Origin of the sequence: Negativibacillus massiliensis (assembly GCF_900148495.1) — a bacterium.
GTDB classification, from domain to species: domain Bacteria; phylum Bacillota; class Clostridia; order Oscillospirales; family Ruminococcaceae; genus Negativibacillus; species Negativibacillus massiliensis.
On record NZ_FTRU01000005.1, the window covers coordinates 169,289 to 226,959 of the forward strand.

Consider the following 57,671-nt stretch of genomic DNA (forward strand, 5'->3'; position numbering starts at 1 on the left):
TTTGAGTGCCGAAAAGTCCGGAAGTCCGCCGATGTGATGGATAAAGCGCTGGATATACAGCTTCATTTCCAGCGCAGAATGCCAAGTTTCAAAGGCAAACATGGTGCGCCAGTAGAGCCAGAAGTTGGACTCAAAGAATTCCGGGTCCAGTACATCGGTGATCTTTTTGTCGTAGAGCTGTTCGTCTGGTGTCATGAACAGTTTGATGATGCTCATAGCTGCTTTGTCCGAAAGAGCGAATTTTCCATCGGTGTGGGCATCTTCGCCGCGGTTTTGTGTAGCGCGCATCAGGGAATAGTTTGGGTCGCGCTTGTTCAGCCAGTAATATTCGTCCAGAACCGAAACATCCGGAGTTTCGATGGATGGAATGGAGCGGAACAGGTCCCACAGACATTCAAAGTGGTTTTCCATTTCACGGCCGCCGCGGATAACAAATCCAAGCTGCTGATCCTGAATGCCGTCGCAGGCACCGCCAGGAAGTTTGAGTTCTTCTAAAATGTGGATGTTTTCGCCTTTCATCTGACCGTCGCGGATCAAAAAGCAGGCTGCGGAAAGGGATGCAAGACCGGAACCGACCAGCCATGCAGTTTTGTTGTCAACGCCTTCTGGTTTTAAAGGGCGGGCGAATGCTTCATAATTGCCATTGCTGTAATACATAGTGAAACCTCCATTGGGAATCTGTGATATGTTTATTGTTGGTGGACGATGCAATTTTATTTTTGCATCGGGTATATTTGCTTTTGGTGATTGTATTGTAACGGAATCGGCTGGCATTTACCATAGACAAAAAAGAATTCCTGTTTGGATTTTATACAAAGGCTTAAAAGTGTAAAAGTTGCACCGCCATATAAAGTGTGATATGATGATAAATAATTTAACAGCAGGGAAAGGAGAATACAGCATGTCTCAAATGACAAAACAGGCGTTGGCAAATTCACTCAAGTCTTTGCTTCAAAAAAAGACCTTGAATAAAATTACCATCAAGGATATTGTCGATGATTGTGGGGTAAATCGACAGACTTTTTATTATCATTTTCAGGATGTCTATGATCTGGTAGACTGGATTTTTCATCATGATTTTGAGCGCCTTTTAAAGGATTATTCTGATTATACCAACTGGCATCAGGGATGCAGAAGGATTCTGGACTATATGCAGGAAAATCGCAGTTTGGTGCTTAATGTTTATCATTCGGTCAATCGTGTCCAGCTGGAAGATTACTTAAAGTCGTGGCTCAAACCGATTTTGTCTTCTATTGTCAATGAAGTAGCACAGTCAATGGAAATCAGCCAGGAGAATCGGGAGTTTGTTACGGATGTTTATGTGTTGATGATGGTCGGCTTTTTTATGGAATGGATGGAATACGATATGCCGAAGGATAAACTGGGTAAGCTGGACAAGCTGTTTTACTGTATGGACGGAAGTATCGCTTATACGCTGGGAAAATTCGAAGAAACAAAATAGACAAAAAGAATCGGGTGTCTAAACTTTAGACACCCGATTCTTTTTGTCTATTGTCCGGGCGGGGACAGGGGATTACAATCAGGATAAGCTATTTCAGAAAAATCAAAGGAGTGGAATGTATGAGTTTTTCTGCAAAAATGATGAATCTTGGAATGAGAAAAGTATATGATTATCTGGAAAAAGACCCGAAAACCAACCTTCCAAAACTGATGGAAATGATCGATAAGGTTTTGCCGGAATCGGTTTATGCTCCGCAAAGAAAGGTCTTTCGAGAAATTCTGGAGGATCAGGACAATAACTGGTTTGAACTGATCGAAAGTGTGTGGACAGACATTGATCCTCAGATCATCCGCAAATTCTTTGAAAACTTTATTATGAACGCAAACTTGGATTGGGCAGAAAAGAGAGAAAAGGTGATGGAGGAATATCACTGTAATGTTCCGTGGGCAATCCTGCTTGACCCGACATCAGCCTGCAATATGCACTGTACCGGATGCTGGGCGGCAGAATATGGCAATCGCCTGAATCTGAGTTTCGATGAGATCGACTCCATCATCACACAGGGCAAGGAACTGGGTGTTTATATGTACATCTACACCGGCGGTGAGCCGCTGATGCGCAAACAGGACCTGATCGCTCTGTGCAACAAACACAGCGACTGTGAATTCCTTGCATTTACCAATGCGACCTTAATTGATGAGGAATTTGCCGACGAAATGCTTCGGGTAAAAAACTTTATTCCGGCAATCAGTGTGGAGGGCTCAGAAGAGGATACCGACAGCCGCCGCGGAAAGGGAAGTTATCAGCGTGTTGTTCGGGCAATGGAAATCCTCAGAAGAAAGAAACTGCCATTCGGTGTGTCCTGCTGCTATACCAGCCAGAACCTTGATTCCATCAGCTCGGAGGAGTTTATCGATCAGCTGGTTTCCTGGGGAGCAAAATTTGCGTGGTTCTTCCACTATATGCCGGTTGGAAACGATGCAGTTACGCAGCTGCTGCCATCCCCGCAGCAGAGAGAACAGATGTATCATAGGATTCGTCAGTACCGCAGCACCAAACCGATCTTTACCATTGATTTTCAGAATGATGGTGAATATGTGGGAGGATGCATCGCAGGCGGAAGAAATTATCTGCACATCAATCCAAACGGCGATATTGAACCGTGCGTCTTTATCCATTATTCGGATTCCAATATCCGCGAGAAAACTTTGCTGGAAGCACTGACCTCACCGCTGTTCATGGCATATCATGACGGACAACCATTTAACCAAAATCATCTGCGTCCCTGCCCAATGCTGGAAAATCCGGAAAAGCTGCAGGAAATGGTCAGAAGGACGGGTGCTCATTCGACCGACCTTCAGTCCCCTGAAAGTGCAGAACATCTGTGCGGAAAATGTTTGGAATACGCACAAAACTGGACTGAAACCGCAGATCGCCTCTGGCAGTGCAGTCATTGTTGTGAAAATTGTAAAAAGTAAAGGTAAAAGAAAAACCTCTCTGATCATTCAGAGAGGTTTTTGTGTTTTTAATATGGAAAAATTATTCCCACTCGATGGTTGCCGGTGGTTTGGAGGTGATATCGTAGCAGATACGGTTGATGTGGTCAACTTCGTTTACGATACGAACCGAAACCTTGTCCAGAACTTCGTAAGGGATTCTTGCCCAGTCAGCAGTCATAAAGTCGGAGGTGGTTACACCGCGCAGAGCAAGGGTGTAATCATAGGTTCTGAAGTCACCCATAACGCCGACAGAACGCATGTTGGTCAGAACTGCGAAGTACTGATGAACCGATTTGTCCAGTCCAGCTTTTGCAATCTCATCGCGGAAGATGAAATCAGCGTCGCGCAGAACGTCCAGTTTTTCCTTGGTAACTTCACCGATAACACGGATTGCAAGACCAGGACCTGGGAATGGCTGACGGTTTACCAGATAATCCGGCAGACCGAGCTCTCTGCCCAGTGCACGAACTTCGTCTTTGAACAGCAGGCGCAGCGGCTCGATGATCTCTTTGAAATCAACATAGTCCGGCAGACCGCCTACGTTGTGGTGGGATTTGATGACAGCTGCATCACCGGAACCGGATTCTACAACGTCAGCATAGATGGTTCCCTGTGCAAGGAAGTCAACTTTACCGATTTTCTTTGCTTCTTCTTCGAAAACGCGGATAAATTCTTCGCCGATGATCTTACGTTTCTTTTCTGGTTCGCTGACACCAGCCAGTTTGCCAAGGAAACGATCCTCTGCATTGACGCGGACGAAATTGATGTCACCGTTGCCGAATACAGCTTCGATTTCATCACCTTCGTTTTTGCGCATCAGACCATGGTCAACAAAGATACAGGTCAGCTGGTTGCCGATTGCTTTGGAGAGCAGTTTTGCAACAACCGAGCTGTCTACACCGCCGGACAGAGCCAGCAGAACTTTGCCGTCTCCAACTTTCTCGCGAACCTGTGCGATTGCGGTGTTGCAGTAATCCTTCATGCTCCAGTCGCCAACTGCGCCGCAGACATTGTAAAGGAAGTTGCGCAGCATCTTGCTGCCGTTCTGGGTATGTTCTACTTCCGGATGATACTGGAAGCCGAAGATCTTTTTGTCCAGATTCTGCATAGCAGCAACCGGGCAATGATCGGTGTGAGCGATGCTCTCAAAGCCCTCTGGAAGTTTGCCGACATAGTCAACATGGCTCATCCAGGTAGTTGCTTCTTCTGGAAGGTCTGTAAACAGAGGGGAAGTGGTGTTAAAGTGAGTAGCGGTTTTGCCGAACTCTCTTGCTGGAGCGGTTTCTACTTTGCCGCCCAGAGTGTGTGCGATCAGCTGGCAGCCGTAGCACAGACCCAGAACAGGAACGCCCATCGAAAGAACAGCAGGATCGATCTGTGGTGCGTTTTCAGCATAAACGCTGTTTGGACCACCGGTAAAGATCAGACCGATTGGAGAATATTCGCGAATCTTCTCCACAGTAGCCTTGCGGAATGGGATGATTTCGCAGTATACGCCCAGATCGCGGACACGGCGGGCAATCAGCTGATTGTACTGACCACCGAAGTCCAGGATGAGTACGTTTTGATGTGACATGAAGACACCATCCTTTCATATTGATAAGCTGAAAATCTTAACGGAATAAAATAAATATTTTACTCTAAATTATAAGATACAAACGCATTTTTGTAAATAACCGCCGCATAAAATCCACCGCTCTGATAAAAACTCTGGAGAATTGTCAAAGATTTTGTGGATTTGTTTTGCCCGAAATGGGAATTTTGTTTAGAAAAGGAAAAAGATGACGCTGCTATTGTTGGATAAACCGGAAATACTATCTTTGAAAATTGTGAGCAGGGAGAAATTTTCTTCCAAAATAAGAGAAAAAGAATCCCTGCTGAAAGGATGAAACGGATGAAAAGACAAAAAGCAGCGGCAGTTTTGCTTGCCCTGAGTTTATTTTTTGCAGTACCAATCAGAGTAGCGGCACAGGAAAGCTCGATGGAAAGTAGGGTCTATCCCCTGATCCTGCCTGCTGGGGAGAGCGTGTCGCTTTCTGCAGAATATTTTGAGATGCGTCTTGGACTAAAGCCCGGTGAGATCGCGGCAATCACCATTACCTCACTCCCTGAAGAGGGCAGCGGAAAATTGATGCTGGACGGGGTGGAAGTGCAGATTTACGACACCATCTTCCGCAGTGAGTTGGATCGCCTGTGTTATGTACAGGATGAAAATGCCCTTGCAGCTTCTTCCGGATGGTTTAGCTTTATTCCACTCTGCACCTCACAGATTCATGGAAAAGAGGATGTACAGAAGGTGTGTGCAACCTTCCAGATCCGGGAGCAGGAGGATACTGAGGAACGTCCAATCGTGCAGGATGTATTTTGCCACACCAGTGCGCAGACACCGGTATCTGCAGCTCTTTCCTGTATGCAGGGGGAGGTCGTTTATACGATAAGCCGTAAGCCTGCAAAGGGAACGCTCTCCTTTAAGGATGGTCGATGTGTTTATACACCGCAGGAAGGACAGACAGGAAGTGACAGCTTTGTTCTGACGGCATTGGATGAGCAAGGCAGGGTGTCTGTTCCAATTCGGGTGAGTGTAGCAATTCAAAAATAAAAGCAGTATCAAGAGCCGCAGTCGATCGACTGCGGCTCTTTTTGGTAAACTTGCATGAGATGATATTGACTGCAAACAGCAGGCTCGATACAATGTTTTCAAAGAAAGAAGGGGTTATTATGAAAAGGTGGTCATTCATTTTAGCGGTGATTCTGGTAATCAGCTTTTGTTTTACGGGATGTCAGAACCAGCAAATGCTCAGTGTCGAAGAGTACAATGCAAAATATGCAAAAACAATTGATTTTGAAAAGGGAATAGACAATAAAACCTTTGGCAATGCCGATTATCGTGTCTTTCTTGCGGGGGAATATCACGCCCAAACCAAAGGATATCAGAGCAAAAAGATGCTGATTCAATATCTTCATGAAAATCAGGATGTCGATTATCTGATCTGTGAGCTTGGAATGGGACAGGGATTTTTATTAGATGATTATATTCAAACTGGCAATGAGGAAAATTTAATCTTCATGATGGAGGAGTTGGAGGGGACTCTTGCTTATACACAGGATGAGTACCAGCTTTGGAAATGGCTGTATGACTACAATCAGCAGCAGCCAGAGAACTGCAAGTTACATATTATTGGCTTGGACATAGAATTTCAAAAGAAAACCAGTGTCCGTGGATTATCCCTTTTGATGGATAATTCGGTGACTCCTGCAAAAGAAATCCAACCACTGATAGAAAGGATAAAAGAATCGGATGGAACTGCGGCCAAGGAATTTCCTCAGGCGTTGGAGAAGTACCCGGAGCAGATGAAGGAGATATTTGGCGAAAATTTTCCATGGGCAGAGCAGTATGCAAAAAATGTGACAGCAACAGAAAAGTTCTTTGAACTTAATCAATCAGGAGGTGCAAATGCTCATCAAATCAGGGATGACAAGATGACAGACAATTTGTTTTTTGCTATGGAACAGCTTCCAGAGGATGCGAAATTCTTCGGACAGTTTGGGGCAGAACATATCCTTCAATCGGAAATGATCACGACCTTTGTATTACAGGAAAACTATAACCGCTTTGCCATGCAGTTACAGGAGGACGACTCTCCGGTAAAGGGAAAAGTTTGTTCTATTTACCTGGCATTTTTAAAGAAAAGCCAAAGTCCCCGCTCGACAACCTATTACCCGATGAATGAATCCGAAATACCAATTGATTCGTTTCAGGATTATTATGCGCAGGACACCTTTATCCCACTGGACGAAAAGGGAAGCCCATTTGGTCGCTATGGTGAGGAGCAGGTGCAGGACAGAGAAGGTTCTGACAACAAAGCAGCAATGGGTCTGACCGATTATTTCCAGAAAATCTTGTTGCTGCCGGATTCAGAAGCATGTGAGCCTTATCAAAAATAAGTAGAAAAGAAAAACAGAGGAATCTTCTCATAAGAAGATTCCTCTGTTGCTTTGTGCGATTTATTTTGCTCCAACGAGCGCAGTCAGAAACAAGCGATCTGCGCGAGAGCGAGGTTTTTTAACTTGCACTTGACCGACAACGCGAACAGAGTGCAGGTTCAGCCTGCTAGAATTTGAGCTTCTTGATGATGTAGTGGGTCAGATCCTTCATTGGGATTCTTTCCTGTTCCATGGTGTCGCGGTCACGAACGGTTACGCAGCCATCTTCCTTGGACTCGAAGTCGTAGGTGATGCAGAATGGTGTACCGATCTCATCCTGACGGCGGTAACGTTTGCCGATGGAACCAGCTTCATCATAGTCAACCATGAAGTGTTCGGACAGCTCAGCGTACAGAGCGCTTGCTTCTTCCGAAAGTTTCTTGGACAGTGGCAGAACGCATGCTTTGAATGGAGCAAGTGCTGGATGCAGGTGGAGAACAACGCGGGTGTCATTCTTTTCTGCGTCAACGACTTCTTCATCGTAAGCGTCGCACAGGAATGCCAGAACCACACGGTCAGCGCCCAGAGAAGGCTCGATAACGTATGGAATATAGTGTTCGTTGGTTTCCTGATCGAAGTATTCGATTGGTTTGCCGGAATGTTCGCTGTGACGGGACAGGTCGTAGTTGGTACGGTCTGCAATGCCCCACAGCTCGCCCCAGCCGAATGGGAACAGGAATTCAAAGTCGGTGGTTGCTTTGGAGTAGAAGGAAAGTTCTTCCGGCTCATGGTCACGCAGACGCAGATTTTCGTCGGTCATGCCCAGATCAAGCAGCCATTTGTGGCAGAAGTCTTTCCAGTATTTAAACCATTCCAGGTCGGTGTCTGGTTTGCAGAAGAATTCCAGCTCCATCTGTTCAAATTCTCTGGTACGGAAGGTAAAGTTACCTGGAGTAATTTCGTTACGGAAGGATTTACCTACCTGGCAGATACCGAATGGCAGTTTTTTACGGGTAGTACGCTGAACGTTTGCAAAGTTTACAAAGATACCCTGTGCAGTTTCCGGACGCAGGTAGATCTGGCTCTTAGCGTCTTCGGTTACACCCTGGAAGGTTTTGAACATCAGGTTGAACTGACGGATATCAGTGAAGTTTGTGCTGCCGCAGTTTGGACACTTGATGCCGTTTTCTTTGATGAAGTTCATCATCTGTTCGTTGCTCCAACCGTCTGCGGATTTGCCGGTGAAGTCTTCGATCAGTTTGTCTGCACGATGACGGGTCTTGCAGTCTTTGCAGTCCATCAGTGGGTCAGAGAAGCCGCCAACATGGCCGGTAGCAACCCAAACTTCCGGATTCATCAGAATTGCGCTGTCCAGACCAACGTTGTATGGATTCTGCTGTACAAAGCGTTTCCACCAAGCGCGTTTTACGTTGTTTTTGAGCTCTACACCCAGAGGACCGTAATCCCATGTATTAGAAAGACCGCCGTAGATTTCCGAACCGGCAAAAACAAAACCTCTGCCTTTGCACAGAGAAACGATTTTTTCCATTGTTTTTTCAGTGTTGTTCATCTTGTGTTCCTCCTCGCGGATAAAGTAAAGACAAGCTCTCAAAAGAACCTTAAAAACTGCTTTTTCAAAGGATTTTTAGCAGGAAAACAGCACCTGCTTTATATTGTTTAATGATAAACAATTTTAGAAAGGAAGTCAAGTAAAGAGCTGATAAATAGGAAGGTTTTGCAGGGCAAAAGGATGTCGAAAACGGGGAAAATATCTTTTTTTGATTTTTTTTTAAAAAATATCAAAAAAGGTGTTGACAAATAAAAACAGATGATATATAATAACACCTGTGCTCGACGAGGCGTAGCTCAGTTTGGTAGAGTGCTTGGTTTGGGACCAAGATGCCGCAGGTTCAAGTCCTGTCGCCTCGACCACAAAAATTTAGTGAAGCTATTGACAAGGGACAAGATGTTTGATATAATAATCAAGCTGTTCTCAACAATACGCTGGTGTAGCTCAGTTGGTAGAGCAGCTGATTTGTAATCAGCAGGTCGGGGGTTCGAGTCCGTCCACCAGCTCCACTAAATTTCAAAACAAAATAAGGGCGAGTTCCCGAGTGGCCAAAGGGGGCAGACTGTAAATCTGTTGTCAGTGACTTCGGTGGTCCGAATCCACCCTCGCCCACCAAAAATCCTGGATGCAATCGTGTCCGGGATTTTTTCTTGTTTAAAATAAATTTGTAAAAATCTAACCCCAGAGAAATTGTATATTTCTCTGGGGTTGTTTTGGCTTTTCCTACAAATTACGTAAAACGATATTGCCTTTTCGAACGGGAAAGAGTATACTGACCGCAAATACCTGCACTGAGCAGGAAAAAAGTGTGGATACGGAAAAGAGGCGTTTGAGAATGTTAAACAGATGGGTTCCAAAAGGGTGCAAACTGGTTTCTCTGCTGCTTGTATTGGTGATGGTATTTTCTGGCTGCGGCGGGACGGAGGTGGAGCGATACCTCAAAAAGTATGCAAAACCGGTGGATTTTGAACAGGGGTTGGATAATAAAACCTTCGGGAATGCAGATAACTACCGCTTCTTCTTCGCAGGAGAAATACACCAACAAACAATGATCTATCCGGCGAAAAAGATGATGCTGCAATACCTGCACGAAAATCAGGAGGTCAACTATCTGCTGATGGAAGAAGGCATGGGTGCTGGGCTGCTGATTGACCACTACATCCAGACCGGGGACGAGGAAATTTTAAACTTTGCGTTGGAGTGCAAAAAAGGACTGCATACCGATGCAGAGCCGGAGCGTGATCTCTGGCAGTGGCTGTATGAGTATAACAGCCAGCAGCCGGAGAATAGGAAAATCCACGCAATCGGGATTGATGCTGAATTTAACATCAATGCGATGATAAAAGGTATCTCGTTGCTTGTTGAGCAGCCGGACAAAGTATCCAAAGAGTGGAAAATGCTGTTTGAGGAGCCGATAGGAGATGAGCAGCAATCCTTTGCAAAGGTGGTTCCGCTGCTTCTCCCGTTAGAAAAACATGAGAAGGAACTGCGCGATATTTTTGGGGAAAACTATGAGATTGTCGTCCGAATTGCCGGATACCTGACATCCTTTGTGAGCTATATCCAAAATGGAGGAAGTGGTGAATTGGGTGATGAACTTTACAGTTTTCGGGATGAACATTCTCTGGAAAACATCCGTTTTTTGTTAAATACTCTGCCAGAAGATGCAAAATTCTTTGCACAGTTTGGTGCAGGACATACCTATCAAACATTGGTGAATGATTTTTCAACTGGAACAGAAAATTTCCATCGACTGGGAGCAAGATTAAATGAGGGAAGATTCCCGCTGAAAGGTCAGGTTTGCTCGATTCTGTATATGGTTGAGCATAAGTTTGATGTCACAGGAAAGAATGAACCTCTGGGTTATTATGATTGGTTTGACAACAGAGTATTTCAGGATTATTTTGAACAGGCAACCTTCATCCCACTGGATATGGAGGGAAGCCCCTTTACGCAGGAGATAGAAGGGATGATACCAAAAGAAGAAGGTGCGGCACTGACTGACTACTTCCAGAAAATCCTGATCCTACCAAATTCCGAAGAGGCACCTAAAATTAAATAGAGCAAAAGAAAACAGCAGAGGATTTTCCTCTGCTGTTTTTGTTTCTATGCTTTTTTGTGGTGTGCCTGATAGTAAAGAATTCCAGCCAGTACCACCGCGCCGCAGAACAGGAAGAAGGCAATAAACATCGGGTTTTGCAGTCCTCCAGAAAGGATGATGAACGAACCGATGATTGCCAGGAACGGGCAAACCATGCCGCGGAAACGGCTGGTAACTCGTCCTTCTTTCCACAGGCGGAACACTCTCCAGTACAGTGGAATATATAAAAGGTAACTCATAACGATAGCACCTTCTGAAACGTCGCTGTTTGGCAGCCAACCTTTGATTGTAACCAATCCATGGATGCACAGCCAGAGGGTGCACAGCAGGAAGCCCATCAGAGCAGAAACAGCAGGCATACCGTGTTTGTCCAGCTTGCTGAGTGTTTTGCGCATTGGGAACATTCCTTCACGCACCGCAATCGAGTATGGCATGCGGATAAATCCGGTAACCAGACCGTTGACCGTTCCAACAACCGAAACAACGACAAACGCTACAATCGCTTTGCTGAACCATGCACCCAGCAGTCTTTCAGCAGCAACGCTGACGTGTTCATCGCCTAGACGGATGACTTCCATTGGGCCAACATAGCAGGAAACGCCGACGAAATATAAAACGTACATGGTCAGGACAATCAGAGGACCAAACAGAAGGGCACGCGGCATATTGCGGCGGGAGTCATGCACTTCATGAGAGATGGAGGTTGCAACAATCCAACCGTCAAACGAGTAGGCGATCGGGCCAAGTGCAGTCAGGATGGATGCACCGGCAACGGTACGGGGATCAACTGCGGCAAATCCAGCAGCTGGATCACCGAAGATCAATCCACAGATGGCTAAGATAAGCAGTGGAATCAGCTTGATTGCAGTGGTTGCGTTCTGGACACCAGCTCCAAATTTTGGAACAAGAACATTATAGGTAAAGCAGATGCATAAAAAGGCAAAGCCAATCAAAAGCTGAAGCCCCAGCGTTCCGGGCAGACCAAACAGAATACAGGTATAGATGCCAATAACCCAGCTGACCACCGCGGTGATGGATGGATAGTAAACCAAAATCTGAAACCATCCGTAGCCACAGCCTGCCTTGGAGCCCAGGAATTCCTCGGAGTAACTGAGCAGTCCGCCCACCTGATCGGTTTGGGAAGCAAGCTCTCCAAAGGTCAGACAACCAAAAACGATGGAAATCGCCGATACAACAAACAGAACAACACCCCATAGTATGCTGCCGCCGGTGGCAATCAGGATGTTATCGCTTTTAAAGAAGATACCGGAACCGATGCAGATTCCGACAATCATTGCGGTAGCCGTGATAAAACCGTACTTTTTCGAAATTTCCTTCATAGATATTCTCCTTGATGATATTGATTCCGACAGATGGCTGACCTGTTCGGAATGCTTTGATTATCGCACGTTAAAGTGCAAAAATCAAGTGGTTCAGTATAATTTATTGCTTTTAAGGAGAAAAGTGTGCGACTCTACGGAGCGTTTCTTGAATTGAAAGGATATTTTTGATAAAGTATCACCAGGGGGTGAGTGAATGGACTGCACAAAGACAGGAAATTTGATTCGGGAACTTCGTTTAAAACAGAACATGACTCAGCTTCAGCTGGCTCAGCACATGGGGATCAGTGACAAGACGGTTTCCAAGTGGGAGCGTGGACTGGGATGCCCGGATGTTTCCCTGCTCATCGAGCTGGCAGCTGCGTTAAAGGTCAGTGTTGAGCAGATTTTGAGCGGGTCACCCGATCTGCCTGGTCAGGAAAAATGGAAAGGAATTGCAAGTATGAGAAAAGCAAGTTATTATATCTGTCCGGTTTGTGGAAATTTGAATATCTGTACCGGTCCAGCACAGATCAGCTGCTGCGGCAGCAAGCTGGAAGCATGTACAGCACAAAAGGCATCACCACAACAGAAGCTGTGTGTAGAGGAAATCGATGGAGAATGGTATGTCACCAGCACGCATCCTATGAGTAAGGAGGACTATATCTCCTTTGTCATCTTTGTTTCGGGTGCAAACCTTCAGGTGTTTGAGCAGTATCCGGAGTGGCCCCTTCAGGCACGGATTCCCAAAAGAGGTCATGGAACCTTGCTGTGGTATTCCAAAAAAGAAGGACTTTATTATCAGCTGATTTAAGAGAGGTCGGAACTAAAAGTTCCGACCTCTCTTTTTGCTTTGTCTGGTGAGTGTGTGATTTTCAAGAGTTTTTTTAAACAAAGTTTTTGACGGTTTTATGGAAAAATCAACGATTGACATTTTTATCTAAAAAGGTATACCATATTGTTATGAAAGTTGCGAGTGCAACAGTTGTAAACGCAACGATATAACAGGGGGAAAGGAGAGAAAACATGAACGGAATCATGAAGTATATCAACCGGATTCATCGGACTGGCGGAGTGGTTTACAGCAGCAAATTAAAAGATTATGGAATCGCCCATTGCCAGCATCCCTATATCATTCTGATTTGCAGGGAACCAGGAATCGTACAGGAAAAAATTTCCCGGGAAATCTGTGTCAACAAAAGCAATGTGACCCGACAGCTTGCGACACTGGAAGAAAAAGGCTTGATTACCCGTCAGCAGGATATGGAAGACCGCAGAGTTTGGCGAGTATACCCCACCGAGAAGATGCAGGAACTGCTTCCCTGTGTGCGGAGCGTTATGCGGGAATGGAACGAGTACCTGCTGGAAGAACTGAGTGAAGAGGAGCGGGAAACTCTGGTGCAGCTTCTGGAAAAGGTGACCAAACGCGCCAATGAAGCGGCACAAAATACCTTGTCAGGGAGGGATAAACAACCGTGAGACCAATTGTTGGCTACATCAAACCCTATATCCCCAGAATGGGAGTCGGTATCTTATTTAAGTTTGTAGGAACCATCATGGAGCTGATGATTCCATGGATTTTGTCCTATATTCTGGACTATGTTGTTCCGCAGAAAAATACCCGGCTGGTTTTGTTCTGGGGTTTGCTGATGGTGCTCAGCGCCATTGCAGCACTGGTCGGCAATATCCTTGCAAACCGCATTTCCGCATCGGTTGCGAGAGATACTACCCGCACACTGCGCCATGACCTTTTTAAAAAGATTTCTTACCTTTCCAGCGCTCAGATCGACTACTTCTCGATTCCATCGCTGGAAGCAAGACTTACCACCGACAGCTACAACATCAACCAGGTAATTGGTATGATGCAGCGTCTGGGAATCCGCGCGCCGATTCTGTTGATCGGTGGAATTGCCATCACTATGACACTGGAACCGGTACTGACCTGGACCATGATCTCGGTACTGCCGTTTATTGCATTGGTTGTCTGGCTGGTATCGCGCAAAGGTATTCCAATGTATACCGATTTGCAGCGCGGAGTCGATATCATGGTGCGTACTGTACGTGAAAATATCAGCGGTATCCGCGTAATTAAGGCACTTTCCAAGACAGAGCAGGAAAAGGAACATTTTTCGCAGGTAAACCGTGATGTTGTTCGCCGCGAAACAAAAGCGTCGGTGACCATGGGTATCACAAACCCGATGATGAACCTGTTTTTGAACGTTGGTTTGACTCTGGTTATTGTTGTCGGTGCCTTCCGTATCAACGCAGGAAAGACACAGCCAGGTACCATCATTGCTTTTCTGTCTTACTTTACCATCATTCTGAACGCTATGCTTTCGGTTACCCGTATCTTTGTCATGTATTCCAGAGCGAGTGCTTCTGCAGGACGTATCTATGAGGTACTCAATGCACCAGAAGACCTGACTACCAAAGAGGAACCGGTAGTAGAGGAAGAAGAACACATTGTATTTGATGATGTCAGCTTTTCCTATAAAGGAAAGACCGACAATGTTTCACACATTTCCTTTAAACTCAAGAAGGGTGAAACGTTGGGTATTATTGGCGCGACCGGTGCTGGCAAGAGCACCATTATCAACCTGCTGATGCGGTTGTATGAGAGAAGTTCCGGCAGCATTCGGATTGGAGGACGTTCGGTTTCGTCCATTCCTGCAGAAGAGCTGCATACAAAATTTGGTGTAGTATTCCAGAATGATATTCTGTTTGCTGACACCATCCGGGGCAACATTGACTTTGGAAGAAATCTGCCGGATGAGCAGATCGAAAAAGCTGCACGATGCGCGCAGGCAATGGAGTTTATTGACGGCCTGCCGGAAAAATTTGAACACATGGTCACCTCGCGAGGAACCAACCTGAGCGGCGGTCAGAAGCAGAGGGTTCTGCTTGCCAGAGCGCTTGCAGGAAATTCCGAAATCCTGATTTTGGATGACTCATCGAGTGCCCTTGACTATAAGACCGACTCGATGCTGAGAAAAGCACTGCGCGAAGAATATTCCGGTGTAACCACCATCGTCATCGCCCAGCGTGTCAGCTCTATTCTGCATGCAGACCACATTCTGGTGCTGGAAGAAGGAAAAGAGATCGGTTACGGAACACATGAACAGCTGATGGAAAGCTGTGAGGTATATCGTCAGATCAGTGAGTCGCAGATGGGAGGGGATTTTGGATGATACAAAACAATACATCTTCACAAAAGCCCAAAAAAAATAGAAAACAGGTCATCCTGCGTCTGGGCAAATATCTGCTTCAGCACAAATGGATGCTGTTGCTGGCGGTAACCCTGACAGTGATCAGTAACCTGCTTGCCCTGATCGGACCAATGTTATCCGGTTATGCGATTGATGCGATCGGAAGTGAAGCGGGTCAGGCAGACTTTCAGAAAGTATTCTTCTACTGCGGATTGATGCTGATTTTCTATATTGTATCTTCCGCTTTGTCCTATCTGTTGTCGGTAACCATGGTTAAGATGGGTCAGAAGGTCGTTTATCAGATGAGAAAGGACCTGTTTGACAAGCTGGTTGAGCTGCCGGTACGATATTTTGACGGACATCAGACCGGTGATATTATCAGCCGTTTTTCCTATGACGTAGATACCGTCAACGCTTCGCTCACCAACGACCTGCTTCAGATTGCAGCCAGTGCAATTATGGTCATCGGTTCGTTTATTATGATGCTGATGATCTCTCCGATGCTGATTCTGGTCTTTGCAGTCACTGTCCCGATTTCGATTCTGTTTATCATCTACCGAACCAAGACCGTTCGTCCGCTGTTCCGCAAACGTTCGGCAAAGCTTGGTGAACTCAACGGATTTGTAGAGGAGATTATCTCCGGACAAAAGACAACAAAATCCTATCATCAGGAAGAAACGGTCATCGGACGATTTGACAAGAAAAACGAAGAAGCCGTTCAGGCATACTACATGGCAGATTACTACGGAACTACCGTAGGACCTTCGGTCAACTTTATTAACAACCTGTCACTGGCTCTCATCAGTGTATTTGGTGCGCTGCTTTTCTTGGGAGGCAGCATCTCTCTGGGAAATCTTTCCTCGTTTGTGCTCTATTCCCGTAAGTTCTCCGGACCAATCAATGAGATGGCAAACATTATCAGTGAGCTTCAGTCCGCATGCTCCGCAGCAGAACGTGTGTTCCGAGTTATTGACGAGGAGCCGGAAGCTGCAGACCTTCCGGGTGCAACCGAATTGGCGAATGTATCTGGCGAGGTTGAGATGGAGCACATTCACTTTGGCTATGATCCGGATAAGATTATCATTCACGACCTGAATCTTCAGGCTCATAAGGGAAATCTGGTGGCAATCGTCGGACCGACCGGTGCCGGAAAGACTACCATTATCAATCTGCTGATGCGCTTTTATGATCCTCAGTCGGGCAAAATCCGGATGGAAGGCAAAGACAGCATGGAAATCACGCGCAAGAGCCTGCGTGCGGCCTATACAATGGTTTTGCAGGACACCTGGCTATTCTATGGATCTATTTATGATAACATCGCATTCAGCCGTCAGGATGCCACACATGAAGAGGTCATCGAAGCAGCAAAGGCAGCGAAAATCCACAACTACATCATGAGCCTGCCGGATGGCTATGATACCATCATTAACGAAGATGGTATGAACATCTCGCAGGGACAGAAGCAGATGCTGACCATTGCCCGCGCGATGCTCTCGGATGCGAAGATGCTGATTCTGGATGAGGCGACCTCCAACGTCGATACCAGGACGGAGATCCAGATTCAAACCGCGATGCGCAATCTGATGAAGGATAAAACCTGCTTTGTCATTGCACACCGCCTGTCTACTATTCAGAACGCAGATACCATTCTGGTTGTTCAGCATGGTGATATTGTCGAACAGGGTAACCATGAACAGCTGATGCGTCAGGGTGGAATCTACGCAAACCTGTATCGCTCACAGTTCCATTAAATCTTCAAAATCAGAAAAGGAAGGAAGAATTACTCTTCTTTCCTTTTTTCTTTTTTCCCTTATTGTTTTATTTCTTTATTCCATTGTTGTTGATTGGGTGTTGCCCTTCTGTTAACAGTGAGTTAGATGGATGTTCTCTAAGCGTTGGTTAGATGTTAACCAAAAGTGGAAAAACAGTACCGATGGCTTTATTCTGCCATTTGTTTTTTCACAATTGCTGTTAACGGAAGAAACTAATTCCGACAAATTTAAATTTTATGTAAAAAATATCCTTTTCTTCCCATTTTTTCCATAGGATATGGTAGAATAAAAGCCAACCATATGCGGAAAAGTTAGTTTGGAGGAAATGATGGGAAAGATTTTAAAGGGTATGATGATTTTTCTTATAGCAGCTATTCTGATTGGAGCAGGGCTTTTTGTCTGGGCAAGATACTTGGAACCGTCTCTCCTGATTGTTCGGGAGGAAAGCATGACCGCTCCGGTCTCACAAAGTACCAGAATCGTATTTTTCAGCGATACTCATTTTGGGAAATGGTATTCCCCGGGAAATATCGACCGTGTCGTGGAGAAAATCAATGAACAAAATCCCGACGTTGTGATTTTCGGCGGAGATTTTTTTGATATCTACGCTAGGGACAAAGAGAAGATTGATCTGGAGGAGTTTTCTCAAAAGCTTGGTTTGATTGATGCTCCGCTTGGAAAATATGCTGTCTGGGGCAATCATGATTATGGAGCAGGAGCTTCCCGTATCTATCAGGAGATGATGGAAGATGGCGGATTTTGTGTGCTGAAAAATGAAGTCCAGACAATAGAGGAGTGTGGCATCACCCTGTATGGTCTGGATGATGCGGTGCTTAGTTCACCTGATACGGATGCTGTTTTTGCAGGAGACGGAACAGATATTCTGATTTGCCATGAACCGGATATCGCAGATCAGATGGATTTGCATAATGTAGAGCTTGTTTTGTCCGGACATTCCCATGGAGGTCAGGTGTCGTTACCTTATCTGACCGAGAGAGCTCTGCCGCCGTGGGGAAGGAAATATATCAAAGGGAGCTATCCGCTGGAAAACGGAATGCGCTATGTCAGCAGCGGAATTGGCATGACCAAACTTCCGTTCCGTTTTGGCAATATTCCGGAGATTATCGTGATTAATTTGCATCCATTCATTTAAATTTCATAATTGCTTTCCGTTTTTGATTGCGATATACTAAGGAACGGAAAGGATGAGGTAGATGCAAAGAGCAAAAGATTTTTTTAAGAAGGAACCGGTATTTGTAATCGCGTTTTTGTGTGCGGTGCTGTCCATGTTTCTGGTACCGCCTTCCGCGGATTATATTGGCTATATTGATTTTCGTGTGTTGGAACTGCTGTTTTGCCTGATGGCGGCAGTGGCTGGAATGCAGCAGGAAGGCGTTTTTCTGGTGCTGGCACAAAAAATTCTGGCAGGAAAAAAGAGTTTGAGGCTGCTGACCCTCACTCTGGTCATGCTGCCGTTTTTCTCGTCAATGCTTATCACCAATGATGTGGCGCTGATTACCTTTGTGCCGTTTGCAGTATTGGTGCTGGAACTGACCGGACAGACAAAACATCTGGCCTGGGTGGTTACCCTGCAAACGATTGCTGCCAACATCGGCAGTATGCTTACTCCGGTGGGAAATCCGCAGAACTTGTATCTGAGCAGCTTCTACCAGCTTGCAGCAGGGGACTTTTTTGCAGTGACCATTCCGATTGTTCTGTTGAGCTTTGTTCTGCTTGCATTGTGCTGTATTGCCGGAAAGAATCACACCATTGAGGTGCAGTTCCAAAAACGGGAGGAAATTCAGAGCAAACGGGCATTGCTGCTGTTTGTTCTGCTGTTTTTGCTGAGTCTGCTTTCTGTCTTCCATCTGCTCAGCAGTCACATTGCGCTTGTAGTTACCGTAATCGCATTGGCAGCCTTTTCCCCGAAGGTGTTGAAGAAGGTGGACTACTGGCTGCTTGCAACCTTTGTCTGCTTCTTTATCTTTGCAGGCAATATTGGTGCAGTGGAAGCGGTCAAGAATTTCCTGGGAAACGTTTTAAGTCAGAACACCATGCTCTATTCGGTGCTGTCCAGCCAGGTTATCAGTAATGTGCCGGCAGCGGTTTTGCTGTCCAACTTTACACAGGATGCCAAGGGAATGCTTCTGGGAACCAACATCGGCGGACTGGGTACCTTGGTGGCATCGCTTGCCAGCCTGATCTCGTTTAAGATTTATGCAAAGACTCCAAAAGCGGAGGTTTTGCGTTATCTGGGAATCTTTACAGCAGCCAATGTAGTGATGTTGATTGTTCTGTATGGATTTGCAGCAGTTTGTTTATTATAAAAAGAAAAGGAGAATGAAATCATGGAAAGAAGCAAAGTTTGGGAAGCCGCACAGAAACATAAAGACGGATATAACTGCTGTCAGGCGGTTGTCTGCACCTACTGTGAAAGATTGGGCATGGACGAAAAGACCGCGTTTCGTGCAGCAGAAGCTTATGGACTGGGCATTGCAGGAATGTTCCAGACCTGCGGCAGTGTCTGCGGTATGATGATGCTGGCAGGACTGAAAAACTCTGATGCAAATATGGAAAGCCCAGCTTCCAAATTTGCAACCTTTGATCTGGGAAAAGAAATGGCAAAACGCTTTGAACAGAGAAACACCAGCATGATCTGTAATGACCTGCGCGGCACAGACGGCAAGACCGACCGTTTGCGTTCCTGCCGCGGCTGCGTTATGGACTGTGCACAGATTGTAGAGGAAGTTTTGTTCCCAGGTGAGTTTGAGCCATACGACGGACCAAGCGAATTATAATAAAAAAAGAGGAGCCATTCGGCTCCTCTTTTTTTACGCAGAAAAGGAAAAAGCTCATTCCAACAGGAATGAGCTTTTGGCGGGAACGTGTGGGAATTGAACCCACCTATGCAGCTACTAACTACAATTACTGGTTTTGAAGACCAGAGGGCACACCAGCACCCATCCGCTCCCAAATGCCTAATTATTATATCACAATCGACCAAGCTTGACAAGCTATTTTTTTGATGTGAACAGAGGATTAGAGGGTTGCACAAAATGAAAACAAAAAGAAGATAAATTCTTGGGAAGATAGGAACCCCCGCACGGATTTTCCGTGCGGGGGTTTGTTCTTCTTTCTTGAGTGTCACAGGGGTTTCACCCCCAGCATTTATGCTGTCTACCCCCACAAACTTTTGCTTTTAGAAACTACCAATCTTTATGCCATAAGCGAATACCAACTAGGCTCAGACAGCACCAGATGTAAGCTGGTACCGTCAAAAATCATCCACTGGATAATTTTTGAGTTCACTTTCTGCTTACAATCGGCTTTCGAAACCTTTTTCTCTTGTAAAAAGGTTTCGAGCTTCCCAAAATACGCCTGACGATAAAGTTTTCGCTCACTGCGGTAAGCGACCAGAGTTTCACTCTGGACTGGACAATTTTTTGAAAAAAATTGAGTAAAACTTTTGTTCTTACCCTCTTGCTGCCCGTCTTTGCGGCGAAGCCGAATGGGTAATGTTTGGCTTTCTTCTAGGAACAGATTTTATGTTCATTGCCCCTGAGAATGTCATTTCACTCCATTCTCCGAAAGATTGCGCTGTAAGCGAGCTGCTTTGGTACTTTCTCAGAAAGTACCAGCGAAACGGGGTCCAGCTTCAAGCTAGTTATTTCAATACTCTGGCGTCGCCGACCTTCTTGGTGATATTGCGGCGATCCCAGTATTCGAGTACAGCAACGGCAAACTTACGGGAGGTTCCCATCAGGTCGCGCATCTCAGCCAGTGTGATCTGACCGTTCTTTTCGATGTATTCCTTTGCCATCTCAAGCGCTTTGTTGTAGTAGTCGATGTGCAGCAGGATCTTGTCCTCAACACGAATCAGCTTTCCAGAGCTGACCAGAGAATCCAACACTGCCTTAAAGTTTTTGATCTTCGGGAAGCGTGCTGCAATCTGATCTGGGGATTCCGGAGCAAATCCGCCTTCCTGGAAGGCTTTTTCAATCAGCTCCTGATTGTTGTCGGTCTGTGCTTCAAAGTCATACAGAGCAACACAGCCGTTTACAATCTTGAGAACCTTGCGGTTTACCAGAGAGTCGGTGATTTTGTCCACAACCGCCATGTCCTCGTATTTGAGGAACTTGCTGCGGAATTCGTCGCGTTTCATACCGTCACGCAGTGGATTTTCTTCATGGTAAGCAGTCAGCATCTTGACAGCAGTATCCTTTAGGTGGGACAGATAGTCGCTGTGGATGACAACATTGTCATTGATGCGGAACGCGGTCTTGTCCTTGATAAGCTTCTGAATCTGCTGGTCAAACTGCTCTTTTGGAATTGCAGTCTGTACCTGAAGGAAGCTGAGTGTTTCAAAACGGGAGGAATAGTCCTTTAAAGCGGCGCTGATCTTTTCCTTGTCCGAGCCATTTTCCTTGATATTTAAAGATTCCAGCACCTGCGGATCGTTGCGTTTATGTTTGAATGGATTGGAGTCGAGGATGACGCCGCCGCCGATGGTTTCCAGTGGGGAATAAAAGCGGAGGACAAAGCGGTCGCCTGTCTTGACGGCGATCTCTTCTTCCAGTCGAAGCTGAGCATAGCAGCTTTCTCCGGCGCTGATGCTGTCGCGGTCAAGAAGTACAACCTTACATAGAACGTCTCTTGCACCGTGATACAGATGCAGGCGGGTAGCGTTCAGGATCTCACGCTCACAGTCTTTCAAGATGGTAAGCTTTATATCAATCATCATGGTGGTGTGCATCGAATCTGGAACAGCGACAACATCACCTTTGTTTAAGTCGCTCTTTTTCAGACCTGCAAGGTTTACCGCAACACGCTGACCGGCATATGCTTCCTCTACATCGTGGGAGTGTACCTGAAGGTTACGGATTCGACTCTCGATGCGGGAAGGGTAGATGGTGACTGGATCCCCGACCTTCATCTTACCTTCGATCAGGGTGCCGGTAATGACGGTGCCGAAGCCTTCTACCGAGAAGATACGGTCGATCGGAATACGGAACGGAACATCCAGATTTTTGATCTGGGTCTTCTGGTCGATCAGCTGGAAGATAGCCTGTTTTAATTCCTCAATGCCTTCACCGGTGTAAGAGGAAACAGGAATCATCTGTGCGTTTTCCAGGAAGGTTCCTTTTACTTCGTTGCGGATGTCATCGCAGACAACCTCCAGCCAGTCCTCATCCACCATATCCTTTTTGGTGATGACAATGATACCTTCCGGAATGTTTAACAGAGACAGGATGCCCAGATGTTCTCTGGTCTGCGGCATGAAGCCTTCATCCGCTGCGATAACCAGCAGGGCAAGGTCGATGCCGCCGGCACCTGCCAGCATGTTTTTAACAAATTTTTCGTGTCCCGGCACGTCGATGATACCGGCTTTTTCGCCGTCAGGAAGATCCAGATAAGCAAAGCCCAGCTCGATGGTGATACCGCGCTTCTTTTCTTCCTTGATGCGGTCGGTTTCGATTCCGGTTAGAGCTTTGATGAGGGCGGTTTTGCCGTGGTCAACGTGACCGGCAGTTCCAATAATAATATTTTTCATTCCCAGTCCTTCTTTTTATATGGGGCAAAAGGAAAGACCTTTTGCCCGAGACGTTTGTTTATGTTTTATCAGCAATTTAAGAAAATTTACTTCTGGCAGCATTTGAGGATGCTTTCTGCCACATAATCAAAATGATGTTCCTCGATGGTGCGGACATCCAGCAGCAGGCGGTCTTTGGAGATGCGCGCAATGATAGGCAGAGAAAGTTCACGCAGACGTTTTTCCAGCACATCCAGAGAAACGTATGCAGGAGTGATTGCAACAACCGAGCTGCGAATCATCTGGGTTGGAACCGAACCGCCGCCGACCTGACCAAAATCTTCGGTCAGAGCGACAGAGAAGCTGTCATCCCGAACCTTTTCCATGCAGGCAAACAGTTTTTCACCCTTTGGAACCAGAGTTTCCATGGTTGCAGTGATCATGCGCAGGGTTGGGTTGTTCTGCAGTACTTCTGCTGGGTCAAGATATTCGCGCAGGGTAGCTTCCAGAGCAGCCAGAGTCAGTTTGTCGATACGGAATGCGCGGGTCAGAGGGTTTTTCTTCATTGCTTCGATATATTCGCGCTTACCGATAATGATGCCGGCCTGTGGACCGCCCATCAGTTTGTCACCGGAAAAGCTGATGACGTCTGCACCAGACTTCATAGCATCCAGTACGTTTGGTTCATCCAGAATTCCGTAATCCTCCAGACGAACCATTGCGCCAGAACCCAGGTCATAGATAACCGGAATATTTCTTTCGTGTCCAAGGGTAACCATCTCGTCGAGGGAAACTTCCTCAAAGAAGCCCATGATTTTAAAGTTGCTGGTGTGAACCTTCAGGAAAGCACCGGTGTTTTCGGAAACAGCCTTGACATAGTCGGAAGGATGGGTCTTGTTGGTGGTGCCGACCTCAACCAGAGTACCACCGGACTGAGCCATAATCTCCGGTACACGGAAAGCGCCGCCGATTTCGACCAGCTCACCGCGGGAAACTACAACTTCCTTGCCTTTTGCCATGGTGCTCAATACCAGCATAACGGCTGCTGCGTTGTTGTTAACAACCATCGCATCCTCAGCTCCGGTCAGTTTGGAGATCAGCTTTTCAACATGAGCATAACGGCTGCCGCGGCTGCCTTTTTCCAGATTATATTCGAGGGTGTTGTAGTCCTGAGCAACACTCTGAATTGCTTTAACTGCGGCATCGCTCAGTTTTGCACGGCCGAGGTTAGTGTGCAGGACGATGCCGGTTGCATTGATGACCGGACGCAGGCTCATGGTTGTTTTTTTGGTGACACAGCGGATGACTTCCTCACAGATGGATTCTTCCTCCAGACAAGGTTCTTCTCCGGCAAGAATCTGCTGACGCAAGGTGTCGATTACTTCACGCACCGATTCGGTCAGGACGGTGTGCTGGCAGGAGAGGGAGGAAAGAGAAGGATGACGCAGAAGCTCGTCTACTTTTGGGATTTTTCTGAGAAGCTGAGAATTAACGCTCATAGGGTTCATACCTTTCAAAAATGTTTTTGGTTAATACGGTTTTCGCACAAAAGAATATGCAGGGTGCTTTATTTCATAAAGCAAATTTAGACAAAATGTATTTTTCCTTTATTGTATCAAAAAAATGTCTGAGACGCAATGCGAAAGAGTGGGGTTTCTTTGGGGAAAATTCGGGTTTTGATTGAGTAATACAAAAGAAGATGGTATAATAAATGCAAAGCATGAGGGTGATTTTTACGGGAGAGGAATTTCCCAATCTATAAAAAAGGAATGATAGCTATGTTAAACCGCCTGATGACGTCGAGAAAGGTAAGAGGGCTGTTGCTGACCCTTGTTATTTTATCGGCAGTCGTGGCAGTGATTTCGGTGGCCATCCCGCTCAATCGCAGAAAAGAGGCGATCAACACACTGGGCAGCCAGTCTCTTTCCGAGGCAACCTCGCTTGCCATGTCGCTGGAATATTATAACTCCACCAGACTCCAGGCACTGGTCGATTACCCCAGCCAGACCGCCTATTACCAGAGCCTTTGCGGATTTTTGTCCCGCGCAAAGGATACCCTTTCCTATGACCGCGCCTACATTTTGTATCAGGGACTGGAAGGAAGGATTGCCTATCTTGCCGATGCGGATTTTGGAAACAATCTTGAGGCAGGGGTGGACTATCACGACATCGGGGAGGAGTATACCGATGAGCGTTATACCCGCCGGTGCCAGAATATCCTCAATGAGCAGTTTGCAGGAAGACGGGACGAAACGTTTGTGCCGGAAATTCTGGACAGCAACTATATCACGACCTATCTGCCGCTGAAAAACGCACAGGGCGAGGTGATCGCGGTGCTGGGTGTGGATGCAAAGCTCCAGTATTCGGATTTTACCAAGTACGGACCAATCAACTTTGAGCGGCTTACCACCATCAGCGGTATTCTGTTCCTGATCAGCTTGGTGCTGTTTGTTATCTGCATGGACAAAGGACTCAGTGAAGAAGAAAAAGAAAATCGATGGAGAAAGCGCAGAGGTCTGCCGCCGAAACCGATGAAAAAGGACAATATTGTGGTGGACCCTCTGGATGACATTGATCCAAACGACTATCTGTAACCGGAAGTATTTTAAAAACAGTGGAAAGGTGGAATCAGATTATGGATGAACGTTCAGACAAAGTGATTGAAGAAACGGTAGATCAGATTGTGAAGCTGTTTTCACCAAGCCGCGTCATTGAGTATAACACAAAATACGATATGGACGGAAAGCTGCGCTCGTTTAAGCTGTGCATCGTCGGCAAAATCCAGGATAAAAAGAAGATGCTGACCCAAATCTTTGATGAGGTGGACAGCGAAATCCCGTATGATATCCTCCTCTATACCGATGAACAGTTTGAAGAACTCAAGGACAGCAGCGACGCTTTTGCGTCCCGTGTAAATCAGAAGGGCAGGCTGCGCTATGGGAAATAGAAGCCGAATGCACAACGGAAAGGACAGCCGCCGGTATTACGATTGGCTGGAACATTCCAGTCAGGATTTGATTGCCGCAAAGATTCTGTCGGAGGATGACCGGTGCTATCGGCTGGCGGCATTTCATTGTCAGCAGGCAATCGAAAAAGCGCTCAAGGCATATATCCTGTTAAAGTCCGACGTGCTGGTAGATGGACACAACCTGACCTGGCTGTGCCGTCAGGCAAAAAAGTATGACCGCGGTTTTCATCAGTGGTTTGATGAGAGTGCGGACCTGAACCAGTGCTATATCGAGACCAGATATCCTGCCGATATTGAGCGGGAATATACATACAAGATGGTCAAAAACTTCTATCGCATGGCAAAAGAAATGTATCAGTACATCTTTACCGAGATTGATAAAGAGTTTGACCGCCGGGAGAAGGCGGAGGAAGATGCTCCGTTTTACGCAAGATAATACGATGATAAAAAGGTTCTCAGTTTGTTTTAGCTGGGAACCTTTTTTATAGAACAAATCTTGACTTTTGTGAAGGGAGACAGTACAATAAAGAAGCCGAAAACTGTTCTTTTTGGAACAGTTTTAAACGAAATCGGAGAGGACGAGCAGCATGAAGCAGGGACAAAAACGAAATAATGCCATTCAAAACTGCATGCTGTTTGAGGGGATTGAGCCTGAAAAATCAGAACAGCTTCTGAAAGAAAAAGCACAGTGCCGCACATTCCAAAAAGGAGAATGTATCTATACACCGGAGCATTTTGAAAAAAGTCTGGGTATTTTGATCAAAGGACGTGCCGTGGTGGAAAAAGAAGGCGGTGTGCTGCTCAATGAACTGAGCAGCGGATGCTGTTTTGGGGCAGCAGCCCTTTTCACCGAGCAGGAGCGTTATGTAACAACGGTCTGGGCAAAGACTGCCTGTGAAGTCTGCTTTTTATCGATGGAGGCAATGGAGCAGATCATGCAGGATGATGCGAAGATCGCGCTCAACTATATCCGGTTTTTGTCGGGCAGAATCCAGTTTTTAAACCGCAAAATCGACAGCTTTACCGCACCTGATGCCGAGCAGGCACTGCTTTCCTATCTTGGTCAGCAGCCGCAGGGAAGGGTGGAAGGAATCTCGATGGTCAAGCTGTGCGAGATTCTCAACATCGGGCGCACCTCCCTTTATCGGGTGATGCAGCAGTTGGAGGATAGCGGTAAAATAAAAAGGGAAGGGAAAACCATCTGGCTCCTTTCCGGAAAAGAGGAAACAAAATGAGAAAAAATAAGTTTAGCAAACTGTTGTCGATGTTTTTAGCATTGACCATGACCTTATCTCTGGCTTCCTGCGGCTCTGCGCAGAGCTCTACCGAGCAGAAAGAAAACAGCGGTGTGACCGATACAGTAATCGAGCAGGAAACAGAAGAAGAACAGCCAGCAGAAGAACCATCCGAAGAGGAAACAGAGGAGACTCAGGAGCCTGTATTGGAAAAGGTGGACATCAACCTTGCAGCACTCAAGGGTCCAACTGCTCTGGGAATGCTCGACCTCTTGGAAAAGAATGATAACGGCGAAGCTGCCAACAACTACAATGTTACCTTGGCAGGTGCACCGGACGAAATCGTAGGCAAGATTGTTTCGGGTGATCTGGACATCGCAGCAGTACCAACAAACGTTGCATCCACTCTGTACAATAAAACACAGGGCGGCGTAAAGCTGGCAGCACTCAACACCATGGGTGTTCTGTACATCCTGGAAAAAGGCGACAGCATCCAGTCGGTAGCGGACCTTGCAGGCAAGACCATCTACGCAACCGGACAAGGTTCTACACCGGAGTATGCACTCAATCTAGTGCTGGAAAAGAACGGACTGACTCCAGGCGAGGATGTCACCATCGTTTATAAGGATGAACATGCAGAGATCGCTCCACTGCTGGCTTCCGGTGAAGCAGAGATTGCCCTGCTGCCACAGCCGTTTGTAACCTCGGTTCTCACCCAGAATTCGGATGTCCGTGTTGCACTGGACCTGACCGAAGAGTGGGACAAAGCAGTGGAAGGACAGAGCGGTCTGACCATGGGATGCGTTGTTGTCCGCAGCGAATTTGCAGAAAACAATAAGGAAGCGCTGGACAGCTTCCTGGATGAATATAAAGCATCGGTTGAGACTGTGACCAGTGAAGAAGGTCTCTCTCATGCAGCAGAGCTTTCCGAAAAATACGATATCATGAAAGCAGCAGTTGCACAGCAGGCAATTCCAGAATGCAATATCGTCTTTGTGGAAGGAGACGAGATGCAGCAGATTGCAAGCGGATTTTTGCAGGTGCTGTATGATGCAAACCCACAGTCGGTAGGAGGAAACCTCCCGAATGAAGATTTCTACTACAAGAGATAGAATACAGGGAAAGATAACGTTACCTTCTGTCTGGAGAGGTACCGTCCTGCGCATTGCGGCGGTACTGTTCTGGATTTTGCTCTGGGCGGTGGCAGCTCACAAGGTCGGACTTCCGGTCTTGCTGCCTTCCCCGCTTTCAGTGGCACAAAGGCTGGTACAGCTTTGCGTGACCGCTGATTTCTGGATGACCGTTTTTGCCTCGCTGGTGCGCATTTTACTGGGATTTTTCTGCGGGGTTCTATTCGGAACGCTGCTTGCCGTAATGGCATGGCGTTCGGATATTGCCCAGGAAATGATTCGTCCGATGCTGGGGGTGCTCAAGGCGACACCGGTTGCTTCGTTCATCATTCTGGCTCTGGTCTGGATTGATACCCAGATTCTGGCAGCGGTGATTTCGTTTATTATGGTCTTGCCGCTGGTTTATCACAATGTCAGAGAAGGATTTGATGCAGCGGACACAAAACTTTTGGAGATGGCAAGGATGTTTGAGCTGTCCAGAGCAAAGACCTTTCGCTACTGCTATCTTCCGGCGATTCTGCCGTTTTTCCTTTCGGCGGTCAGCAGTGCGCTGGGATTTGCCTGGAAATCGGGAATTGCCGCCGAAGTTCTGGGCAGACCGGCAAGAGCAATCGGCAAGCAGATCTATGATTCCAAAATCTATCTGGAAACGGTAGATCTGTTTGCGTGGACCATCGTGGTGATTTTGATGTCGGTGATGCTGGAAAAGCTGATGCTGTGGCTGGTCAAAAGAATAGGGAAACGATCCATGAAGGTGGCGGAGAAGTAAATGAAGATCAAAAATCTGACCGTTTGTTATGAACAGCTTGCCATTCTGGAGGATTTTTCTCTCGAACTTCCCGATCAGGGAATTATCTGCTTTTTTGCACCTTCCGGAACCGGAAAAACCACCCTTCTGCGGGTGTTGTGTGGGCTGATGCCGGCACAAAGCGGAACGATTGAGGGCTTGGAAGAGAAAAAGTTTGCGTTTGTCTTTCAGGAGGACCGCTTGATTCCTTCTTTGAGTGTGCGGGATAATGTTGGTCTGGTGCTGGGTAAGGAATATCAGGCATTGGCACAGGAGTATCTGGGCGCGCTTGGACTTTCCGGCTGGGAGGAGAGCTTCCCCGATGAGCTTTCGGGAGGAATGCAGCGCAGGGCTGCGATTGCCCGCGCCTTTGCCTACGGCAAGCAACATGAAGGAAATGTCGTTTATCTGTTGGATGAACCTCTTAAAGGATTGGATGAAAAGACAGCCGAGCAGGTGATGGAGTTTATCCGTCAGAAAACGAAGGGTAGCCTTACATTCTTTATCACCCACGATAAGGAACAGGCGAGGATACTTTCAGACCAGATCCTCTGTTTTGAAGGGCAGCCGATGAAACTAAAAGAAATTTTATACCGTAAATAATAAAGCAGGAATCGTCCGAAGGACGATTCCTGCTTTGACTTTTTTAGAACAGGTTGCTATAATAGGCAAAACAAAGGAGGTGCTTTTGTGCTGCTGCATGAATTTGATCCAAACAAAGATGCTGTTATCAATCCAGAAATGCTTGTAAACAAAATCGAAGATTTTCCGGATGTAACGGTGTCCTGCTTTTCTAAAAAATTGTTTAACAATGTCTTGAGTTTTTTTGATCCAAAACAGATTACAGAGGTCCACTCGGCAGTTGGGCTGACTCCTGTTTATGAGGTCGTCTATCAGGGAGAACGCTTTGCTTTTTATCAGTCCTATGTCGGGGAGCCGAAGTGCATCGGTGACTATGAGGATATCATGGCGATGGGCAGCAAGTGTTTGATTCTGCTGGGAAACTGCGGCGTACTGGACCGTACCATCGAGGATTGCGGAATTATCATTCCAACCAAAGCAATCCGTGATGAAGGGGCAAGCTATCATTATGCGCCGCCAAGCGATACAATTGATGTCAACAAGAAATATAAACACCTTTTTAAAGAGGTTTTAAATCAGTTTGGTTATCCATATGTAGAGGGGACAACCTGGACGACCGATGCCTGCTATCGGGAAACAAGAGAAAAGGTCCAGCGCAGAAAGGCGCAGGGTGCAATCTGTGTTGAGATGGAATGTGCCGGAATGCAGGCGTTGTGCGATTTTCGCGGAAGCGATTTCTTCCAGTTCTTTTATGCGGGAGATAACCTGGATCACTCGAGCTGGCAGCCAAGAAGTCTTTCGGGGGAAAGCCGCCTGGATGATAAGAGCAAGATCGCGTTGCTTGCATTTGAGCTGGGACTCAAGATCAAAAAGGAAAATAAAGAAAGATAAAAAACGGACGGAAATGCCAAAAGGCATTTCCGTCCGTTTTGTTTTAATGAAATCCAAGTTCGCTGAGTTTCCGTTCCAGATTTTTCTCGGCGTTGCGTTCGGCACCCATTGTCCATCCGAGCAGACCTGATCCACCTCCGCCCACAAACAAGCAGGCATCGATGTGATTTCCCTTGACAAACAGGGAAAGAGTGATGGTAAGATTAGAGCCAACGCGAAAATAATATTTTTCACAGCTGATAGTGTAAAAGGAGACATCCCCTTTGGAGAAACAGCAGGATTCTGTTGCGGACATTTCTCCCTGGTTCAGAAAGCGAAAAATATCGCTGACACGCTCTGAAGCATCGGGGCCGTCGTAGGTAAGATACTGTTTTCTCATAAAAATCCCCCTTTTTTCTTTTAGTATAACACAGAAAAAGGGGGATACAAATTACTTGCTTAAAAATTCCAGCAGCTGTGGGAAAGATTCTCTTGCGTCATCATATCCCATTGCATACAGGGTACGCAGGGACTTTTCGTCTGCACGCATCGAACTTAATGGAAGCGGCTGTTTTGGCTGGAGGATAAACGCCTGACCGACCTTCGAGAAGAGCGCGCAGGCTTTGCGCTGCCGGCGGTCGATGAGGTAACGGTTTTCTTCTGTCTTGATAAACTCCGGATATTTTTTATAGATGCGGCGAATCAGCGGCAGGTTGGAGCCCGGTTTGCGGATGAAAGTTGGATTGCGGGTCAGGATGATAATGTGCTTCTGGTTGCCGTCGTGGATGGATGGTGCAATCGGAATCGGGCAGGCGATGCCGCCATCCAGATAAGGCTGATTGTTCAGATAGAAAATATGGGAGAACAGTGGGAGTGCAGCCGATGCACGCACCGGAAACATCTTGTTGTCCATCTGTTCTTTGGTAAAAAAGTCACAGCGTCCGGTGGTCAGATTGGTTGCACCGACATGGACTTGAACCTCCGAGGAAAAAAAGGTATCATAGTCAAAAGGAATGTACTGTTTTGGAATTACATCAAAAATAAATTCCAGATTAAAGGCGCAGTGATACTTGAGCATATTGCGCGCGCTGACATAACGTTTATCCTGGCAGAAGCGGAAGTTAATCTGTGCATTGCGTCCAGGCTGTTTGGCAGCATAACCGATAGCGTTGAGCGCTCCGGCAGAAACACCGTAAACATTGGGCAGATACAAGCCCTGTTCCATGAAATAGTCGAGAACACCGGTGGTATAGATGCCGCGGAAGCCGCCGCCTTCCAGTACCAGACCGGCATTTTCCAGGTTTGGAAGATTCATACAGTTCACCCTTTCAAAAAATCAAAATTATTACACAGATAAAACGGGAGAAAAAATATTTTTACTGCAAAGATGCGTTCAGATAATGGCTGACGGAAAGTCATTGTTTAACTCTATTGTAGCCGATTTGGATGAAGAAATCAAAAGCTCAATTGTAAATTTTAAGGGTGGATTTTTCACACTTTCCATGTTAACTTGTGGAAAAAAGGAGGGGAGCATTTGGAAGGGCATCATTTTTGGGAACAGCAGAATGAGATTCAGGAAGTAAGATTTCTTGTGCCCAAGGATAAAAGAAAAATAGAATATCCATTTTCCATTCCGGCAGTCCGGGAGTGCGGAGAAATCAAGTTTTCCAGTCCGGTTACTATCTTTACCGGAGAAAACGGCAGTGGAAAATCCACTATTCTGGAAGCAATCGCAGTGGCAGCGGGCTTTAATCCGGAAGGAGGCTCCAAGAATTTTACCTTTTCCACCCAGAATACCCACTCCCAGCTTTACGAGGATACCCAGATTGTTCGGGGGACCCATCGGGCAAAGGACGGATATTTTCTTAGGGCAGAAAGCTTTTATAATGTGGCAACCGATATTGATGAGATGGATCGTACAGTCAAAAGGGGACCACGCTTGGTAAGTTCTTATGGGGGAAAATCCCTGCATCGCCAGTCACATGGGGAATCTTTTTTATCTTTAGTGGAAAACCGTTTTGGAGGGCAGGGACTGTATATCTTTGACGAGCCGGAAGCAGCATTATCTCCGGTCAATCAGCTGGTGCTGGTGCGGCATATCTGCCGTCTGGTAAAGGAAGGTTCCCAGTTTTTGATTTCCACCCATTCCCCAGTGTTGCTCTGTATTCCCGGAGCACAGATTTATGAACTCAGCCGGGAAAAAGGCAGAGCATTTTGTGCCTGTCAGGCAGAGGAGACAGCTCTGTTTCGCTTTTACAGCGGTTTTAAGGGTGATGCAGGAGCTGTTAAAGGAAGAATGATTGCTTATGAAAAACCCTCCGTTCCAATTGGAGCGGAGGGTTTTTCGGAGAGATATGCGAAAAGATTTTTGATGGCGTTATTCTGTTTTTAACGGCTGTGCAGTGGAAAGAATAGCATCCACGCTGTCTTCGATACCGTCAATGGGGGAAAGAGAAGCGGCAAAGCGGTTTTTACCCAGAGGACGAAGGAAGATTTCCGGTTCCTGTCCTTCTGCCCAGGTTCCTTTTCCGTTTGCGATCAGCCATTTACCGATAATTCCGCTGCGAAGTTCTCTTCCGCGGGTCCAGAAAGCATCGGTGTTGATGCCAAGTTCTGCAACCTTTTCCCAGCCTTCCAGCTCAAGGATGACCGATGCCCATTCGACATCCAGATACTCGTCCTTAAAGTAGTTGGTCAGCCAGACACCGTATCCGCCGCCGTTTGGCAGGAATTTGCCGTTGTTCCAGGCTTTTGCTAAGATGATGTGGGACATAATTTTCGACTCCATTTCCAAATTCTCATACAAAATATCACAGGCTATTTATCGTAAAATGCCTTTACAAAATTTAAGAAGACCTCACCAACGAACGAAAGCGGATTGGACTTGTGGCTGACCACATAAAGGTTTCGGTCCATCGAGATGCCGCTTAAGTCAAAGCTCAGCAGCAATCCAAAATTTTCATAGTCCTCCACCGCGGCCTTGGAGATGATCGAGATTCCCATTCCCTGGCTGACAGAATGCTTGATGCTGTCCGGATCGTTAAACTGAGCGACAATTTTCAGCTCACCCAGGTCAATGCCGGCTTTGTTTAAAAAGTGTTCCATCTCCTTGCGGGTACCGGAACCTTCTTCACGGACGATGATCGGCTCTTTTTTCAGAAAATCTGCCTTCATGCCGCCGCCGGACTGAATCTGACGGAAACGTTCATTGTTTGGTGTGATGATAACCAGATGATCTTCGGTGAAGCTTTCGAAGACACATTCCGGACTGTGGGTATCGGTTCCGCAGAAACCGATGTCTGCAAGACCTTTGGAAATACTCTCCACAACCTGTTCACTGTCCTGACGCTGAATATTGAAGGTAACGTTAGGATATTCTTCCCGAAAAGCAGAGATGATCTTCGGAAGAATGTACTGAGAAGGAACGGTGGAAGCACAGATGGTCAGACTTCCTTTCAGTTCCTTGTTATAATTTTTTACCGAGCAGCAGGCATCGTCCCTGAGATTGAGCATCTTTACCGCATACTGATAAAGGATGCTTCCAGGTTTTGTCGGATAGACATATTTGGTACCGCGCTCAATCAGCTTGGTGTCCAGCTCTTTTTCCAGAGAGTTGATGTGGGCACTGATGGTTGGTTGTGTGAGATAGATCCGCTGAGCAGCTTTGGAAAAACTTTTGAGCTTCACAACATAAACAAAAGCTTCCAGTTGTTTAAAATCCATAATGAACCTCATTTCCTGAAAGGGATAGGAATGATAGATAAATTAAATAAGAATACCTTCATTATAACAGATTTCGATAGGAAATGAAACAGAATTGACACGATTCACTATTGTTTTTGAATATAAATAGAGGTAAAATATATACAGATTATCTATAAGAATACGATAACACAGATGGACAGGCAATGTTTTAATAGATTAGATGGAGGAGTATCATGGCAACGACCAAACGTCTTACCGAAATGACAAAAGGGGCTGGCTGAGGGGCAAAGATAGGCCCAGATGCCCTGGCGCAGGTTCTGCACCAGTTACCGAAATTTACCGATGAAAAACTGATTGTTGGATTTGACACCAGTGATGATGCGCTGGTCTACAAGGTAAGGGATGACCTTGCAGTTGTACAGACTGTAGACTTTTTCCCACCGATTGTGGATGATCCATACACCTTTGGTCAGATTGCTGCTGCAAACTCCCTGAGCGATATCTATGCGATGGGCGGCGATCCAAGCATCTCGATGAATCTGATCTGCTTTCCAACCTGTCTGCCAATGGACGTCATGGCAAAAATCATGCAGGGCGGTGCGGACAAAGTAAAGGAAGCAGGTGCCATTATTGCGGGCGGCCACACCATTGAGGACTCTGAACCTAAGTATGGGCTGTGTGTTACTGGTTTTATGCACCCGGACAAAGTAATGCAGAACAGCAACTGCAAGGAAGGCGACCTGCTTGTTCTGACCAAGCCTCTGGGAATTGGCGTACTGACCACAGCAAACAAAGCGCAGCTTCTGGATCAGAAAACTTACGACCAGATGGTGGAAGCAATGGCAACCCTTAATAAATATGGAAAAGAAGTCATGATGGAGGTAGGCGCAAATGCCTGCACCGACGTCACCGGTTTTGGTCTGGTTGGTCATGCTTCCGAGATGGCAAAGGGAAGCGGCCTGACCATCGAACTGTGGAGCAAAGAAGTGCCGATCATTGAAGCTGCAATCGACTTTGCAAAGATGGGAATTATTCCATCCGGAGCATACAGCAACATGGCATTTGTAAAAGCTGATGTTTCTTTTGCAGAGGATGTTCCACAGCACATGCAGGATTTGTTGGTTGACCCAATCACTTCGGGTGGACTGCTGATTTCTCTGCCGGAAGAAAAAGCACATGAGCTTGTAAAGAAACTGGAAGGGGTTACCATCTGCAACAAAATTATCGGACGGGTTACCGCAAAACAGGACAAAGCAATTGTCGTTTTATAAAAGTAAAAAAAGATATTTTTTCAAACAGGGGATTGTTCTACTAGGACAATCCCCTGTTTTATTACTCAAACATCTGAATAAATATGAACATATAGTGAACACTGCAATAAAATTGTTGAAATTTATTGTGATAATTCACAATGATAGTTAGCATAAACAGATATAATCCGATTGTTTTAAAGGATTTACAACAAAATATATGTTAAAATTACTAAATAATGGAATATTTTTATGTAATTTATGTAGATGAACAAATTCCACAATAAACATTGTACAAAAAAACAACATAAAAAAATAAAAAAAGTTCATAAAGTACTTGCAAAAACAAAAATGTTTAAAAAACCTTATACTTTAGGTGAGTTTAATTCCCCAAAGAATTGTTTTGTTGAAAATTACAACAAGAAAGGGAGATCTACTATGAAGAAGAAATTATCTTTTCTGTTGGCTGTAGTGATGGCATTTACTTTTGCTGCATGCAGCTCGGGCGGAAGTGGTAATGAGAGTACCACAAATACCGAAACTCCAACAGAGACAACTCAGGAAGAAACAAAAGAAGAAGCATCCGCAGAAACCTCCACCGCAAAATCCCCAGACAATGATCTGGTTGTTGCAATGCAGGCAGACGCAACTCATCTGGACCCACATGTATCCGGCAACGGTGTTTCCAATACCGTAACCAACGCAATGTATGAGTCTCTGGTTACTTTTGATGCAGACTCCAACATTGTTCCAATGCTGGCAAAAGAGTGGACAATGTCTGAAGATGGTAAGAGCTACACCTTCATTCTGAATGAAGGAATCACCTTCCATGATGGTGAACCATTCAACGCTGAAGCAGTTATTGCAAACTGGGAACGCGGTAAGGCAGACGAATCCCTGAGAGTTTATTCTCAGACAAAATCCTGGGTAAGCGCAGTAGCAGACAGCGAATATCAGCTGACTATTACCCTGGACGAGCCAAACAACACCTTCCTCAACAAACTGACTCAGGTTCGAATCATCAGCCCAAAAGCAATTAAAGAACTTGGTAAAGACGGTCTGGCAAAACAGTCCGCAGGTACCGGTCCATACATCCTCTCTGAGCGTGTAGACGGTGGTTACACCAAGATGGTTCGCAACGAAAACTACTGGAGAGAAGGTCCAAAGGTTGATACCCTGACCTTTAAAGTAGTTCCAGAAGATGGCGCTCGTATCGCTATGCTGCAGACTGGTGAAGCAGACGTTATCAACCCTGTTCCACCAATCCAGGTAGAAAAAATCGAAGGCGATCCTAACATTCAGGTTATGAATGAAAAGGGTATTACATACCGTTACGTTACCCTGAACAAGAACTACACACTGGAAGATGGCAGAAAACCATTTGACGATGTAAGAGTTCGCCAGGCTATGAACTATGCATTCGATAACGAAGCATTCTGCCAGGTAGTATTCAAGGGTTACGCAGTAAAACCAACCTCCATCTTCTCCGATTCGATCATGTACTATGCAGAACAGACTCCATACGATCTTGACCTGGAAAAGGCAAAAGCTCTGATGGAAGAAGCTGGCTATGCAGATGGTTTCCCAGTTAATATCTGGGTAGATAACACCACCATCGAAATGCAGGGTGCAGAATTTGTAAAACAGCAGATGGCACAGATCAACATTGACGTTAACGTTATGCCAATGGAATCCACAACAATCGCTGATATGACCGCTCTGCCAGAAGATGAAACAGAAGTTCAGATGTGGTATGTAAACTGGAGCTCCGGTTCCTACGAAGCAGATGGTTCTATGAGAAACATCCTGCACGGTGACAAATATCCACCATCCGGTTACAACACCGCATTCTGGAACAATGCAGAATTCAACAAACTGTTGGATGACGCTCTGCTGGCAACCGATGAAGCAACCATTGCAGATCTGTACGCACAGGCACAGGCAATTGCTTGGGAAGAATGCCCATGGATCTTCCTTGCAAATGATAACTCCATCATGGCACAGAGAAGCTATGTAAAAGGTCTGACCTACAAACCAGGCGGCGACGTTGTTCTGACAACAGCTGAACTGGAACAGTAAGTTTTACAGCAGATACCCATATTTGATAATTAGGAGAAAGGAGTAGTGCTTTGCTACTCCTTTCTTTGCAGAAGGGGGCAAATTTTCTTATGAGTCGTTATTTTATCAGACGTATACTGGAAACAATTCCGTTGATGCTGATTATTTCGATTTTTGTATTTATGTTTATCCATTTAATTCCAGGTGACCCGGCAAGAAGTATTGCTGGTCTGGATGCAGAAGAGTGGGAAGTAGAAGCAATTCGTGAAGAATATGGCCTGAACAAGCCAATTATCGTACAGTATGTCGATTATATGGTAAAACTGTTCAAAGGCGATATGGGCCGCAGCATGAAATCGGATACACCGGTTACCGAGCTGATCGCAGACAGAATGCCGCAGACACTGAAACTGGTATTTGCAGGTGTTTTGTGGGCGCCAGTACTGGGTATTTTTATCGGTGTTATCTCGGCAATTAAACACGGAAAGATGCTGGACCACGTCAGCATGCTGATTGCGATTACCGGTCTGTCGGCTCCAGGTTTCTGGCTGGGTCTGATGGGTATTCAGATCTTCTCGGTACAGCTGGGCTGGCTGCCTTCCGGTGGTCTGGACAGCTGGAAAGGATTTATCCTTCCTTCGTTTACCATGGGATGTGGTATCATGGCAGTACTTGCAAGATATTCCCGTTCCTCCATGCTGGAAACTCTGCGTGAAGACTATGTTCGTACCGCAAGAGCAAAAGGTCAGAAAGAGTCGATGGTTATGTTTGCACATGCCTTCCGCAACTCTCTGATTCAGGTTGTAACCATTTTGGGTCTGCAGATTGGTGGTTTGCTGTCCGGTTCCGTTCTGACCGAGACTGTATTCTCCATCGCTGGTATGGGCCGTCTGCTGACAGACTCGATTTCGTTCCGTGACTATGCAGTTGTACAGGGTCTGTTGATGCTGTTTGCTCTTCAGTATGTACTGATCAACCTGGTTGTTGACCTGTTATACGGTGTAATCAATCCGAAGATCAGGCTCGATTAACAATCAAGAAGGAGGAGTAATCGTTTATGGCTGAAATTGAGAAAAAAGAACAGCAGAACGCATCTTTTGCTGCAAACTATATTGATGAAACCATCAAGGCTGACAGCGACAGCAGAGTAAAAGCGTTTGTTAAAAAATTTTTGAAAAGAAAAACAGCAGTTTTGGGATTAATCATCATTCTTTTGCTGGTTGTTATCGCAATTATTGGACCATCCATTGCACCTTATGATTACAACGAATATGACTATATGAATGTTCTGACCGGACCAACCCCAGAGCATATTTTTGGAACCGACCACTATGGTCGAGACATCTTCAGCCGTATGCTGGTAGGTGCCAGACTGACACTGGGTGTTTCCCTGTCGGCAGTAGTAATCGGTGCTGCACTGGGTACCGTTCTGGGTCTGATGGCAGGTTACTACGGCGGCGTTATTGAAATGCTGGTTATGCGTGGTTCCGACGTTCTGTTCAGCTTCCCGGACATCCTGCTTGCAATCGCAATCGTAGCGATCCTTGGCCCTGGTATCATCAACGTACTGATCGCGGTAATGGTCTTTACTGTTCCAAGCTTTGCCCGAATCATGCGAAGCGCGACACTGGCGGTAAAGAGCTCGCTGTATGTTGAGGTTGCAAAGAGCCTTGGCTGTAAGGACAGCAGACTCTTGTTTGTACATATCTTCCCTGGAACCATCCAGTCTTTGATCGTAAACTTCACAATGAGAATTGGTTCCGCTATTATGGCAGCAGCTTCTCTGAGCTTCCTTGGTTTCGGCGCGAATGTTACCGAACCAGAATGGGGCGCAATGCTTTCTCAGGGAAGAAGCTATATCGGTATTGCTTCGCACATGGTGTACTTCCCAGGTCTGGCTATCTTTGTAACAGTACTTGCATTCAACCTGTTTGGCGATGGCTTGAGAGATACTCTTGACCCAAAGATTAAGTAACGAGCGAAACAAGGAAAGGAGTACACTATGGTACAGGAAAAGCTACTTACAGTTAACAAGCTGCGTACAGAATTTTTCCAGAACAAAAAGACAAGTGTAACAGCGATCAATGAGATCAGCTTTGATATTGGCAAAGGCGAAATTTTGGGCCTGGTAGGCGAATCCGGATGCGGAAAGAGCGTTACCTCCCTTTCGATTATGCGTCTTTTAAACTTTACTTCCGGTAAGGTAACCAAGGGCGAAGTAATCTTTGACGGCAAGGATCTGCAGAAACTGAGCGAAAAAGAAATGCGCGAAATCCGCGGCGGCAAGATGAGCATGATCTTCCAGGAGCCAATGAGCAGCTTGAATCCGGCAATGCGAATTGACAAACAGATGATCGAGGGCATCCGCCTGCACACCAATCTTTCCAAACAGGAAGCGCGTGAAAGAGCAGCAAAAATCCTCCAGCAGGTTGGTATCCCTGACCCAGAACGAGTACTGAAAAACTATCCGCATCAGCTTTCCGGTGGTATGAGCCAGCGTGTTATGATTGCGATGGCAATGAGCTGTAATCCACAGCTGCTGATTGCTGACGAGCCAACCACCGCTTTGGACGTTACCATTCAGGCACAGATTCTGGAACTGATGAAGAAGATTCAGCAGGAAGAGGGCATGAGCATCCTGTTGATTACCCATGACCTTGGTGTTGTTGCAGAGATGTGCACCCGCGTTATCGTTATGTATGCTGGTGAGATTGTAGAGGAAGCTCCGGTAGAGGTTCTGTTTAACAATCCAACTCATCCATATACCGAAGGCTTGATTGCTTCGGTTCCAAAACTTGGTTCTGGCGTAAAAGTTCTGCCAAGCATCCCAGGAAGCGTTCCGGATTTGTCCATGCTGCCAAAAGGCTGCCGTTTTGCACCTCGCTGCAAATATGCAACAGAGCGCTGCCACAATGAGGAGCCAGATCTGTTTGAGGTAAGCGAGCATCAGAAATGCAGATGCTGGCTGAGAGATCCTCATGCAGGAGTTCCTCAGGAAGGAAAGGAGGAGAAATAAGGATGGGAACAATTGTTTCGGTAAAAAATGTATCCAAGATTTTTCCAGTTGGCAAAAACCTGTTTGGAAAACCAGATAAATTTGTCCATGCAGTAAATGATGTCAGCTTTGATATTCAGGAAGGCGAGACCTTCTCGGTAGTAGGCGAATCCGGCTGCGGTAAAAGTACAACCGGCCGTCTGATCGACCATCTGCTGATTCCGGACAGTGGTGAGATCTGGTTTGAGGGTAAGGACATCAGCAAGCTTTCGGAAAATGAAATGCGTCCGCTGAGAAAAGATATCCAGATGATCTTCCAGGACCCGGCAGGAAGCCTTAACCCTCGTATGCGTGTTGAGGATCTGGTAGAAGAGCCGCTGCTCATCCACACCAATCTTTCCAAAGAAGAGCGCATGAAGATCGTACACGAGCTGCTGGAAACAGTAGGCTTGAGCGCAAAACATGCAAAACGTTATCCGCATGAGTTCTCCGGTGGTCAGAAACAGCGTATCGGTATCGCAAGAGCGCTGACTGTTCGTCCAAAACTGATTATCGCTGACGAGCCGATCTCTGCGCTGGACGTTTCGATTCAGGCGCAGGTACTCAACCTTCTGCATGAGCTTCAGCAGAAATTTAACCTGACCTATATGTTCATCTCCCACGACCTGTCGGTTGTTGAGATGATCTCTGACCGCATTGCGGTTATGTATCTGGGCTTTGTTGTAGAGACAGCTCCAAAGGAAATGCTCTACAAGAATCCGTCCCATCCATATACTCAGGCGCTGCTGTCTGCAGTTCCAATTCCAGACCCAGGCCACCAGAAGGAAAGAATCATTCTGGAAGGCGATATCCCAAGCACCATCAATCTGCCAAAAGGTTGTCCTTTTGCAGCAAGATGTAAGATGTGCAAACCGGAATGTCTGGAGACAAGGCCAACCCCAAAAGAAATCGAGCCAGGACACATTGTATCCTGCCATCTGTTTAAGTAGTCAAAATCAAACCGGAGCACAGAAACTTCTGTGCTCCGGTTTTTTTAAATGCCAACATGAGAAAGAAGGCTGAGAAAATGAATGCAGAAAATATGTGGGAAGCTTTTGCAAAGCAAAATAACCTGACAGAGCAAACTTATGAAGCGTGGGCTTTTGGTGCACAGGCAGATGAGCTGGCAGAGCTTGTCAGAAGGGGAGAAAAAACAGCAACTGCTTCTGCTTATCCTCTGTATGAATTGGGAGGAGATCCACTCCCAAAGGAGGGCGAATACAGTGTAATCTTAAACAGCAGGGAAGAAGCGGTATGCATTATCCGCACCACGAAAGTGTATGTGGCGCCGTTTTGCGAGATAACCGAGAGCCATGCATTCAAAGAAGGGGAAGGAGACAAAAGCCTTTCCTACTGGAGAAAGGTGCATGAAGAGTTTTTCAAAAACGCCCTTGAAAGAAAGGGCTTAAGCTTTGATGAGCAGATGAAGGTAGTCTGTGAGGAGTTTGAGGTTTTATATGCATAAGAAAAGAGAGGGCGAACATTCGCCCTCTCTTTTTATCTGATGTTATTTTTTAGCAACAAGATTTTCTTTTGCACTGTATGGGAAGTTATCATCCAGCGGGAAGATTGGTCTTGGAACCTTGGTGTAGTTTAAGGTCTTGAGGTCTTCATTGGTGCTGCCTTTGGAGAGTGCCATAATACTTCTCTTTGCAATTGCAGAGTGGAACTCGGTGAGGTAGCCCAGTTTGCAGACAACGATATCTGCTTCGGTTGCTTCACGACCCAGGTCAGAGAAGATAACTGGTGTGGTGTAACCAACGTGTGCTTCTGCCAGAACGATATCAACACCACAGGAACGGAACAGAGCAAGGTCGCATTTTACCGAGGATTTATCCCAGTTTTCGATGTAAGCCATAACGGTTCCGGTAGCGGTGATTGGCTGAGTGGTTGTGGTGTCAAATTTTGCACCAAAGGTGATGGTGATTTCCTGACCAACTTTACCTTTGCAGGCTCTGGTTGCTTCTGGGTCATAGATGCCGCCGTACAGAATAGGAGTCTTGAGCAGGTCGGTACGGCTGTCTTCCATCAGCAGACGCAGGAAACCGGTGCAGTCAGAGGAAGAACCAGCGGTCGGGTTGTCTCCGGAGTCGGAGAGATATACTGGGGTTTCATGACCTTCCTGAATTGCTTTGAATGCAACGTCGATTGCTTCTTTTTCCGGATAGGTTTCAGTCTGGAAGCAGAATTCATGTCTGCGGTTCCACATCTCGTCAGCCAGACGGATTGCTTCTTTGTCAGCCAATTCCTGGCTGTCTGCAACAACATAAACAGCACAGGAGCTGTCTTCGTTGTCTGCCCATGGGAAGCCCATCAGGTAGGAAGCAGCCATAATGCCAGGCTGAGTTTCGGTGCGGCGCAGCTCGTCAATCATGCTCTTCATTGGCTCTACGGTAGTGGAGGACTGTTCGCCTGCAATCAGGATCGGAACTTTGACCCAGGCAGAATATGGCTTGAAGCCTTCTTCCAGAGCAGCAATGGTCATGCGGGAAGCATGAACGCCGGTTTCGTAGCGGTCGGTATGTGGAGCGCATTTGTAGCCGACAAAACCATCACAGTTATTGTGCATTCTTTCGGTCATGGTGGTGTGCATGTCCAGAGAGCAGAACAGTGGAATGTCCGGGAAGATTGCTCTTAATTCTTCCAGCAGATAACCTTCTGCTTCGCCTAAGCCTTTGACGCGCATCGAGCCGTGCAGAGCCAGAGTGATGGCATCAATCGGTTTTTTTGCCTGTTCTTCTTTTGCGATGCGGATGATTTCTGCTTTGACACCCATATAGAAATCATAGTCAACCTCACCGTTTGGAACGGCACTGGTAAAGATGGTAGGAACAACTTCATAGCCCTGCTCCATCAGCGGTTTGATAACGCCGGTGACCGGGTCGTTGTCGCGGAAGCGGTTAAAAACCTCTGCGCCGCGGATCACCTGAAAATCGTTTTTTCCGGCAACAATCGGGTTAAAAGAATTGGATTCATGCTGTAAACCAGCAACGAGTACTCGTTTCATACGTGTTTCCTCCCAAAATAAAGTTAGCCCTCAGAGCGAATAGGATTCCTATTTTATTTTACCATGGCAGGGAAGAGAAGACAAGAAAAACTCAATGTTCTTGTGGTATGAGTAACCGACTTTTTTTAAACGGATAAGTCGAGCATCTCAACAATAATTGTGGTATGATTTTAACAGGGGGGAAAGAAGGTATGCTGAAGAAACTCAATGAAGCAATGGACTATATTGAGGAACATTTGGAGGAGGATTTTTCTCTGGACGAAGTCGCAAAATATGTTCATGTTTCCGACCTGCACCTTAGAAAAATATTCTTTGCTTTGACCAACATGAGTTTAAACGACTATGTAAAAAACAGAAGGATGTCGAAGGCAAATCAGGAGCTTTTGCGAGGAAAATCGGTAACCGAAGTCGCATATCAATATGGGTATCAGTCGGTGGATGGTTTTAGCAGGGCATTTAAAAAATGGAGTGGAATGCTGCCATCAGAAGCAGCAAAACTTCAAAAATGTAAAACCTTTCAAAAACTAAGTTTTGTGGTGACAATCAAGGGAGGAAACATGATGGAGTACAAGATCATCGAAAAAGAAGCTTTTTGTTTTGCAGGGGTTAGCAAAAGGGTACCCATGCAGTTTGAAGGGGTTAATCTTGAAATCGTAAAATTGGCGCAGAGCATTACAGAACAGCAGAGAAAGGAAATGCATCGAGTTCAGAATATTGACCCACATGAAATTGTTAATGTATCGTATGAATCCGACACAGATTTCCTTGAGGAAAAAGGTGAGCTCACACATATGATCGGTGTTTTAACGACCAGAGAGGATGTATCGGATTGTTTGGAAAAGATACCTGTTCCAGCTGGTACATGGGCAGTATTTCCGAATGAAGGGCCGTTTCCATTTACGATGCAGGATACGATGGCAAGAATCTATTCGGAATGGTTTATGACCGCAGATTATGAGTTGACAAAGCCATTTTCCTTCTCCTTTACCAAAATGGATGATGAAAGAGAAGATTATGCGTACAGTGAAATCTGGATTCCGGTAAAAAAGAGAGGATAAGAAATGAGAAAAGGATGCTGACGAAAGTCAGCATCCTTTTTAATGTTTTCATGGAAATTAAACGTTGAAACGGAAAAGAATGTCGCCATCAAGAGTTGCTTTGCAACTCGGCATCACATATTCTTCCCATTTGCAACGAACAAGATTAAACATTGAAACGGAAGAGAACAACGTCGCCATCCTGCATCACGTATTCTTTGCCTTCGGAACGAACCAGACCTTTTTCTTTAGCAGCTGCAATCGAGCCGTTTGCAATCAGATCCTCGAAGGAGATAACTTCAGCACGGATAAAGCCACGCTCAAAGTCGCTGTGGATTTTGCCGGCAGCCTGAGGAGCTTTGGTGCCGCGGGTAATGGTCCATGCACGAACTTCCGGTTTGCCTGCGGTGAGGTAGGAGATGAGACCCAGCAGATGATAGCCTGCTTTGATGAGTCTGTCCAGACCGGATTCTTCCAGGCCGATTTCTTCCAGGAACATCAGTTTGTCCTCTTTGGACATATCGGAAATTTCCTCTTCCAGTCTTGCACAGATCGGAACAACCTCGGAGTTTTCTTCCTTAGCGATTTCCAGAACCTCGTGATAGAATGGGTTGGAATCAAGTTTGCCGTTAAAGTCGTTTTCACTCATGTTTGCAACATAGATGATCGGCTTGTTGGAGAGCAGCGGAATGTCAGCCATGATTGCTTTTTCTTCGTCGGTAAATTCCATGCTGCGTGCAGATTTGCCCTCTTCCAGATGTGCTTTTACACGGTTTAACAGGTCAACTTCTGCCAGATATTTCTTGTCGCCTTTTGCAGCTTTGACTGCTTTGTCGATGCGGCGTTCCAGAATATCCAGGTCAGAGAAGATCAGCTCCAGATTGATAACCTCAATGTCTCTCTTTGGACCAATGCTGCCCTCAACATGGACAATCTCACCGTCTTCAAAGCAGCGGACTACATGGACAATGGCATCTACTTCACGGATGTTGGACAAAAACTTGTTGCCAAGACCTTCGCCTTTGGATGCGCCCTTTACCAGACCTGCAATGTCAACAAATTCGATAACGGCAGGGGTGATTTTGTCTGGGTCATACATTTTAGCCAGTGCATCCAGACGAGCATCTGGAACCGCAACGGTGCCGATATTTGGCTCAATGGTGCAGAATGGGTAGTTTGCAGACTGTGCACCTGCGTTGGTGATCGCATTAAAAAGGGTGCTCTTGCCAACGTTTGGCAGACCCACAATACCTAATTTCATGTTGGTTCTTTCCTTTCTGTTAAGAAACTTCTGTTAAGAAAACTTCTAAATTAAGAAAACTTTTTTATGAGAAAACAGATTTTCTTTTTGACGTTAAGTCTTATTATACCGTTATGTGTTGCTTTAGGCAAGGGGATAAAGGCTAGAATCAAAGGGTTTTTGACAATTCAAACAGCACTTTGTGGAAAAATAAGGAGGATATTTCATCTGTTTTACGAAATCTGTTTAAAAATTTTTCATCCTTTTTTTGTATGGTTTAGTATAATAAATAGTAAAGCGGGGAAATCGACAAAAAAAGAGTGCAACTCCCCGGCCGCTATGCTATAATAAAAGGAGAGAACATGCGGCAGAATTAAAAAATGAGGAGGAAAGCGCCCGGTGGCCGTCGCTCGGGTACTTTTTAGATGGAAACACTCTCCAGACAGCGGCGGGGAAATGGAGCAAGGTTATGTCTATGGGAAAAATCCTGGTTGCAGATGATGACCAGAATATTGCTGAATTACTCAGATTGTATTTGGAAAAAGAAGGATATACAGTAGTTTTGGCTGCGGATGGCGAACAGGCAATTGAACGATTTTCGGCAGAAAATCCAGACATCGTGCTGCTGGACATCATGATGCCAAAACTGGATGGATGGCAGGTTTGCCGTGATATCCGCAAGAAATCAAACTGTCCGATTATCATGATTACCGCAAAAGGTGAGACCTTTGACAAGGTTCTGGGTCTGGAACTGGGTGCGGACGATTATGTAGTAAAACCGTTTGAAGCAAAAGAAATTGTAGCGCGAATCAAAGCTGTTATGAGAAGAACCGGTAAATCTTCTTCCAGCAGCGACACAAAAGAAGTGTCCTATGACAAGCTGGTTGTCAATATGACAAAATATGAACTGAAGGTTGACGGCAAAGTAATCGATACACCGCCAAAGGAGCTGGAACTTTTGTATCATCTGGCAAGCAATCCAAACAGGGTATACACCAGAGATCAGCTGCTCAACGAGGTATGGGGCTTTGAATATTACGGAGATTCCAGAACTGTGGATGTCCATGTAAAGCGTCTGCGTGAGAAACTGGAAGGAGTATCCGACAAATGGAGCCTGAAAACAGTTTGGGGTGTCGGATATAAATTTGAAGTGAAGGAATAGTTTTGTTCCATGCCGCTGTATCACATTTACAGCGGCATTTCTTTTTTGGGAAACGAACTTTCAATACAAGATAAGAAAGGATGGGAAATATGCAGCGCAGTCTGTTTCGAAAATATTTTTCGGTATGTTGTTCCATCGTATTGATGAGCATTGTGGTGCTGGGAATTATCTTCATGGTGTTTGCAGCGCAGTATTTCAGAGAGGACAAGCTGGGGGCGCTCGAGAAAAATGCGGAGTATGCCGCAGAGCTTACCCAAAATCATATTGTTTCGGTTAACGGAACCTATCAGATTGTCGATTATAACTCGTCACTTACCAGTTCCTGGGTGCCGATGGCAAAGGCGATGAACGCAGATATCTATCTGGCAAATCTCTCAGGAGATGTTTTGCTTTGTACGCATCGTTCCAACTGCAGCCACAAGGTGTATGGAATTGATAAAGAGATTATCCAGCAGGTGGAAGAAAACGGCATCTATACCGAAGTGGGAAAGATGGGAGAAATTTATAAGAGCTCCTATTATACGGTCGGTGTGCCAATGTATCTGACCGATGGCAGGGTAGCGGGCGTTGTGTTTGCATCCAGTTCCGCGCAGGGTCTGACCGATTTTATGAGCGAGATCTTCAAGATGTTCCTGCTTAGTGCCCTGGTTATGATGGTAGTGACCTTTGCTCTGGTCTACATTGTGACAGGAAATCTGGTGCGTCCGCTTCAGGAAATGGTCAAAGCGACCGAGTCCTTTGCAAAAGGCGACTTTACGGTGCGGGTGCCGGTGAATGAGCGGGACGAGATCGGAAAGCTATCAATGGCGTTTAACAACATGGCGACCAGCCTTGCCCAGCAGGAAACGGTCCGCAGATCCTTTATTGCCAATGTATCGCATGAGCTGAAGACCCCGATGACCAGTATCGCCGGATTCATCGACGGTATTCTGGACGGAACCATTCCGCCGGAGAAGGAGCGGCATTATCTGAGCATTGTTTCCGATGAGGTTAAACGTCTTTCCAGACTGGTGCGCTCGATGCTCAACATTGCAAAGATCGAAGCAGGCGAGATGAAGCTCAAACCGACCGTATTCGACGTAAACGAAGTCGTTCTGTCCAGTATTTTTACCTTTGAACAGACCATCGATGCAAAACATCTTGAAATAAAAGGTCTGGATGCGGGTAAGATAATGGTGGAAGCGGACGAAGACCTGATTCATCAGGTTGTTTATAACCTCTTGGAGAACGCAGTCAAGTTTGTAAACGAAGGCGGCTATATTGAGGTCAGCTATACCGTTGATCCAAAGAGAACCTATATCAACATCAAGAACTCTGGAGAGGGAATTCCGAAGGATGAAATCTCCAAAGTATTTGACCGATTCTATAAGACTGATCGCTCCAGAAGCATTGATAAGACCGGTGTGGGTCTGGGACTGCATATTGTTCGCTCGATTGTAAACCTGCATCAGGGCGAAGTAATTGTCCGCAGTGTAGAGGGAGAATACTGCGAATTCAGTTTCTCGGTAGCAACTGCACCAAAAGCACTCTCCAAACAGGCAAAACCAATCTCTGCACGAGAAGTGTAAAAAACGATCTTTTTCTACATTCGAAAAATAGTGAAAAAAAGTTCATTATTTGGGTAGAAAAAAGTATGAAACAGTTTAAGAGTTGTTTTATTTATCGTAATAATTTGCCATTATAATATGGGAGTAATCAAAAAACAACAGTGATCCGCAATGAGGTGTTAAAACAGGCGTTGGGATACAGGGAGGTTTTCAATATGGATGAGAAGAAAGTAAACGGCAATGAGTTCCAGCCGGAAAACGCAGGAACGAATCCGGAACCAAATAACAATACTGAAAATATAAATGTAAAACTGGAAGAACAATCCACCCAGAATACAACCAGCGGCTGGGTATTTTCTGATAAAAATGTTTCCGGAGCACAGCAGAATGCAGAGCAGAGCACACAGAACTCTGCTGGACAAAATGCAGGACCGTCCGCAGAAAATAGAGAAGGAAGCGCATTTTTCCACCACAATGCTCAGCCGGATGAATCGGGTTGGTACCGTTCCGGTCCAAATCCATCGGCAGAGCAGAAGTCTGCATACAACAGCCGTTACAGCTATGGTCAGCAGGCAGGTGAACAGGGTTCCTATGAGAACCAGCAGGCAGATCCAAAATCCAGCGAAAGCTATAAATGGAACTATGAGGATTACAACCAGCAGGCACCAAAGCAGCCAGCCAATAAAAACAAAAAGAATAAAAATAAAGGACTCAAGGTATTTGCCATTATCATGTGCGCAATCCTTTGTGCCGGTGTAGTCGGTATGGCTGGATATGGCACCTATGCACTGGTATCCGGACAGAGAGCACAGCAGGAAATGGAAAGCGAATCTGCTGAAGCAGAAGCAGCTCCAAGTGCTCAACTTACCCTGAACGACAAGCCGGAAAGCACCCAGACAGATGAGGCAGTTAATCTGTCCGGCGGAGAGCTTACCATCACACAGCGTGCAGAAAAGGTAATGCCTTCCGCAGTTGGAATTGTTGCATATATCCAGAGCTCACAGAGCATTTTCGGCGGAGAACAGAGCCAGGGCTCCGGCATTATTCTGAGCGAAGACGGCTATATTGTAACCAACCAGCACGTTATTGATGGTGCAACCAGCGTAAAGGTTGTGCTCAATGACGGAAGCGAGTACAATGCAAGCGTTGTTGGTGAAGATGAAAAAACCGACCTTGCTGTTTTGAAGATTGAAGCAACCGGCTTAACTCCAGCAGAATTTGGTAACTCGGATCAGATGCAGATTGGCGAACAGGTTATCGCAGTCGGAAACCCAGGTGGCCTGGAACTGGCAGGAAGCGTTACAGTTGGTTATGTATCCGCAGTAAATCGTCCAATCACCACATCTAACGGTGGCACCATTGACTGCATCCAGACCGATGCAGCGATCAACCCAGGTAACTCGGGCGGTGCTCTGGTCAACACCTATGGTCAGGTTATCGGTATTAACTCGCAGAAGATTGCAGCAACAGAATATGAAGGTATTGGTTTTGCAATCTCCATCAATGAGGCACAGCCAATCATCAACGACCTGATTCAGTATGGTTATGTAAGAGGCCGTGTTGTAATGGGTATCACCATGCAGATGATCGACCAGATTTCCGCACAGATGTACGGCTACCAGCCAGGTGTCGGTGTTGTTTCGGTTGAGGAAAACTCTCCTGCATCCAAAGCAGGTCTGGTTCCTGGCGATATCATCACCGAAATTGACGGCGAGGCATTGACTTCTACCGAGGTTCTGACCGGCATTCTGGAAGAACACAAACCGGGCGATGTAATTACCCTGACTGTATATCGTCAGAGTGCACAGGGCGGCTACGCTAAAGGTCAGGAACTGACCATGAAACTTGAGCTGGGCGAAGCTGGTGCACCAAAGGATGATACCACAACAAGCTCTTCCACTCAGCAGAGCCAGCAGCAACAGGAACAGGGAAGCATCCAGAAAGCATTTGGATTAAACTAAATGTAATTTGCACAGACGTTAACGATATGAAAAGAAGGACACCTGAGATTCCCGCATCAAGAGGGCAGTTTCAGGTGCCTTTTTTTGCAGGAAAAAAGCAAAGAAGAGGATGGCTATAATCTACGAAAAACAGAAGGTGAAATCCTGTAAATATAGGGGAATCTGTGAAATTTGATAATTAATTAGCAATAATCATTGATTTTCATCACCATGTAGGATATAGTTTAAAGTAGTCAATGGTAGAGTTTGGCTATATTGTGTAATGAAACATGACGACTAGATTTGGTTAAAGGAGTGTGTCGAATGAGAAAGACTAAAATTATCTGCACCCTGGGACCGGCCAGCGAGACAGAAGAAGTTTTAAGAGAGATGATCAAAGCGGGAATGAACGTTGCTCGTTTTAACTTCTCCCACGGTTCCCATGAAGAACACCAGAAAAAACTGGATATTATTAAAAAACTCAGACAGGAAATGGATATTCCTCTGGCAACGCTGCTGGACACCAAAGGTCCGGAAATTCGTTTGGGTCAGCTCAAAGATGGTAAAGCATTCCTGGAAGATGGAGACATCTTCACTCTGACGACAGAAGATATCTTAGGTGATAAGACCAGAGCTTCGATTAGCTTTAAAGATCTGCCAAAAGATGTTAAGGAAAACGACGTCATTCTGATCGACGACGGTCTGATCGAACTGCGCGTCAACAAGGTAACCGATACAGACATTACCTGTACCGTTATGAATGGCGGCAAAATCTCTGACCGCAAAGGAATCAACGTACCGAACGTTGACCTTTCCATGCCATATTTAAGTGACAAAGACCGCGATGATATTGAATTTGGTATCAAAGCAGGTTTTGACTTTATCGCAGCTTCCTTTACCCGCTGTGCACAGGATATTATGCAGATTCGTGAACTGCTTCAGAAACACAACTGTGACAGCATCAAGATTATTGCTAAAATTGAAAACGCACAGGGTGTCAACAACATCGATGAAATCCTGCGTGTATCCGACGGCATCATGATTGCCCGCGGCGACATGGGTGTTGAGATTCCGCTGGAAGAAGTTCCGGTTATTCAGAAAATGATCATCCGCCGTGTTTATAACAGTGGTAAGTATGTTATCACTGCAACTCAGATGCTGGACAGCATGATGAACCATCCACGTCCAACAAGAGCAGAAACCAACGACGTCGCAAACGCAATCTATGATGGTACCAGCGTTATCATGCTTTCTGGTGAGACTGCTGCCGGAAAATATCCGGTAGAGGCAATCCGCACCATGTCCAAGATCGCAGAAAGAACCGAAAACGATATCAACTATCGCCGCCGCTTCCGTGAGAATGATTCGGACAGCAACCGCGATGTTACAAACGCAATTTCCCATGCGACCTGTGCAGCTGCATACGACCTGGAAGCAAGCGCAATCATCACCGTTACCCAGTCCGGCCAGACTGCAAGAATGATTAGCAAATACCGCCCACAGATGCCGATTGTTGGCTGTACCACTCAGATTGCAACCTATCGTCATCTCTGCATGTCCTGGGGCGTTATTCCTGTTCTGTGTGAGGAGCAGAAGACTGAGGACGATCTGTTCAACCACGCAATCTCTCGTGCAAAAGAGCGCGGAATTATCAAGGACGGCGATCTGGTAGCAATTACAGCAGGTGTTCCTCTGGGTATTCCAGGAACCACCAACCTGCTTAAGATCCGCACAGTCGGTGACGTTATCCTGCACGGAACCGGTATCGGAGAAGGCAGTGCACAGGCAGGCGTCTGCGTTGCAAAGAGCGAGCGTGAAGCACTGGATACCTTTAATCCAGGCGAAATTCTGGTAATCGATAACACCACCAATGAACTGCTGGATATCATGAAGAAAGCATCGGGTATTATTACCTCCCAGAAAGGGGTAGGCTCTCATGCAGCAATCGTTGGTCTGGCACTGAATATCCCGGTTATTGTTGGTGCAGAAGGATGTACTCAGGTAATCCGTAACGGCACATCTGTCTTTATGGATGCAAGCAAGGGTATTGTCTGCAACCTGACTGAACAGAAGATGTAAGGATTCTTATTTGCCCACCACATTTGGAAAGGAGCCGAGTATGGCAGGAAGATGGAAAAGAGGGATTGTTCTGTTGCTGACAGCGATTATGATGCTGTCAGTGGCTGGCTGCGGGCCAGAAAAGGAAGAACCAGAACAGCCGCAGCAGACCGAACAGCCGGAACAGGAAACGGTGACAGAACAGGAAACAGAACCATCCCAGCCGGTTTCAGAAGTAGAGGCTCCTTCCCTGGAAGAGCAGATTGATGAGGCCAGGGCAAAGAACGACGATATTGTCGGATGGCTCAAGATTGACGATCTGAAAATCGATGGTGCAGTGGTACAGGCAGAGGATAACCATTATTATGAGCGAAAGAATGAGTGGAAGCAGTATAGTTGGACCGGCTCGTTCTTTGCGGATTATGAGTGTAACTTTGACAGCCGCGAAGATCTTTCCAAAAATACGGTAATCTACGGCCACAACGTTCACTTTGACGATAACAAGGATGGGGAGCGTTTCAGCCAGCTGTTTTATTTTACTGACATTGATTTTGCAGAAAATCATCCGTATGTTTACTTTTCCATCAATGGTGATTCGGATACCGCTATGGATGAAGAGGAAAAAGCGGAAAATGACATGGTCTGGCAGATCTTTTCGGTATTTTATACCACCACCGATTTTGACTATATCAAGATCAACAAGGATTATAAAAATCCCGAAGAGGGGGAAATTACCGACGCACAGCTGATGAACATTATCACCGAGGCAAAACAGCGCTCGGAGTATGTTTATAATGTGGATGTGACCGGTGAGGACAAGATCCTGACATTATCTACCTGCTCGTATAAGTATGACAAGCGAAATGACGTCCGATTTGTGGTTATGGCAAAGTTGCTGGATGAAGGGGAGGCACTGCAAAAAACGGTGCAGCTAAAGGAAAACACCAGCAAAAAAACAGTGGAATAATGAAAAAAAGAGCTCAGCGAAAGCTGAGCTCTTTTTTTCATCTTCAAACAAACCTTTACTGAATGCGTGCTCTTAAAGCAGCAACGATTGGTGCCCAGTCCACTCCGTGAACCATAGCGGCTTCTTCGATTGTTTCGCCGCGTGCACCCGGTCAGCCTACACAATGCATGCCGACACCAAAGAAAATTTCAGCCAGGGAGCTGTCATAATCCAGAACATCGCCGATTACGGTATCTTTTGTTACGGTAAATGCCATACTTTTTATCCTCCTTCCTTTTTCCCTTATTTCAGGGATTATCCCAATAAGATGGATTCCAATTTTATTATAATACGAAAAAGGTATAAAATCAAGCATCCTGTGGTACAATCTGTTTGCACACCTCGACCCATTTTTGTGCATGAGAGGAAACAAACAGTTCTTCCGGGGTCATTTCCACCGCAGAGCTGCTGCTTCCGGCGGAAGGAAAGATGGTCTGGAAGCGGCACAGGGAGCGGTCAAGAAAGACCGAGACACCCTGCGGAAGAGCAAACGGGCAGACCCCGCCGACTGCGTGCCCGGTCATCTGCAGAGCAAGATCATGCGGCAGCATTTTGGCTTTGAATCCAAAGGTGGATTTAAACAGCTTGTTGTCGATTTTGGTATCGCCGGCAGTCACAATCAGAAGACATCCTTCTCCATCTGCGGAAAAAAAGGAAAGGGTTTTGGCAATGCGCGCTTCTTCCACCCCGACAGCCACAGCAGCAAGCTCAACGGTTGCGCTGGAAACAGAGAATTCGCGGATGCGCTCATCCAGATGAAATGGTTTTAAATACTCACGGACAACTTGTACAGACATGGAAAACACCTCTTAAAACAACACAGGTCACAGGAATTTTCCTGTGACCTGTTAAGATTATGGAATGATGATCTTTATTCTTCTTCCGATTGATTTTCTGTTTGTTCAGTTTCTGGAAGAATCTCGGCGCGCAGTTTTGCAATGCGGCGTTCTTCGGTCATCAATACGGTAAATTCAACATTTCCGATGCGGACGGAAGGATGTTCGTTCTTGGCTGGGATGCGGTCGAGAGTGTCGGTAATCAGGCCGCTGAGGGTATCATAATCTTCTTCCGAGCCAATGTTGGTTCCGAGCAGTTCCTCAACATCTTCCAGAGACATCGAGCCGTCCAGAGTGAAGACGTTGTCAGAAACTTTCTGATATTCTTCTTCCTCATGGTCATATTCGTCCTGCATGTTTCCAACGATCGATTCCAGAAGGTCCTCCATGGTAACGATACCGGAGGTTCCGCCGTATTCATCGACGACGATTGCCATCTGCATCTTTTTCTCTTTAAAGGTTTTGAATAGGTCAGCACAGCGATTGGATTCCGGCACAAAGATTGCCTTGCGGATGAATGGGGTAATTGGCTGGCTGGACATTTCTTCGGCAGTTTCGGTGATGCACTGGAGCATATCCTTGGCATAAACGATGCCGATGATGTTGTCGATATCCTCTTCGTAAACAGGAATACGGGAATAGCCTTCCTTGATTGCAAGCGTGATGACATCCATAACAGTAGCGGTGTTTTCAACCGCAGCAACGTCGGTACGATGGGTCATAACGTCTTCGGCAGTAATATCGTCAAACTCAAAGATATTGTCGATCATGTCGGCTTCATCTTTTTCGATGGAACCTTCCTCGTTGCCGACGTCAACCATCATACGGATTTCCTCTTCGGTGACCTGCTCTGTCTGGCTGGTTGGGTCGATGTGCAGCAGCTTTAAGATAGCGTTGGTGCTGACCGAGAGAAGGGCGACAAGGGGCTTGGCGATGGTGAAGACAAAGCGGACGATGGGCGCGACGGTCAGCGAAACCTTTTCCGGGTTGTGCATGGCGATGCGCTTGGGCACAAGCTCACCGAGAACCAGGTTGAAGTAACCGAGGATCAGGGTGATGACAAACAGCGCGATCGGCTCGGCCATCGAGTAAGGGATAACGGGGGACATCAGCTGAGCGACAGGCTCCGCGAACTGCTCCGCAGCGGAACCGGCGGCCAGAAAGCCCGCCATGGTGACGCCGATCTGGATGGTGGAGAGGAACTTGGATGGTTCGGTTACCATGCTCAGCAATGTAGCGGCACGTTTGTTTCCATCTTCGGCCATACGTTTGAGTTTGTTGTCGTTAAAGGTGACGATTGCGATCTCACTCATGGCAAAGAATGCGTTGATCAGGATCAATACCAGAAGGATCACAAGGTGAATGATAAGATTGTTACTGTCAGGGTCCATTTTTTTCTCCTTTTTGTTGTAAATAATTTTGAATATTCGGATGCGATGATGAATATACCGACGAAAACATCCACCATACACTTTAATACTATACACAAAGAAAATTTGCCTGTCAATTTTTCTTTTTTGCCTAAAAAGGCGGTGGCGGGCAATCTGGGGTGTTTGCAGTTTGTGATGTGGTCCAAAGTCGTATTTTTTTGCAAAATCAAGCCGTTTCGTCTTTTTTTGGCCTACATTGGCAAACAAACAGACAAAGGAAGGAACAGAATGATGGAAACGTACAAGAAACAGGAAGGATAATGTACATAATGACTAAAGCGTGACAGAACAAAGCAGGGTATGTGGTAAAAGTGTTTAAAAAGAAGTGTGTTAAAAAATGAAGTTGGCACACTTTGTCCCTTTACAATAGAATTAAAAAATGCTAAAATTTAGAATGTAAGTATGTATGATATGTTGCAATACCATCATATAACCATCAAGGAGGAATAATACATCATGGCTAGATCTATGAAAACCATGGACGGCAACAACGCTGCTGCATATGTATCTTATGCATTTACAGAAGTTGCCGGCATCTACCCAATCACCCCTTCCAGCCCAATGGCTGACTATGTAGACCAGTGGTCTGCACAGGGCAAAAAGAACATCTTCGGTTCTACCGTTAAGGTAATGGAGATGCAGTCCGAAGCTGGTGCAGCTGGTACTGTACACGGCTCCCTGAATGCTGGTGCTATGACCACAACATACACCGCTTCCCAGGGTCTTCTGCTGATGATTCCAAATATGTACAAAATCGCTGGTGAGCTGCTCCCTTGCGTATTCCACGTATCTGCAAGAACAGTTGCTTCCCATGCACTGAACATCTTTGGCGATCATTCCGACGTTTATGCTTGCCGTCAGACCGGTTTTGCTATGCTGGCTGAAACCAACCCACAGGAAGTTATGGATCTGGGTGCTGTTGCTCATCTGGCAACCATCAAGAGCCGTGTTCCATTCATCAACTTCTTTGATGGTTTCCGTACCTCCCACGAGATCCAGAAGATCGAGGTTTGGGATTACGAAGACCTGAAAGAAATGTGCGATATGGATGCTGTTGAAGCATTCCGCAAACGTGCTCTGAACCCAGAACACCCAACCATGCGTGGTTCCCATGAAAACGGAGATATCTTCTTCCAGCATCGTGAAGCTTGCAACGAGTACTACAATGCAGTTCCAGCTGTTGTTGAAGAATACATGGGCAAAGTTAACGCTAAACTGGGTACAAACTATCAGCTGTTCAACTACTATGGTGCACCAGATGCTGACCGTGTTATCGTTGCTATGGGCTCCATCTGTGACGTTGCAGAAGAAGTTATCGATTACCTGACCGCTAAGGGCGAAAAAGTTGGTCTTGTTAAAGTAAGACTGTTCCGTCCATTCTCTGCAAAACATCTGCTCGCTGCTATCCCAGAAACTGCTACCAAGATCGCTGTTCTGGACCGTACCAAAGAGCCAGGTGCTTATGCTGAACCTCTCCATCTGGATGTTATGTCTGCTATGAGCGAAGCAGGACGTCAGGCTACCATCATCGGCGGTCGTTACGGTCTGGGCTCCAAAGACACAACTCCAGCAAGCATCTTTGCAGTTTATGAAGAGCTGTCCAAAGAAGCTCCAAAAGCAAGATTTACTCTGGGCATCAACGATGACGTTACTCATCTGTCCCTGGAAGAAAAAGAAGCTCCAAACACCGCTGCAGAAGGCACCATCGAATGCAAATTCTGGGGTCTGGGCGGCGACGGTACTGTTGGTGCAAACAAGAACTCCATCAAGATCATCGGTGACCACACCAATAAATATGTACAGGCATACTTCCAGTATGACTCCAAGAAGACCGGCGGTATCACCATTTCCCATCTGCGTTTTGGTGACAAACCGATCAAGAGCCCATACTACATCAACAAAGCAGACTTTGTTGCTTGCCACAACCCATCCTATGTAACAAAAGGCTACAAGATGGTTCGTGACGTTAAACCAGGCGGCGTATTCCTCATCAACTGCCAGTGGACTCCAGAAGAGCTCAACGAGCATATGCCAGCTGAAGCAAAACGTTACATCGCTAAGAACAACATCCAGCTGTACACCATCAACGCTATCGACAAAGCAATCGAAATCGGTCTGGGCAAACGTACCAACACAATCCTCCAGTCCGCATTCTTCGCTCTGGCTGGCGTTCTTCCAAAAGAAGATGCAATCAACTACATGAAAGATGCAGCTACCCGCAGCTTCTCTAAGAAGGGTGAAGCTATCGTTAAGATGAACCATGATGCTATCGACGCTGGTTTCGACTACTATGTCAAGATCGACGTTCCAGCTGACTGGGCAAATGCAGAAGACAAGAAGGTAGAAGAAGTTCTGCCAGGCAACAACAAGAAACTGATCAACATGGTTCAGACTATCATGGAACCA

The 57,671-nt window shown here is 46.1% G+C and carries 50 protein-coding genes and 4 tRNA genes (2 of these 54 running past the window's edge); 38 read left to right on the forward strand and 16 right to left on the reverse strand.

The window, feature by feature from the left end:
• Positions 1 to 657: the 5' end (the start) of an oleate hydratase gene (locus BQ5375_RS01090; protein ID WP_022132960.1), read on the reverse strand. The gene continues 1,119 nt to the left of window position 1, outside the view; only the first 657 of its 1,776 coding nucleotides appear in the window; the start codon lies at positions 655 to 657; the stop codon falls past the left edge of the window.
• A gap of 244 nt (positions 658 to 901) precedes the next feature.
• Here BQ5375_RS01090 and BQ5375_RS01095 point away from each other — a divergent pair, with 244 nt between their 5' ends.
• Together BQ5375_RS01095 and BQ5375_RS01100 are read left to right on the forward strand one after the other, a co-directional pair.
• Complete coding sequence (locus BQ5375_RS01095) at positions 902 to 1,462, forward strand: TetR/AcrR family transcriptional regulator C-terminal domain-containing protein (RefSeq protein ID WP_022132961.1); 561 nt, start codon at positions 902 to 904, stop codon at positions 1,460 to 1,462.
• A gap of 119 nt (positions 1,463 to 1,581) precedes the next feature.
• Positions 1,582 to 2,940, forward strand: coding sequence for a radical SAM/SPASM domain-containing protein (locus tag BQ5375_RS01100; protein ID WP_022132962.1), 1,359 nt, complete (start codon positions 1,582 to 1,584; stop codon positions 2,938 to 2,940).
• A 61-nt stretch (positions 2,941 to 3,001) separates the two neighbouring features.
• Here BQ5375_RS01100 and guaA read toward each other — a convergent pair whose 3' ends face one another.
• Positions 3,002 to 4,537 (reverse strand): glutamine-hydrolyzing GMP synthase, encoded by a 1,536-nt coding sequence (gene guaA / locus BQ5375_RS01105; protein ID WP_022132963.1) that lies wholly within the window; start codon positions 4,535 to 4,537, stop codon positions 3,002 to 3,004.
• 318 nt (positions 4,538 to 4,855) lie between these two features.
• On the opposite strand from guaA, the gene BQ5375_RS01110 reads away from it, so the two are divergent.
• Together BQ5375_RS01110 and BQ5375_RS01115 are read left to right on the forward strand one after the other, a co-directional pair.
• On the forward strand, positions 4,856 to 5,560 hold the full coding sequence (locus tag BQ5375_RS01110; RefSeq protein WP_076917292.1) for an Ig-like domain-containing protein: 705 nt from the start codon (positions 4,856 to 4,858) through the stop codon (positions 5,558 to 5,560).
• Between the two features lie 119 nt (positions 5,561 to 5,679).
• A complete protein-coding gene (locus BQ5375_RS01115; protein ID WP_076917293.1) occupies positions 5,680 to 6,906 on the forward strand; it encodes an erythromycin esterase family protein in 1,227 nt (408 codons plus the stop codon).
• A gap of 166 nt (positions 6,907 to 7,072) precedes the next feature.
• Here the strand turns inward: BQ5375_RS01115 and BQ5375_RS01120 are convergent, their stop codons facing one another.
• The gene (locus BQ5375_RS01120; protein WP_022132966.1) at positions 7,073 to 8,455 is read right to left on the reverse strand and encodes a glycine--tRNA ligase; all 1,383 of its coding nucleotides are present in this window, start codon (positions 8,453 to 8,455) and stop codon (positions 7,073 to 7,075) included.
• A 285-nt stretch (positions 8,456 to 8,740) separates the two neighbouring features.
• Here BQ5375_RS01120 and BQ5375_RS01125 point away from each other — a divergent pair.
• From BQ5375_RS01125 to BQ5375_RS01140, 4 genes are all read left to right on the forward strand, one after another.
• A tRNA-Pro gene (locus BQ5375_RS01125) sits at positions 8,741 to 8,817 on the forward strand.
• 71 nt (positions 8,818 to 8,888) lie between these two features.
• Positions 8,889 to 8,964, forward strand: a tRNA-Thr gene (locus tag BQ5375_RS01130).
• A 21-nt stretch (positions 8,965 to 8,985) separates the two neighbouring features.
• A tRNA-Tyr gene (locus BQ5375_RS01135) sits at positions 8,986 to 9,070 on the forward strand.
• A 220-nt stretch (positions 9,071 to 9,290) separates the two neighbouring features.
• Positions 9,291 to 10,517 carry an erythromycin esterase family protein gene (locus BQ5375_RS01140; RefSeq protein ID WP_022132967.1) on the forward strand — a complete coding sequence of 409 codons (1,227 nt, stop codon included), beginning with the start codon at positions 9,291 to 9,293 and terminating at the stop codon, positions 10,515 to 10,517.
• A gap of 44 nt (positions 10,518 to 10,561) precedes the next feature.
• Here BQ5375_RS01140 and BQ5375_RS01145 read toward each other — a convergent pair whose 3' ends face one another.
• Complete coding sequence (locus BQ5375_RS01145) at positions 10,562 to 11,896, reverse strand: APC family permease (protein ID WP_022132968.1); 1,335 nt, start codon at positions 11,894 to 11,896, stop codon at positions 10,562 to 10,564.
• 196 nt (positions 11,897 to 12,092) lie between these two features.
• Here BQ5375_RS01145 and BQ5375_RS01150 point away from each other — a divergent pair, with 196 nt between their 5' ends.
• The 7 genes from BQ5375_RS01150 to BQ5375_RS01180 all read left to right on the forward strand — a co-directional run bounded on the left by BQ5375_RS01150 (position 12,093) and on the right by BQ5375_RS01180 (position 19,651).
• The gene (locus tag BQ5375_RS01150; RefSeq protein WP_076917294.1) at positions 12,093 to 12,689 is read left to right on the forward strand and encodes a helix-turn-helix domain-containing protein; all 597 of its coding nucleotides are present in this window, start codon (positions 12,093 to 12,095) and stop codon (positions 12,687 to 12,689) included.
• A 212-nt stretch (positions 12,690 to 12,901) separates the two neighbouring features.
• A complete protein-coding gene (locus BQ5375_RS01155; protein WP_022132568.1) occupies positions 12,902 to 13,354 on the forward strand; it encodes a MarR family winged helix-turn-helix transcriptional regulator in 453 nt (150 codons plus the stop codon).
• A complete protein-coding gene (locus BQ5375_RS01160; protein WP_407716892.1) occupies positions 13,351 to 15,063 on the forward strand; it encodes an ABC transporter ATP-binding protein in 1,713 nt (570 codons plus the stop codon). Before BQ5375_RS01155 ends, BQ5375_RS01160 begins: the two co-directional genes overlap by 4 nt.
• Complete coding sequence (locus tag BQ5375_RS01165) at positions 15,060 to 16,832, forward strand: ABC transporter ATP-binding protein (RefSeq protein ID WP_076917295.1); 1,773 nt, start codon at positions 15,060 to 15,062, stop codon at positions 16,830 to 16,832. The genes BQ5375_RS01160 and BQ5375_RS01165 overlap by 4 nt, the downstream gene beginning before the upstream one ends.
• A gap of 349 nt (positions 16,833 to 17,181) precedes the next feature.
• A complete protein-coding gene (locus tag BQ5375_RS01170; RefSeq protein WP_022132565.1) occupies positions 17,182 to 18,006 on the forward strand; it encodes a metallophosphoesterase in 825 nt (274 codons plus the stop codon).
• Positions 18,007 to 18,067: 61 nt separating this feature from the next.
• Positions 18,068 to 19,180, forward strand: coding sequence for an SLC13 family permease (locus BQ5375_RS01175; protein WP_076917296.1), 1,113 nt, complete (start codon positions 18,068 to 18,070; stop codon positions 19,178 to 19,180).
• Between the two features lie 21 nt (positions 19,181 to 19,201).
• Positions 19,202 to 19,651: a C-GCAxxG-C-C family protein gene (locus tag BQ5375_RS01180; protein WP_022132563.1), complete on the forward strand. Its 450-nt coding sequence runs from the start codon at positions 19,202 to 19,204 to the stop codon at positions 19,649 to 19,651.
• 77 nt (positions 19,652 to 19,728) lie between these two features.
• Here the strand turns inward: BQ5375_RS01180 and BQ5375_RS14285 are convergent.
• The 3 genes from BQ5375_RS14285 to selA form a co-directional block, all read right to left on the reverse strand.
• A tRNA-Sec gene (locus BQ5375_RS14285) sits at positions 19,729 to 19,825 on the reverse strand.
• Positions 19,826 to 20,517: 692 nt separating this feature from the next.
• The gene (gene selB / locus BQ5375_RS01185; RefSeq protein WP_022132560.1) at positions 20,518 to 22,404 is read right to left on the reverse strand and encodes a selenocysteine-specific translation elongation factor; all 1,887 of its coding nucleotides are present in this window, start codon (positions 22,402 to 22,404) and stop codon (positions 20,518 to 20,520) included.
• Positions 22,405 to 22,490: 86 nt separating this feature from the next.
• Positions 22,491 to 23,882 carry an L-seryl-tRNA(Sec) selenium transferase gene (selA, locus tag BQ5375_RS01190; RefSeq protein ID WP_022132559.1) on the reverse strand — a complete coding sequence of 464 codons (1,392 nt, stop codon included), beginning with the start codon at positions 23,880 to 23,882 and terminating at the stop codon, positions 22,491 to 22,493.
• Positions 23,883 to 24,161: 279 nt separating this feature from the next.
• On the opposite strand from selA, the gene BQ5375_RS01195 reads away from it, so the two are divergent.
• The 8 genes from BQ5375_RS01195 (at position 24,162) to BQ5375_RS01230 (ending at position 29,976) form a co-directional block, all read left to right on the forward strand.
• Complete coding sequence (locus BQ5375_RS01195; RefSeq protein WP_022132558.1) at positions 24,162 to 24,977, forward strand: hypothetical protein; 816 nt, start codon at positions 24,162 to 24,164, stop codon at positions 24,975 to 24,977.
• 41 nt (positions 24,978 to 25,018) lie between these two features.
• On the forward strand, positions 25,019 to 25,330 hold the full coding sequence (locus BQ5375_RS01200) for a hypothetical protein (protein WP_022132557.1): 312 nt from the start codon (positions 25,019 to 25,021) through the stop codon (positions 25,328 to 25,330).
• Positions 25,320 to 25,787, forward strand: a complete 468-nt coding sequence (locus tag BQ5375_RS01205; RefSeq protein ID WP_022132556.1) for a HEPN domain-containing protein — start codon at positions 25,320 to 25,322, stop codon at positions 25,785 to 25,787. Before BQ5375_RS01200 ends, BQ5375_RS01205 begins: the two co-directional genes overlap by 11 nt.
• 151 nt (positions 25,788 to 25,938) lie before the next feature.
• The gene (locus tag BQ5375_RS01210) at positions 25,939 to 26,586 is read left to right on the forward strand and encodes a Crp/Fnr family transcriptional regulator (RefSeq protein WP_022132555.1); all 648 of its coding nucleotides are present in this window, start codon (positions 25,939 to 25,941) and stop codon (positions 26,584 to 26,586) included.
• Positions 26,583 to 27,698: an ABC transporter substrate-binding protein gene (locus tag BQ5375_RS01215; RefSeq protein ID WP_076917297.1), complete on the forward strand. Its 1,116-nt coding sequence runs from the start codon at positions 26,583 to 26,585 to the stop codon at positions 27,696 to 27,698. Before BQ5375_RS01210 ends, BQ5375_RS01215 begins: the two co-directional genes overlap by 4 nt.
• On the forward strand, positions 27,673 to 28,485 hold the full coding sequence (locus tag BQ5375_RS01220) for an ABC transporter permease (protein WP_022132553.1): 813 nt from the start codon (positions 27,673 to 27,675) through the stop codon (positions 28,483 to 28,485). Before BQ5375_RS01215 ends, BQ5375_RS01220 begins: the two co-directional genes overlap by 26 nt.
• Positions 28,486 to 29,106, forward strand: coding sequence for an ATP-binding cassette domain-containing protein (locus BQ5375_RS01225; RefSeq protein ID WP_076917298.1), 621 nt, complete (start codon positions 28,486 to 28,488; stop codon positions 29,104 to 29,106).
• 87 nt (positions 29,107 to 29,193) lie between these two features.
• Complete coding sequence (locus BQ5375_RS01230; RefSeq protein ID WP_022132551.1) at positions 29,194 to 29,976, forward strand: nucleoside phosphorylase; 783 nt, start codon at positions 29,194 to 29,196, stop codon at positions 29,974 to 29,976.
• Positions 29,977 to 30,019: 43 nt separating this feature from the next.
• On the opposite strand, the gene BQ5375_RS01235 is transcribed toward BQ5375_RS01230, so the two are convergent.
• Both BQ5375_RS01235 and BQ5375_RS01240 read right to left on the reverse strand, forming a co-directional pair.
• The gene (locus tag BQ5375_RS01235; protein WP_022132550.1) at positions 30,020 to 30,355 is read right to left on the reverse strand and encodes a hypothetical protein; all 336 of its coding nucleotides are present in this window, start codon (positions 30,353 to 30,355) and stop codon (positions 30,020 to 30,022) included.
• Between the two features lie 51 nt (positions 30,356 to 30,406).
• Positions 30,407 to 31,270, reverse strand: coding sequence for a patatin-like phospholipase family protein (locus BQ5375_RS01240; RefSeq protein WP_022132549.1), 864 nt, complete (start codon positions 31,268 to 31,270; stop codon positions 30,407 to 30,409).
• A 219-nt stretch (positions 31,271 to 31,489) separates the two neighbouring features.
• Here BQ5375_RS01240 and BQ5375_RS01245 point away from each other — a divergent pair, with 219 nt between their 5' ends.
• Entirely contained in the window at positions 31,490 to 32,347 is an 858-nt protein-coding gene (locus BQ5375_RS01245) for an AAA family ATPase (RefSeq protein ID WP_022132548.1), read from the forward strand.
• Here the strand turns inward: BQ5375_RS01245 and BQ5375_RS01250 are convergent.
• Complete coding sequence (locus BQ5375_RS01250; RefSeq protein WP_143529397.1) at positions 32,333 to 32,743, reverse strand: hypothetical protein; 411 nt, start codon at positions 32,741 to 32,743, stop codon at positions 32,333 to 32,335. The two genes, BQ5375_RS01245 and BQ5375_RS01250, sit on opposite strands and share 15 nt — an antisense overlap.
• A gap of 29 nt (positions 32,744 to 32,772) precedes the next feature.
• Positions 32,773 to 33,678, reverse strand: coding sequence for a selenium metabolism-associated LysR family transcriptional regulator (locus BQ5375_RS01255; protein ID WP_022132546.1), 906 nt, complete (start codon positions 33,676 to 33,678; stop codon positions 32,773 to 32,775).
• Positions 33,679 to 33,893: 215 nt separating this feature from the next.
• Between BQ5375_RS01255 and selD the strand changes: the two genes are divergently transcribed.
• The 7 genes from selD (at position 33,894) to BQ5375_RS01290 (ending at position 41,467) form a co-directional block, all read left to right on the forward strand.
• Positions 33,894 to 34,931 carry a selenide, water dikinase SelD gene (selD, locus tag BQ5375_RS01260; protein ID WP_083687453.1) on the forward strand — a complete coding sequence of 346 codons (1,038 nt, stop codon included), beginning with the start codon at positions 33,894 to 33,896 and terminating at the stop codon, positions 34,929 to 34,931.
• A gap of 417 nt (positions 34,932 to 35,348) precedes the next feature.
• Positions 35,349 to 36,989, forward strand: coding sequence for an ABC transporter substrate-binding protein (locus BQ5375_RS01265; protein WP_022132544.1), 1,641 nt, complete (start codon positions 35,349 to 35,351; stop codon positions 36,987 to 36,989).
• A gap of 89 nt (positions 36,990 to 37,078) precedes the next feature.
• Positions 37,079 to 37,999, forward strand: coding sequence for an ABC transporter permease (locus tag BQ5375_RS01270; protein WP_076917300.1), 921 nt, complete (start codon positions 37,079 to 37,081; stop codon positions 37,997 to 37,999).
• A gap of 26 nt (positions 38,000 to 38,025) precedes the next feature.
• Positions 38,026 to 38,943, forward strand: a complete 918-nt coding sequence (locus BQ5375_RS01275; protein ID WP_022132542.1) for an ABC transporter permease — start codon at positions 38,026 to 38,028, stop codon at positions 38,941 to 38,943.
• Between the two features lie 27 nt (positions 38,944 to 38,970).
• Positions 38,971 to 39,984: an ABC transporter ATP-binding protein gene (locus tag BQ5375_RS01280; RefSeq protein ID WP_022132541.1), complete on the forward strand. Its 1,014-nt coding sequence runs from the start codon at positions 38,971 to 38,973 to the stop codon at positions 39,982 to 39,984.
• Between the two features lie 2 nt (positions 39,985 to 39,986).
• A complete protein-coding gene (locus tag BQ5375_RS01285) occupies positions 39,987 to 40,952 on the forward strand; it encodes an ABC transporter ATP-binding protein (RefSeq protein WP_022132540.1) in 966 nt (321 codons plus the stop codon).
• Between the two features lie 77 nt (positions 40,953 to 41,029).
• On the forward strand, positions 41,030 to 41,467 hold the full coding sequence (locus tag BQ5375_RS01290; RefSeq protein WP_022132539.1) for an ASCH domain-containing protein: 438 nt from the start codon (positions 41,030 to 41,032) through the stop codon (positions 41,465 to 41,467).
• Positions 41,468 to 41,509: 42 nt separating this feature from the next.
• Here the strand turns inward: BQ5375_RS01290 and BQ5375_RS01295 are convergent, their stop codons facing one another.
• Positions 41,510 to 43,009, reverse strand: a complete 1,500-nt coding sequence (locus BQ5375_RS01295) for a M81 family metallopeptidase (RefSeq protein WP_022132538.1) — start codon at positions 43,007 to 43,009, stop codon at positions 41,510 to 41,512.
• Positions 43,010 to 43,200: 191 nt separating this feature from the next.
• On the opposite strand from BQ5375_RS01295, the gene BQ5375_RS01300 reads away from it, so the two are divergent.
• Positions 43,201 to 44,067 (forward strand): AraC family transcriptional regulator, encoded by an 867-nt coding sequence (locus BQ5375_RS01300; protein WP_022132537.1) that lies wholly within the window; start codon positions 43,201 to 43,203, stop codon positions 44,065 to 44,067.
• A 145-nt stretch (positions 44,068 to 44,212) separates the two neighbouring features.
• On the opposite strand, the gene ychF is transcribed toward BQ5375_RS01300, so the two are convergent.
• Complete coding sequence (ychF, locus tag BQ5375_RS01305; protein WP_022132536.1) at positions 44,213 to 45,307, reverse strand: redox-regulated ATPase YchF; 1,095 nt, start codon at positions 45,305 to 45,307, stop codon at positions 44,213 to 44,215.
• Positions 45,308 to 45,755: 448 nt separating this feature from the next.
• On the opposite strand from ychF, the gene BQ5375_RS01315 reads away from it, so the two are divergent.
• The 5 genes from BQ5375_RS01315 (at position 45,756) to BQ5375_RS01335 (ending at position 52,960) form a co-directional block, all read left to right on the forward strand.
• Positions 45,756 to 46,448, forward strand: coding sequence for a response regulator transcription factor (locus tag BQ5375_RS01315; RefSeq protein ID WP_022132535.1), 693 nt, complete (start codon positions 45,756 to 45,758; stop codon positions 46,446 to 46,448).
• Between the two features lie 89 nt (positions 46,449 to 46,537).
• The gene (locus BQ5375_RS01320) at positions 46,538 to 48,016 is read left to right on the forward strand and encodes a HAMP domain-containing sensor histidine kinase (protein WP_022132534.1); all 1,479 of its coding nucleotides are present in this window, start codon (positions 46,538 to 46,540) and stop codon (positions 48,014 to 48,016) included.
• 194 nt (positions 48,017 to 48,210) lie between these two features.
• On the forward strand, positions 48,211 to 49,956 hold the full coding sequence (locus tag BQ5375_RS01325) for a S1C family serine protease (protein ID WP_076917302.1): 1,746 nt from the start codon (positions 48,211 to 48,213) through the stop codon (positions 49,954 to 49,956).
• Positions 49,957 to 50,259: 303 nt separating this feature from the next.
• Positions 50,260 to 52,014, forward strand: coding sequence for a pyruvate kinase (gene pyk / locus BQ5375_RS01330; RefSeq protein WP_022132532.1), 1,755 nt, complete (start codon positions 50,260 to 50,262; stop codon positions 52,012 to 52,014).
• Between the two features lie 40 nt (positions 52,015 to 52,054).
• Positions 52,055 to 52,960, forward strand: coding sequence for a class B sortase (locus tag BQ5375_RS01335; protein WP_022132531.1), 906 nt, complete (start codon positions 52,055 to 52,057; stop codon positions 52,958 to 52,960).
• Between the two features lie 151 nt (positions 52,961 to 53,111).
• On the opposite strand, the gene BQ5375_RS14645 is transcribed toward BQ5375_RS01335, so the two are convergent.
• The 3 genes from BQ5375_RS14645 to BQ5375_RS01350 all read right to left on the reverse strand — a co-directional run bounded on the left by BQ5375_RS14645 (position 53,112) and on the right by BQ5375_RS01350 (position 55,226).
• Entirely contained in the window at positions 53,112 to 53,216 is a 105-nt protein-coding gene (locus tag BQ5375_RS14645; RefSeq protein WP_022132530.1) for a DUF1858 domain-containing protein, read from the reverse strand.
• A 91-nt stretch (positions 53,217 to 53,307) separates the two neighbouring features.
• Positions 53,308 to 53,796: a YbaK/EbsC family protein gene (locus BQ5375_RS01345; RefSeq protein ID WP_022132529.1), complete on the reverse strand. Its 489-nt coding sequence runs from the start codon at positions 53,794 to 53,796 to the stop codon at positions 53,308 to 53,310.
• Between the two features lie 74 nt (positions 53,797 to 53,870).
• Positions 53,871 to 55,226 (reverse strand): hemolysin family protein, encoded by a 1,356-nt coding sequence (locus BQ5375_RS01350; RefSeq protein ID WP_076917303.1) that lies wholly within the window; start codon positions 55,224 to 55,226, stop codon positions 53,871 to 53,873.
• A gap of 495 nt (positions 55,227 to 55,721) precedes the next feature.
• Between BQ5375_RS01350 and nifJ the strand changes: the two genes are divergently transcribed.
• Positions 55,722 to 57,671, forward strand: partial view of a pyruvate:ferredoxin (flavodoxin) oxidoreductase gene (nifJ, locus tag BQ5375_RS01360; protein WP_076917305.1) — the 5' portion only. It continues 1,593 nt past the right edge of the window; 1,950 of the gene's 3,543 nt are visible here — the first part of the coding sequence; the start codon lies at positions 55,722 to 55,724; its stop codon lies beyond the right edge, outside the window.

Excerpts from the sequence above, each read along its gene's own strand:
- BQ5375_RS01255 (WP_022132546.1), bottom strand. The coding sequence starts at position 33,678 with ATGGATTTTAAACAACTGGAAGCTTTTGTTTATGTTGTGAAGCTCAAA.
- BQ5375_RS01315 (WP_022132535.1), top strand. The coding sequence starts at position 45,756 with ATGTCTATGGGAAAAATCCTGGTTGCAGATGATGACCAGAATATTGCT.
- BQ5375_RS01335 (WP_022132531.1), top strand. The coding sequence starts at position 52,055 with ATGGCAGGAAGATGGAAAAGAGGGATTGTTCTGTTGCTGACAGCGATT.
- BQ5375_RS01345 (WP_022132529.1), bottom strand. The coding sequence starts at position 53,796 with ATGTCTGTACAAGTTGTCCGTGAGTATTTAAAACCATTTCATCTGGAT.
- BQ5375_RS01250 (WP_143529397.1), bottom strand. The coding sequence starts at position 32,743 with ATGGAGTCGAAAATTATGTCCCACATCATCTTAGCAAAAGCCTGGAAC.
- BQ5375_RS01145 (WP_022132968.1), bottom strand. The coding sequence starts at position 11,896 with ATGAAGGAAATTTCGAAAAAGTACGGTTTTATCACGGCTACCGCAATG.
- BQ5375_RS01325 (WP_076917302.1), top strand. The coding sequence starts at position 48,211 with ATGGATGAGAAGAAAGTAAACGGCAATGAGTTCCAGCCGGAAAACGCA.
- BQ5375_RS01350 (WP_076917303.1), bottom strand. The coding sequence starts at position 55,226 with ATGGACCCTGACAGTAACAATCTTATCATTCACCTTGTGATCCTTCTG.
- BQ5375_RS01180 (WP_022132563.1), top strand. The coding sequence starts at position 19,202 with ATGGAAAGAAGCAAAGTTTGGGAAGCCGCACAGAAACATAAAGACGGA.
- BQ5375_RS01150 (WP_076917294.1), top strand. The coding sequence starts at position 12,093 with ATGGACTGCACAAAGACAGGAAATTTGATTCGGGAACTTCGTTTAAAA.
- BQ5375_RS01275 (WP_022132542.1), top strand. The coding sequence starts at position 38,026 with ATGGCTGAAATTGAGAAAAAAGAACAGCAGAACGCATCTTTTGCTGCA.
- ychF (WP_022132536.1), bottom strand. The coding sequence starts at position 45,307 with ATGAAATTAGGTATTGTGGGTCTGCCAAACGTTGGCAAGAGCACCCTT.
- BQ5375_RS01175 (WP_076917296.1), top strand. The coding sequence starts at position 18,068 with ATGCAAAGAGCAAAAGATTTTTTTAAGAAGGAACCGGTATTTGTAATC.
- BQ5375_RS01140 (WP_022132967.1), top strand. The coding sequence starts at position 9,291 with ATGTTAAACAGATGGGTTCCAAAAGGGTGCAAACTGGTTTCTCTGCTG.
- BQ5375_RS01270 (WP_076917300.1), top strand. The coding sequence starts at position 37,079 with ATGAGTCGTTATTTTATCAGACGTATACTGGAAACAATTCCGTTGATG.
- BQ5375_RS01110 (WP_076917292.1), top strand. The coding sequence starts at position 4,856 with ATGAAAAGACAAAAAGCAGCGGCAGTTTTGCTTGCCCTGAGTTTATTT.
- BQ5375_RS01165 (WP_076917295.1), top strand. The coding sequence starts at position 15,060 with ATGATACAAAACAATACATCTTCACAAAAGCCCAAAAAAAATAGAAAA.
- BQ5375_RS01290 (WP_022132539.1), top strand. The coding sequence starts at position 41,030 with ATGAATGCAGAAAATATGTGGGAAGCTTTTGCAAAGCAAAATAACCTG.
- BQ5375_RS01120 (WP_022132966.1), bottom strand. The coding sequence starts at position 8,455 with ATGAACAACACTGAAAAAACAATGGAAAAAATCGTTTCTCTGTGCAAA.
- BQ5375_RS01115 (WP_076917293.1), top strand. The coding sequence starts at position 5,680 with ATGAAAAGGTGGTCATTCATTTTAGCGGTGATTCTGGTAATCAGCTTT.
- BQ5375_RS01265 (WP_022132544.1), top strand. The coding sequence starts at position 35,349 with ATGAAGAAGAAATTATCTTTTCTGTTGGCTGTAGTGATGGCATTTACT.
- BQ5375_RS01155 (WP_022132568.1), top strand. The coding sequence starts at position 12,902 with ATGAACGGAATCATGAAGTATATCAACCGGATTCATCGGACTGGCGGA.
- BQ5375_RS01195 (WP_022132558.1), top strand. The coding sequence starts at position 24,162 with ATGTTAAACCGCCTGATGACGTCGAGAAAGGTAAGAGGGCTGTTGCTG.
- guaA (WP_022132963.1), bottom strand. The coding sequence starts at position 4,537 with ATGTCACATCAAAACGTACTCATCCTGGACTTCGGTGGTCAGTACAAT.
- BQ5375_RS01300 (WP_022132537.1), top strand. The coding sequence starts at position 43,201 with ATGCTGAAGAAACTCAATGAAGCAATGGACTATATTGAGGAACATTTG.
- BQ5375_RS01095 (WP_022132961.1), top strand. The coding sequence starts at position 902 with ATGTCTCAAATGACAAAACAGGCGTTGGCAAATTCACTCAAGTCTTTG.
- BQ5375_RS01220 (WP_022132553.1), top strand. The coding sequence starts at position 27,673 with ATGAAGATTTCTACTACAAGAGATAGAATACAGGGAAAGATAACGTTA.
- BQ5375_RS01100 (WP_022132962.1), top strand. The coding sequence starts at position 1,582 with ATGAGTTTTTCTGCAAAAATGATGAATCTTGGAATGAGAAAAGTATAT.
- BQ5375_RS01210 (WP_022132555.1), top strand. The coding sequence starts at position 25,939 with ATGAAGCAGGGACAAAAACGAAATAATGCCATTCAAAACTGCATGCTG.
- selA (WP_022132559.1), bottom strand. The coding sequence starts at position 23,882 with ATGAGCGTTAATTCTCAGCTTCTCAGAAAAATCCCAAAAGTAGACGAG.
- BQ5375_RS01320 (WP_022132534.1), top strand. The coding sequence starts at position 46,538 with ATGCAGCGCAGTCTGTTTCGAAAATATTTTTCGGTATGTTGTTCCATC.
- selB (WP_022132560.1), bottom strand. The coding sequence starts at position 22,404 with ATGAAAAATATTATTATTGGAACTGCCGGTCACGTTGACCACGGCAAA.
- BQ5375_RS01295 (WP_022132538.1), bottom strand. The coding sequence starts at position 43,009 with ATGAAACGAGTACTCGTTGCTGGTTTACAGCATGAATCCAATTCTTTT.
- BQ5375_RS14645 (WP_022132530.1), bottom strand. The coding sequence starts at position 53,216 with ATGGCATTTACCGTAACAAAAGATACCGTAATCGGCGATGTTCTGGAT.
- BQ5375_RS01235 (WP_022132550.1), bottom strand. The coding sequence starts at position 30,355 with ATGAGAAAACAGTATCTTACCTACGACGGCCCCGATGCTTCAGAGCGT.
- pyk (WP_022132532.1), top strand. The coding sequence starts at position 50,260 with ATGAGAAAGACTAAAATTATCTGCACCCTGGGACCGGCCAGCGAGACA.
- BQ5375_RS01240 (WP_022132549.1), bottom strand. The coding sequence starts at position 31,270 with ATGAATCTTCCAAACCTGGAAAATGCCGGTCTGGTACTGGAAGGCGGC.
- BQ5375_RS01285 (WP_022132540.1), top strand. The coding sequence starts at position 39,987 with ATGGGAACAATTGTTTCGGTAAAAAATGTATCCAAGATTTTTCCAGTT.
- BQ5375_RS01215 (WP_076917297.1), top strand. The coding sequence starts at position 26,583 with ATGAGAAAAAATAAGTTTAGCAAACTGTTGTCGATGTTTTTAGCATTG.
- BQ5375_RS01170 (WP_022132565.1), top strand. The coding sequence starts at position 17,182 with ATGGGAAAGATTTTAAAGGGTATGATGATTTTTCTTATAGCAGCTATT.
- BQ5375_RS01225 (WP_076917298.1), top strand. The coding sequence starts at position 28,486 with ATGAAGATCAAAAATCTGACCGTTTGTTATGAACAGCTTGCCATTCTG.
- BQ5375_RS01200 (WP_022132557.1), top strand. The coding sequence starts at position 25,019 with ATGGATGAACGTTCAGACAAAGTGATTGAAGAAACGGTAGATCAGATT.
- BQ5375_RS01205 (WP_022132556.1), top strand. The coding sequence starts at position 25,320 with ATGGGAAATAGAAGCCGAATGCACAACGGAAAGGACAGCCGCCGGTAT.
- BQ5375_RS01280 (WP_022132541.1), top strand. The coding sequence starts at position 38,971 with ATGGTACAGGAAAAGCTACTTACAGTTAACAAGCTGCGTACAGAATTT.